52 protein-coding genes and 1 riboswitch (2 of these 53 cut by a window edge) are annotated in these 57,671 nt (G+C 43.6%); of the genes, 48 read left to right on the top strand and 4 right to left on the bottom strand.

What is annotated here, in order from left to right:
• The 25 genes from EUBREC_RS11660 to clpB form a co-directional block, all read left to right on the top strand.
• Window positions 1-552 carry the final stretch of a fucose isomerase gene (locus tag EUBREC_RS11660; protein WP_012743410.1) on the top strand. Its footprint begins 789 nt before the window's first position, so only the last 552 of its 1,341 coding nucleotides appear in the window; its start codon lies beyond the left edge, outside the window; the stop codon is at window positions 550-552.
• 79 nt (window positions 553-631) lie between these two features.
• Window positions 632-2,128: a glycerol kinase GlpK gene (gene glpK, locus EUBREC_RS11655; RefSeq protein WP_012743409.1), complete on the top strand. Its 1,497-nt coding sequence runs from the start codon at window positions 632-634 to the stop codon at window positions 2,126-2,128.
• A 39-nt stretch (window positions 2,129-2,167) separates the two neighbouring features.
• Complete coding sequence (locus EUBREC_RS11650) at window positions 2,168-3,604, top strand: NAD(P)/FAD-dependent oxidoreductase (protein WP_012743408.1); 1,437 nt, start codon at window positions 2,168-2,170, stop codon at window positions 3,602-3,604.
• A gap of 74 nt (window positions 3,605-3,678) precedes the next feature.
• A complete protein-coding gene (locus EUBREC_RS11645) occupies window positions 3,679-4,974 on the top strand; it encodes an NAD(P)/FAD-dependent oxidoreductase (protein WP_012743407.1) in 1,296 nt (431 codons plus the stop codon).
• Between the two features lie 4 nt (window positions 4,975-4,978).
• A complete protein-coding gene (locus EUBREC_RS11640) occupies window positions 4,979-5,338 on the top strand; it encodes a DUF1667 domain-containing protein (protein ID WP_012743406.1) in 360 nt (119 codons plus the stop codon).
• 17 nt (window positions 5,339-5,355) lie between these two features.
• Complete coding sequence (locus tag EUBREC_RS11635) at window positions 5,356-6,594, top strand: ROK family transcriptional regulator (protein ID WP_012743405.1); 1,239 nt, start codon at window positions 5,356-5,358, stop codon at window positions 6,592-6,594.
• Between the two features lie 77 nt (window positions 6,595-6,671).
• A complete protein-coding gene (locus tag EUBREC_RS11630) occupies window positions 6,672-6,938 on the top strand; it encodes a type II toxin-antitoxin system RelB/DinJ family antitoxin (RefSeq protein ID WP_012743404.1) in 267 nt (88 codons plus the stop codon).
• Entirely contained in the window at window positions 6,938-7,198 is a 261-nt protein-coding gene (locus tag EUBREC_RS11625) for a Txe/YoeB family addiction module toxin (RefSeq protein ID WP_012743403.1), read from the top strand. Before EUBREC_RS11630 ends, EUBREC_RS11625 begins: the two co-directional genes overlap by 1 nt.
• 727 nt (window positions 7,199-7,925) lie before the next feature.
• Window positions 7,926-10,574 carry a valine--tRNA ligase gene (locus EUBREC_RS11620; protein ID WP_012743400.1) on the top strand — a complete coding sequence of 883 codons (2,649 nt, stop codon included), beginning with the start codon at window positions 7,926-7,928 and terminating at the stop codon, window positions 10,572-10,574.
• 134 nt (window positions 10,575-10,708) lie between these two features.
• Entirely contained in the window at window positions 10,709-12,205 is a 1,497-nt protein-coding gene (locus EUBREC_RS11615; RefSeq protein WP_012743398.1) for a glycoside hydrolase family 43 protein, read from the top strand.
• Window positions 12,206-12,458: 253 nt separating this feature from the next.
• Window positions 12,459-13,847 carry a FapA family protein gene (locus EUBREC_RS11610; RefSeq protein WP_012743397.1) on the top strand — a complete coding sequence of 463 codons (1,389 nt, stop codon included), beginning with the start codon at window positions 12,459-12,461 and terminating at the stop codon, window positions 13,845-13,847.
• 125 nt (window positions 13,848-13,972) lie between these two features.
• Window positions 13,973-14,128 carry a hypothetical protein gene (locus tag EUBREC_RS17760; RefSeq protein WP_012743396.1) on the top strand — a complete coding sequence of 52 codons (156 nt, stop codon included), beginning with the start codon at window positions 13,973-13,975 and terminating at the stop codon, window positions 14,126-14,128.
• Window positions 14,125-15,495: a tetratricopeptide repeat protein gene (locus tag EUBREC_RS11605; protein ID WP_012743395.1), complete on the top strand. Its 1,371-nt coding sequence runs from the start codon at window positions 14,125-14,127 to the stop codon at window positions 15,493-15,495. Before EUBREC_RS17760 ends, EUBREC_RS11605 begins: the two co-directional genes overlap by 4 nt.
• A 98-nt stretch (window positions 15,496-15,593) precedes the next feature.
• Window positions 15,594-15,902, top strand: a complete 309-nt coding sequence (locus EUBREC_RS11600) for an anti-sigma factor antagonist (protein WP_012743394.1) — start codon at window positions 15,594-15,596, stop codon at window positions 15,900-15,902.
• Between the two features lie 43 nt (window positions 15,903-15,945).
• Window positions 15,946-16,425, top strand: coding sequence for an ATP-binding protein (locus tag EUBREC_RS11595; protein ID WP_012743393.1), 480 nt, complete (start codon window positions 15,946-15,948; stop codon window positions 16,423-16,425).
• Window positions 16,422-17,096: a sigma-70 family RNA polymerase sigma factor gene (locus tag EUBREC_RS11590; protein ID WP_012743392.1), complete on the top strand. Its 675-nt coding sequence runs from the start codon at window positions 16,422-16,424 to the stop codon at window positions 17,094-17,096. Before EUBREC_RS11595 ends, EUBREC_RS11590 begins: the two co-directional genes overlap by 4 nt.
• Before the next feature lie 701 nt (window positions 17,097-17,797).
• Entirely contained in the window at window positions 17,798-18,556 is a 759-nt protein-coding gene (locus EUBREC_RS11585; protein ID WP_012743390.1) for an HAD family hydrolase, read from the top strand.
• Window positions 18,557-18,704: 148 nt separating this feature from the next.
• A complete protein-coding gene (locus tag EUBREC_RS11580; RefSeq protein ID WP_015517281.1) occupies window positions 18,705-20,054 on the top strand; it encodes a sodium:proton antiporter in 1,350 nt (449 codons plus the stop codon).
• Window positions 20,055-20,066: 12 nt separating this feature from the next.
• Window positions 20,067-21,062 carry a cytidylate kinase-like family protein gene (locus tag EUBREC_RS11575; protein WP_012743388.1) on the top strand — a complete coding sequence of 332 codons (996 nt, stop codon included), beginning with the start codon at window positions 20,067-20,069 and terminating at the stop codon, window positions 21,060-21,062.
• Window positions 21,063-21,189: 127 nt separating this feature from the next.
• Window positions 21,190-21,684 (top strand): CarD family transcriptional regulator, encoded by a 495-nt coding sequence (locus tag EUBREC_RS11570; RefSeq protein ID WP_012743387.1) that lies wholly within the window; start codon window positions 21,190-21,192, stop codon window positions 21,682-21,684.
• 214 nt (window positions 21,685-21,898) lie between these two features.
• Window positions 21,899-22,600 (top strand): CDP-alcohol phosphatidyltransferase family protein, encoded by a 702-nt coding sequence (locus EUBREC_RS11565; protein WP_012743386.1) that lies wholly within the window; start codon window positions 21,899-21,901, stop codon window positions 22,598-22,600.
• Window positions 22,600-23,421, top strand: coding sequence for a phosphatidylserine decarboxylase (locus EUBREC_RS11560; RefSeq protein ID WP_012743385.1), 822 nt, complete (start codon window positions 22,600-22,602; stop codon window positions 23,419-23,421). Before EUBREC_RS11565 ends, EUBREC_RS11560 begins: the two co-directional genes overlap by 1 nt.
• Entirely contained in the window at window positions 23,378-24,061 is a 684-nt protein-coding gene (locus EUBREC_RS11555) for a phosphatase PAP2 family protein (RefSeq protein ID WP_022292614.1), read from the top strand. Before EUBREC_RS11560 ends, EUBREC_RS11555 begins: the two co-directional genes overlap by 44 nt.
• A gap of 61 nt (window positions 24,062-24,122) precedes the next feature.
• Window positions 24,123-24,785, top strand: coding sequence for a GTP pyrophosphokinase (locus EUBREC_RS11550; RefSeq protein WP_012743383.1), 663 nt, complete (start codon window positions 24,123-24,125; stop codon window positions 24,783-24,785).
• Window positions 24,786-25,016: 231 nt separating this feature from the next.
• Complete coding sequence (gene clpB, locus EUBREC_RS11545; protein ID WP_015568238.1) at window positions 25,017-27,617, top strand: ATP-dependent chaperone ClpB; 2,601 nt, start codon at window positions 25,017-25,019, stop codon at window positions 27,615-27,617.
• Between the two features lie 15 nt (window positions 27,618-27,632).
• Here the strand turns inward: clpB and EUBREC_RS11540 are convergent, their stop codons facing one another.
• Window positions 27,633-28,691 (bottom strand): LacI family DNA-binding transcriptional regulator, encoded by a 1,059-nt coding sequence (locus EUBREC_RS11540; protein ID WP_012743381.1) that lies wholly within the window; start codon window positions 28,689-28,691, stop codon window positions 27,633-27,635.
• 198 nt (window positions 28,692-28,889) lie between these two features.
• On the opposite strand from EUBREC_RS11540, the gene EUBREC_RS11535 reads away from it, so the two are divergent.
• The 13 genes from EUBREC_RS11535 to EUBREC_RS11485 all read left to right on the top strand — a co-directional run bounded on the left by EUBREC_RS11535 (window position 28,890) and on the right by EUBREC_RS11485 (window position 42,166).
• A complete protein-coding gene (locus EUBREC_RS11535; protein WP_012743380.1) occupies window positions 28,890-30,374 on the top strand; it encodes an L-fucose/L-arabinose isomerase family protein in 1,485 nt (494 codons plus the stop codon).
• Window positions 30,375-30,432: 58 nt separating this feature from the next.
• Window positions 30,433-31,899 carry a xylulokinase gene (gene xylB / locus EUBREC_RS11530; protein ID WP_012743379.1) on the top strand — a complete coding sequence of 489 codons (1,467 nt, stop codon included), beginning with the start codon at window positions 30,433-30,435 and terminating at the stop codon, window positions 31,897-31,899.
• 215 nt (window positions 31,900-32,114) lie between these two features.
• Entirely contained in the window at window positions 32,115-33,443 is a 1,329-nt protein-coding gene (locus tag EUBREC_RS11525) for a replication-associated recombination protein A (protein ID WP_012743378.1), read from the top strand.
• Window positions 33,444-33,526: 83 nt separating this feature from the next.
• Window positions 33,527-34,810, top strand: coding sequence for an aspartate aminotransferase type Ic (locus EUBREC_RS11520; protein ID WP_012743377.1), 1,284 nt, complete (start codon window positions 33,527-33,529; stop codon window positions 34,808-34,810).
• 375 nt (window positions 34,811-35,185) lie between these two features.
• Complete coding sequence (locus tag EUBREC_RS17755; protein WP_012743376.1) at window positions 35,186-35,359, top strand: hypothetical protein; 174 nt, start codon at window positions 35,186-35,188, stop codon at window positions 35,357-35,359.
• 10 nt (window positions 35,360-35,369) lie between these two features.
• Window positions 35,370-36,458 carry an ATPase, T2SS/T4P/T4SS family gene (locus tag EUBREC_RS11515; RefSeq protein ID WP_012743375.1) on the top strand — a complete coding sequence of 363 codons (1,089 nt, stop codon included), beginning with the start codon at window positions 35,370-35,372 and terminating at the stop codon, window positions 36,456-36,458.
• A 2-nt stretch (window positions 36,459-36,460) separates the two neighbouring features.
• Complete coding sequence (locus tag EUBREC_RS11510) at window positions 36,461-37,846, top strand: hypothetical protein (protein ID WP_012743374.1); 1,386 nt, start codon at window positions 36,461-36,463, stop codon at window positions 37,844-37,846.
• 10 nt (window positions 37,847-37,856) lie between these two features.
• Window positions 37,857-38,231 (top strand): hypothetical protein, encoded by a 375-nt coding sequence (locus EUBREC_RS11505; RefSeq protein WP_306718518.1) that lies wholly within the window; start codon window positions 37,857-37,859, stop codon window positions 38,229-38,231.
• A gap of 183 nt (window positions 38,232-38,414) precedes the next feature.
• Window positions 38,415-38,561, top strand: a complete 147-nt coding sequence (locus tag EUBREC_RS17750) for a hypothetical protein (RefSeq protein WP_012743372.1) — start codon at window positions 38,415-38,417, stop codon at window positions 38,559-38,561.
• Window positions 38,562-38,579: 18 nt separating this feature from the next.
• Window positions 38,580-39,044, top strand: a complete 465-nt coding sequence (locus EUBREC_RS11500) for a hypothetical protein (protein WP_012743371.1) — start codon at window positions 38,580-38,582, stop codon at window positions 39,042-39,044.
• A 1-nt stretch (window position 39,045) separates the two neighbouring features.
• On the top strand, window positions 39,046-39,927 hold the full coding sequence (locus tag EUBREC_RS11495; protein ID WP_012743370.1) for a hypothetical protein: 882 nt from the start codon (window positions 39,046-39,048) through the stop codon (window positions 39,925-39,927).
• 2 nt (window positions 39,928-39,929) lie between these two features.
• Entirely contained in the window at window positions 39,930-41,663 is a 1,734-nt protein-coding gene (locus EUBREC_RS11490) for an InlB B-repeat-containing protein (RefSeq protein WP_041254173.1), read from the top strand.
• Window positions 41,664-41,767: 104 nt separating this feature from the next.
• Complete coding sequence (locus EUBREC_RS11485; RefSeq protein ID WP_012743368.1) at window positions 41,768-42,166, top strand: hypothetical protein; 399 nt, start codon at window positions 41,768-41,770, stop codon at window positions 42,164-42,166.
• A gap of 84 nt (window positions 42,167-42,250) precedes the next feature.
• On the opposite strand, the gene EUBREC_RS11480 is transcribed toward EUBREC_RS11485, so the two are convergent.
• Together EUBREC_RS11480 and guaB are read right to left on the bottom strand one after the other, a co-directional pair.
• Window positions 42,251-43,528, bottom strand: a complete 1,278-nt coding sequence (locus EUBREC_RS11480; RefSeq protein WP_041254171.1) for an HlyC/CorC family transporter — start codon at window positions 43,526-43,528, stop codon at window positions 42,251-42,253.
• A gap of 35 nt (window positions 43,529-43,563) precedes the next feature.
• Window positions 43,564-45,021, bottom strand: a complete 1,458-nt coding sequence (guaB, locus tag EUBREC_RS11475; protein WP_012743365.1) for an IMP dehydrogenase — start codon at window positions 45,019-45,021, stop codon at window positions 43,564-43,566.
• A gap of 283 nt (window positions 45,022-45,304) precedes the next feature.
• Here guaB and hisA point away from each other — a divergent pair, with 283 nt between their 5' ends.
• The 5 genes from hisA to ltrA (EUBREC_RS11445) all read left to right on the top strand — a co-directional run bounded on the left by hisA (window position 45,305) and on the right by ltrA (EUBREC_RS11445) (window position 51,257).
• Window positions 45,305-46,090: a phosphoribosylformimino-5-aminoimidazole carboxamide ribotide isomerase gene (hisA, locus tag EUBREC_RS11470; protein ID WP_012743364.1), complete on the top strand. Its 786-nt coding sequence runs from the start codon at window positions 45,305-45,307 to the stop codon at window positions 46,088-46,090.
• Window position 46,091: 1 nt separating this feature from the next.
• Window positions 46,092-47,423, top strand: a complete 1,332-nt coding sequence (glnA, locus tag EUBREC_RS11465; protein WP_012743363.1) for a type I glutamate--ammonia ligase — start codon at window positions 46,092-46,094, stop codon at window positions 47,421-47,423.
• Window positions 47,424-47,438: 15 nt separating this feature from the next.
• Complete coding sequence (locus tag EUBREC_RS11460) at window positions 47,439-47,990, top strand: ANTAR domain-containing response regulator (protein WP_012743362.1); 552 nt, start codon at window positions 47,439-47,441, stop codon at window positions 47,988-47,990.
• A 154-nt stretch (window positions 47,991-48,144) separates the two neighbouring features.
• Window positions 48,145-49,359 carry an LL-diaminopimelate aminotransferase gene (locus EUBREC_RS11455; protein WP_012743361.1) on the top strand — a complete coding sequence of 405 codons (1,215 nt, stop codon included), beginning with the start codon at window positions 48,145-48,147 and terminating at the stop codon, window positions 49,357-49,359.
• Window positions 49,360-49,862: 503 nt separating this feature from the next.
• Window positions 49,863-51,257: a group II intron reverse transcriptase/maturase gene (gene ltrA, locus EUBREC_RS11445; protein WP_012742448.1), complete on the top strand. Its 1,395-nt coding sequence runs from the start codon at window positions 49,863-49,865 to the stop codon at window positions 51,255-51,257.
• Window positions 51,258-51,397: 140 nt separating this feature from the next.
• On the opposite strand, the gene typA is transcribed toward ltrA (EUBREC_RS11445), so the two are convergent.
• Window positions 51,398-53,230, bottom strand: a complete 1,833-nt coding sequence (gene typA / locus EUBREC_RS11440) for a translational GTPase TypA (protein ID WP_012743360.1) — start codon at window positions 53,228-53,230, stop codon at window positions 51,398-51,400.
• A gap of 210 nt (window positions 53,231-53,440) precedes the next feature.
• On the opposite strand from typA, the gene EUBREC_RS11435 reads away from it, so the two are divergent.
• From EUBREC_RS11435 to ltrA (EUBREC_RS11415), 5 genes are all read left to right on the top strand, one after another.
• Window positions 53,441-54,061, top strand: a complete 621-nt coding sequence (locus EUBREC_RS11435) for a single-stranded DNA-binding protein (RefSeq protein WP_012743359.1) — start codon at window positions 53,441-53,443, stop codon at window positions 54,059-54,061.
• Between the two features lie 183 nt (window positions 54,062-54,244).
• Window positions 54,245-54,724 carry an ATP--corrinoid adenosyltransferase gene (locus tag EUBREC_RS11430; protein WP_015517299.1) on the top strand — a complete coding sequence of 160 codons (480 nt, stop codon included), beginning with the start codon at window positions 54,245-54,247 and terminating at the stop codon, window positions 54,722-54,724.
• Between the two features lie 100 nt (window positions 54,725-54,824).
• A riboswitch (Lysine riboswitch) is annotated at window positions 54,825-54,997 on the top strand.
• A 122-nt stretch (window positions 54,998-55,119) separates the two neighbouring features.
• Window positions 55,120-56,010, top strand: coding sequence for a 4-hydroxy-tetrahydrodipicolinate synthase (gene dapA, locus EUBREC_RS11425; RefSeq protein WP_012743357.1), 891 nt, complete (start codon window positions 55,120-55,122; stop codon window positions 56,008-56,010).
• A gap of 24 nt (window positions 56,011-56,034) precedes the next feature.
• On the top strand, window positions 56,035-56,796 hold the full coding sequence (gene dapB / locus EUBREC_RS11420; RefSeq protein ID WP_012743356.1) for a 4-hydroxy-tetrahydrodipicolinate reductase: 762 nt from the start codon (window positions 56,035-56,037) through the stop codon (window positions 56,794-56,796).
• A 652-nt stretch (window positions 56,797-57,448) separates the two neighbouring features.
• A protein-coding gene (ltrA, locus tag EUBREC_RS11415; RefSeq protein ID WP_012743033.1) for a group II intron reverse transcriptase/maturase crosses the window boundary here: on the top strand, window positions 57,449-57,671 show its 5' end (the start). The gene runs 1,172 nt beyond the window's last position; only the first 223 of its 1,395 coding nucleotides appear in the window; its start codon is at window positions 57,449-57,451; the stop codon falls past the right edge of the window.

Here is a 57,671-nt window from a genome sequence, read left to right as displayed (position 1 = left end):
TTTGGAACACCTGTTTGTGGCGTGCTTGCTATGCTAAATGATATGGGGGTTGCTGCAAGCTGCGAGGCTGATACATATGGAGCACTCTCTATGTATATGGGAATGAAATTATCTGAGCAGGCTGTATTTTTCGGAGATCCGGTGTCTCTTGATGAGAGTGAAAATACAATTACATTCTGGCATTGCGGAACAGCTGCATGCTCTATCGCAAGAGAGGACACAGGTGCAACAATCGGAGTGCATCCGAACAGAAAGATTGGCCCTGTAATGGACTTTGGCTGTAAGGCGGCTGACAAAGTCACAGTGTTCAGAGTAGGACAAAAAGCAGATGGAAGCTTTAGATTTTTTGTCACAACAGGAAGTGCTCTCGACAAGCCTAAGCAGTTTTGCGGAACATCAATTGTAGTCAGGACAGACAAAAATAGCTATGATATTGTAAATCAAAGTGTAAAGGATGGTTGGGAGCCTCATTTTGTGGTGATTTACGGAGATTGTTCAGATGAGTTAAAGGTTTTAGGACATATGCTTGAAATCGAAGTCTGTGAGTACTGATTTTATGGAAATAGCTTAAATATCATGCTATAATAATAGTAGTATTTAGGTACCGAATAATTGGTTGGAGGATTTTTACATGGCAAAGTATATTATGGCATTAGATGCGGGCACGACCAGCAACAGATGTATACTTTTCAATGAGAAGGGCGAGATGTGCAGCGTGGCACAGAAGGAATTTACGCAGTTTTTCCCGAAGCCAGGCTGGGTGGAGCACGATGCAGAGGAAATCTGGGCCACACAGCTTGAGGTGGCAAAGGAGGCAATGGCAAATATACAGGCTACGGCAGCCGACATATGTGCGATAGGCATTACTAACCAGAGAGAGACCACGATTGTGTGGGACAAAAATACGGGAGAGCCGGTTTATCACGCAATAGTATGGCAGTGCAGGCGCACGGCAGAGTATGCGGATTCACTGAAGGAAAAGGGGCTTACCGAGACCTTCAGGAAAAAGACAGGTCTTGTGATAGATGCTTATTTTTCGGCAACTAAGCTCAAGTGGCTCCTTGACAATGTGCCGGGAGCAAGGGAGAGAGCCGAAAGAGGCGAGCTTTTGTTTGGAACAGTCGAGACATGGCTTATATGGAAGCTCACTCAGGGGCAGGTGCATGTTACGGATTATTCCAATGCATCAAGAACCATGATGTTTAATATCAATACCTTAAAGTGGGATGATGAGATACTTAAGGAGCTTGACATACCAAAGAGCATGCTTCCAAAGCCTATGCCGTCAAGCTGTGTGTATGGTGAGGTGAATCCGGTGTACTTCGGGGGACCGATTCCTATCGCGGGAGCGGCAGGAGACCAGCAGGCAGCGCTTTTTGGTCAGACCTGCTTTAGGGCAGGAGAAGCCAAAAATACATACGGTACAGGTTGTTTTCTGCTGATGAATACAGGTGAGATGCCTGTTTCATCAAAGAACGGACTTGTTACCACAATAGCCTGGGGCATAGACGGCAAGGTGGTATATGCGCTGGAGGGCTCAATATTTGTGGCAGGAGCCTCAATACAGTGGCTCCGCGATGAGATGAAATTTATCGATTCCTCAACTGATTCAGAGTACATGGCGAGAAAGGTAAAGGATACAAACGGCTGTTATGTGGTGCCGGCATTTACAGGGCTTGGGGCACCGTACTGGGATCAGTATGCGAGAGGAACTATTGTGGGTCTTACGAGAGGTGTAAACAAGTACCATGTCATAAGGGCCACTCTGGAATCAATGGCATTTCAGGTAAATGATGTGCTTGAGGCAATGAAGGCTGATTCGGGCATCAATCTCACATCGCTTAAGGTGGACGGCGGCGCCAGTGCCAACAATCTGCTCATGCAGATGCAGGCTGATATCAGCAATGCACCGGTCAATAGGCCTGTGTGTGTGGAGACAACAGCCATGGGCGCAGCGTACCTCGCAGGGCTTGCAGTGGGCTATTGGGACAGCATGGATGATATAAAGAGAAACTGGGCTATTGACCGTGTGTTTGAGCCGGAGATAGCGGATGATATGAGAGAAAAGAAGCGTAAAATGTGGAAAAAGGCTGTCGCCTGCGCATTTAACTGGGCGAAGGATGACTGAAAGTAAAAATATATATGGAAATTGGTAGGAGAAAATAACATGTATGATGTAGTAATTATAGGAGCGGGAGTATCGGGAAGCGCCTGTGCAAGAGAGCTATCGAAATATAACCTGTCCATCTGCGTAGTGGAAAAGGAGGAGGACGTGTGCTGTGGCACCTCAAAGGCCAACAGTGCTATTGTCCATTCCGGAATTGACTGTAAGACCGGTACACTTATGGCACAGATGAATATCCGTGGAAATGAGATGATGGACGAGCTTTCGAAGCAGCTTGATTTTGAGTTCAGAAGAAACGGCTCGCTGATAGTGTGCTTTAGCGAGGACGATATGCCAAGGCTTAAGGAGCTTTACAATCAGGGAATCGCAAATGGCGTGCCGGGACTTGAAATTCTTGATTCAAAGAAAGCACATGAGATGGAGCCGAATCTGTCTGATGAGGTGGTGGCAGCTATTTACTGCCCGACAGGAGGCATTGTATGTCCGTTTGGCATGAATATTGCATTTGCTGAGAATGCTGCGGCAAACGGTGTGGAGTTTTTATTTAACACCGAGGTGAAGGAGATACAAAAGGAGCAGACAGGCTATATTCTCATTACTCAAAATGGAGAAATTCATGCACGCTGCGTTGTAAATGCAGCTGGTGTATATGCTGATGTATTTCACAACATGGTGAGTGAAAACAAAATCCATATCACACCAAGGCGCGGAGAGTACGAGCTATTAGACAGGGCAGCTGGTGGTATCGTTGACAAGACAATCTTCCAGCTTCCGGGAAAATACGGCAAGGGCGTGCTTGTAACCCCGACAGTACACGGAAATATCCTAATCGGACCTACAGCAGATGATCATGATGACAAGGATGGTACAAATACAACAAGAGCGGGCTTAGCGCATGTTACGACATCCGGCACACGTTCGGTGCCGTCACTTCCTATGCGTCAGGTCATCACATCGTTTGCAGGAAACCGTGCACATGAGGACGGACATGAGTTTATCATCGAGGAGCTTAAAGATGCACCATTTTTTGTGGACTGTGCAGGTATAGAGTCACCGGGCTTATCAAGTGCACCGGCTATCGGTGAGAGAGTGGCAGCAATAGTTGAGAGGCTTTTTAAGCCTTCTAAAAATGCGGACTTTATCGAGACAAGAAAAGGTATTTTAAATCCAAAGAAGCTTTCAGAGGATGAGTATAAAGAGCTGATAAAAGAAAAGCCTGAGTATGGTAACATAATCTGCCGCTGTGAGATGATTACGGAGGGCGAGATAATGGATGCGGTAAACAGACCGTTAGGCGCAAAGTCGCTTGATGGTGTGAAGAGACGCACCAGAGCCGGAATGGGCAGGTGCCAGGCAGGCTTCTGTTCTCCGAGAACTATGGAGATTATCGCCAGGGAGAGAGGCGTTTCGCAGCTTGACATCACTAAAAGCGGTGGAAAGTCAAAGATAGTTGTTGGAATGAGCAAGAATCGCGGATAGTCTGTCTTACTTCAAAGAGACAGGTAACGAAAGATTGATATTGGGTTAATATCAGATTAACATAGGGGGACAATATGGAATTTTACGATATTGTGATAGTAGGAGGCGGCCCGGCAGGTCTTGCGGCAGCAGCTTCCGCTAAGAAAAATAAAATAGATAAAATACTTATACTGGAAAGAGACTGCGAGCTTGGCGGCATATTAAACCAGTGTATACACAATGGCTTTGGCCTGCACACCTTTAAGGAGGAACTCACAGGTCCTGAATATGCCGGCAGATTTATCAAAGAGGTCAAAGAGCTTGGCATAGAGTACAGACTGAATACGATGGTCATGGATATCTCAACCGGTGACGAGTCCGAAAATGGGTCAAACGATAAAATAGTCACGGCTATGAACCGTACAGACGGACTTTTCCATATCGCTGCAAAGACAGTAATACTTGCGATGGGCTGCAGGGAGAGAGCAAGAGGTGCCCTAAACATACCAGGCTACAGACCGGCAGGAATTTTCTCGGCGGGTACAGCTCAGAGACTGGTGAATATAGAGGGATACATGCCGGGACGAAAGGTAGTAATACTTGGCTCAGGAGATATCGGTCTTATCATGGCAAGAAGAATGACCTTGGAGGGTGCCAAGGTGCAGGTGGTTGCAGAACTCATGCCGTATTCAGGAGGCTTGAAGCGTAATATTGTGCAGTGCCTTGATGATTTTAATATCCCGCTTAAGCTTAGCCACACAGTGGTTGATATAAAGGGCAGGGAGCGTGTGGAGGGCATCACTCTCGCTCAGGTTGACGAGCATAACAAGCCTATTGAGGGAACAGAGGAGTTTTACGAGTGCGATACGCTTTTACTCTCATGCGGACTCATTCCGGAAAATGAGATTTCAAAAACAGCAGGTGTAGAGCTCAATCCTGTAACAAGCGGACCTGTTGTAAACGAAAGCCTTGAGACCAATGTGCCGGGTGTATTTGCCTGTGGAAATGTGCTTCATGTGCACGACCTCGTGGATTATGTGTCAGAGGAAGCAACAGCAGCAGGCCGCCATGCCGCAGAGTATGTGAAAAACGGCGGTGATAAGAGTTGCGATGGCAAAGAAATATCGATAACTGCTACAGGCGGAGTCAGATATACTGTCCCAAGCACTATAAATACTGCACAGATGGATGATACTGTGACGGTAAGATTTCGAGTGGGAGCTGTGTATAAGAATTGTTATATTGCAGTATATCTGGATGATAAACAATTACAGCACCGCAAGCGCCCTGTAATGGCACCGGGTGAGATGGAGCAGGTAGTGCTGCAGAAGAAGCAGCTCATCGAAACAGACAATCCCTGCACAATTACGATAAAGATTGAGGAGGCATAGTATCATGGAAGAGAGAAATTTGACATGTATAGGCTGCCCTCTGGGCTGTGCCCTTAAGGTGACAATAGACGGAGAAAATGTCACAGTAACCGGAAATACCTGCAAGCGCGGAGCAGACTACGGAGCAAATGAAGTGACACATCCGACGCGAATCGTGACAAGCACAGTCTGTGTGAAAAACGGCACAATACCTATGGTATCCGTAAAGACGGCACAGGATATTCCAAAGGAAAAGATAATGGATGTGATGGACTGTATCAACCGGATCACGGTAGAGGCACCGGTGCATATAGGTGATGTACTGCTAAGTGATGCTGCTGCAACCGGTGTGGATATAGTTGCAACAAAGAATGTTGAAGCATAAATAAGTAGCATGAATTAATGGTTAAAACCGGAATTTCCCTTGATAGTGTAAAAAACAATAATAAATCTCAGATACTTAAGATACTGCAGAAAAACGGCGCAATGTCAAGGAAGGATATTGCCAATCAGATAGGACTCACACCGGCGGCTGTGACCATGCTGTGCAATGATATGATGGAAGCTCACATGATACTTGAAAAGGGTGAGATGAAGGAGCAGAAGAGAGCGGGCCGTAAGAAGGTGCTTGTGGATATCAATTATGATTTTAAGTATATAGTATCTGTAAATATTGAGGCTGTAGACACGAGCATTACAGTTACCAATATCAGGGGAAATGTGCTTGTTGAAACTAAGGTACATACCCGGACGGACATTGAACCACAGCTGTTTTTAGAAGAACTGGCAAAGGAAATAAAGCTTCAGCTTTGGGAAAAGGAACTTAAGCTGTCAGATATTCTTGGAATCGGAATATGTGTTCCGGGAATAGTTGACAGGAATAATGGCATCAGTATACACGCTTATGGCATATGGAACAATCAAGTAAAAATAAGAGAAATACTTGAAAAACAGATTCAGTGTCCGGTAATACTTGAAAACAACGTCAAAGCATTTGCGGAAGCCGAAATGCTTTATGGTGTCGGAAAATATGGAAACAATATTGTTTTTATTAAGTGGGGCCCGGGTGTCGGCTCTGCGATAGTTGTGGACAATAAGCTATATGAGGGCAATCAGCACAACGCAGCAGAAATAGGACACTACATCATAGAGCCTGATGGACTTAAGTGCAGATGTGGCAGACAGGGCTGTCTTGAAACAAGAGTATCCATGTTTGCCCTGTGTGACCGCATAAAGGAGATATATTCCAAGGAAAATACCCCTGTGCTATACGAAGAAACAGCCGGTGATAAAAATCTTATAACAAGAGAGCTCTTGACTTCGTGGGTAGAAAATGAGGGCAACGGCTACATAACAAGGATGGATAAGACAATTTCTGAGATACTTGTTGGAGCAATAGAACGAATGGCACGTGTCGCTGTAAATGTGTTGACTATTCTGGCTCCGGATTGCACGATAGTGTTTGGTTCAATGTTTGAAAATACAAGTATATATAAGCTTTTTATACAGTACTGCACAAAATATGATGAAAACTATACTGACAAGCTTATCAGCCGTTCACACTTGAGCGATAAGATGGCATATATAGGCGGAACAGCACTTATAGCGAGCACTTATTTCTTTGAAAGTAAAAATTTATAATAAAGAAAAAATGAAGAAATCTTATTGATATTTTCTTTATTGTTGCATATACTATAAGTAAGAAAGGAGTGTTGTATATGTCACAGTCAGTTAATGTTAATTTTAAATTGGATGCAGATGTAAAAAAAAGCATGGAACAGGTGTGTTCGGAATTAGGTCTTTCTATGAGTGCAGCGTTCACCGTTTTTGCAAAAAAAGTAGGCAGAGAAAAGCGTATTCCTTTTGAGGTATCGGTAGATCCGTTTTATTCTGATAGCAATATCCGTTATTTGGAAAATATCGTGCGCGATATTAAGGATGGCAAAGCTCACTTCGCAGAGCATGATTTGATAGAGGAGGACTAATGAGGTTACTATGGGAAGATAGGGCATGGAGCGATTATTTATACTGGCAGACGCAGGATAAGAAAACACTGAAAAGAATTAATGGACTTATCAAGGATATTCAGCGAAGTACGTTTGAGGGTATAGGTAAACCGGAACCATTAAAGGAAAATCTTAGTGGTATGTGGAGCAGACGCATTGATGACACTAATCGAATTGTTTATTATGAAAAAGATGAGATAATTTATATTGTTTCATGTAAAGGTCATTATGATGATTGAAAAATCATATTGACAAATCACCCAATGCACTTTAATATTGTAGAAAGAAACAGGCAAATATTTAAAGGCATAAGAAAGAGGAGTACATGACGAAAGCTTTCAGAGAGAGCATCCGGTCCGTAAGATGGTGATACATTTTGGGCAGGCTGAAAGATGCTTAAGACAGAAATCATGGAAGGTAGCTTTTGAGCCGAAGAACCCAGAAAGCCGCAAGCGGCATAAGTTCTTCCGATTCGTCCACGTTACAGGACAAGAGGCATTCGAGTTTATATGCATATATATGCTCCGATGTAAACGAAGGTGGTACAGCGCTAATTCGCCCTTCCGGTCAATGATCGGGAGGGTCTTTTTATGTACCCAGACCGGAAGATTGCGCATGCAATCCAATCGGTCGCCCATAGCTAAATGAAAAGAAAAACAGCAAAAGCTCACAGCCTGAATTATCAGGCCGCGCATTATGTATGGAATTATGTGATTTATGGAGCTGCCTAGAGACTGTTAAAATTATGTACACAGCCCAGCAACGCACGCACATGGACGTGCGGGCGAGGCGTTAGCGCCATGGACGGCGCTAAAAGCCGGTTGCGTCATGGCCTAAGCAATCCCTAATCATAATTTTTACAGTGTCTTGGCAGCGTAATCATGAACATAATTCCATACATAATGCGCGACCTGACACAACAAAGCCCCCAAAGCTTTTGCGTCATTCATATAAAAGGAGGAAAACATGAGCAAAGAACTAAACAAAACCTACGATCCAAAGGACATCGAGGACCGTCTTTACAAAAAGTGGGAAGACAATGGCTACTTCCATGCTGAGGTAGACCGCAGCAAAAAACCATTCACAATCGTGATGCCACCACCAAACATCACAGGACAGCTGCACATGGGACATGCCCTTGACAACACCATGCAGGATATCCTTATCAGATACAAGAGAATGCAGGGCTACAATGCACTCTGGCAGCCGGGAACAGACCACGCATCCATCGCAACAGAGGTAAAGGTCATCCAGGCACTTAAAGAGCAGGGAATCAACAAGGCAGACCTTACAAGAGAAGAGTTCCTGGAGAAATGCTGGGACTGGAGAAAAGAGTACGGCGGACGTATCGTAAAGCAGCTTCGTAAGCTTGGATCATCAGCAGACTGGCAGCGTGAGAGATTTACCATGGATGAGGGATGCTCACACGCAGTACAGGAGGTATTTACAAAGCTTTATAAGAAGGGCTGGATTTATAAGGGCTCAAGAATCGTAAACTGGTGTCCGGTATGTAAGACATCTATTTCAGATGCAGAGGTAGAGCATGAGGAGCAGGACGGCTTCTTCTGGCACATCAACTATCCTGTAGTTGGCGAGGAAGGCAGATTCGTAGAGATAGCAACAACACGTCCTGAGACACTTTTCGGAGATACAGCCGTAGCTGTAAACCCTGATGATGAGCGTTATCAGGATATCATCGGAAAGACCTTAAAGCTTCCATGCACAGACAGAGAGATTCCTGTAATCGCAGATTCATACGTAGATAAAGAGTTTGGAACAGGCTGTGTAAAGATTACACCTGCACACGACCCTAACGATTTCGAGGTAGGAAAACGCCACAGCTTAGAGGAAATCGTTGTAATCAATGATGATGCCACAATGAATGAAAAGGCCGGAAAATATGCCGGAATGGACAGATATGAGTGCAGAAAGGCACTGGTTGAGGATCTTAAGGAGCAGGGCCTTTTAGTAAAGGTTGTACCACACTCACACAATGTAGGTGTGCATGACCGCTGTCACACAACAGTTGAGCCAATGATCAAGCAGCAGTGGTTCGTCAAGATGGACGAGATGATCAAGCCTGCAGTTGAGGGAGTAAAGAACGGAGAAATCAAGCTCCTTCCTTCAAGAATGGACAAGACATACTTCAACTGGACAGACAATATCCGCGACTGGTGCATCAGCCGTCAGCTCTGGTGGGGACACAGAATACCTGCATGGTACTGTGATGACTGTGGAGAGATGGTAGTTTCAATAGAAAAGCCTGGCAAATGTCCTAAGTGTGGCAAGGAGCACTGGACACAGGATCCTGATACACTTGATACATGGTTCTCATCAGCGCTCTGGCCATTCTCAACACTCGGCTGGCCTGAAAAGACAGAGGATCTGGATTATTTCTATCCAAACGATGTGCTTGTAACAGGCTACGATATCATTTTCTTCTGGGTAATCAGAATGATTTTCTCAGGCTATGAGCAGATGGGCAAGGCACCATTCCACACAGTGCTTTTCCACGGACTCGTAAGAGATTCACAGGGCCGCAAGATGAGTAAATCACTCGGAAACGGAATTGATCCTCTTGAGGTTATTGACAAGTATGGTGCAGATGCGCTTCGTCTGACACTTATCACAGGAAATGCACCGGGAAATGATATGCGTTTCTACTGGGAGAGAGTTGAGGCTTCAAGAAACTTCGCCAACAAGGTATGGAATGCATCAAGATTTATCATGATGAACCTTGAAGGTGTAGAGCTTAGAGAACCAAAGCTTGATGAGCTTCATGCAGCAGACAAGTGGATTCTTTCAAGGGTAAATACACTTGCAAAGGATGCAACAGAAAACATGGACAAGTTCGAGCTTGGAATTGCAGTACAAAAGGTATACGACTTCATCTGGGACGAGTTCTGTGACTGGTATATCGAGATTGCAAAGGTTCGTACCTACAAGAAGGATGAAAACCCGGAGTCAGCAAATGCAGCACTCTGGACACTTAAGACAGTACTTGTAAATGCACTGAAGCTCCTTCATCCATATATGCCGTTTATCACAGAGGAAATCTTCTGCACACTTCAGTCAGACGAGGAGACCATCATGCTCTCTAAATGGCCTGAGTACAAGGAAGAGTGGAATTTCCCGGCTGAGGAAGCAGCAATCGAGCACTGCAAGGACCTCGTAAAGGGTATCAGAAATGTCCGTACACAGATGGATGTTCCACCTTCAAGAAAGGCAAAGCTTTTCATCACAAGTGATGATGAGGCAGTCAGAAAGGTATTCGAGGACAACAAGGAGGTATATGTAAATCTTGCATTTACCAGCGAGATTGCAGTACAGCAGGGCAAGGCCGGTATTGGAGATGACGCTGTATCAGTAGTGATACCTGATGCGGTTGCATACCTGCCGCTTGAGGACCTTGTTGATTTCGAGAAGGAAAAGGAAAGACTCAATAAAGAAAAGGATAAGCTCACAAAGGAGCTTGCGCGCTCAAGGGGCATGCTCTCAAATGAGAAATTCTTAAACAATGCAAAGCCTGAAAAGGTTCAGGAGGAAAAGGATAAGCTTGCAAAGTATGAGCAGATGATGGCTCAGGTAGAGGAACGTCTGGCTCAGTTTAAATAATTAAATACAGATTATATTTTGTGAACACTGTTTTCCTGGGGCAAGGATGCAAAGGAGGCCGTCCACAATGCGGTGGTTCTTGAATAGAATAGAACAAAGAAAGAATATGGAGATAAAATAGAAAGGAATAAACAATGAATGTAAATCCTATAACAAGATTGGATTATCCGGATCCGGACGTGATCCGCGTAGAAGACACCTATTATATGGTATCCACAACCATGCACTTTATGCCGGGCTGTGAGATTCTGCAGTCTTTTGATCTGGTGCACTGGGAGCATGTGACTTATGTCTATGAGACGTTGGATCATACGGATGCGCAGCAACTGAAAAGCGGTCATAATATTTACGGACAGGGCATGTGGGCAGCTTCCCTGCGTTATCATGAAGGCCGATTTTATATTTGCTTTGTGGCAAATGATACCCGTAAGACTTATTTGTATACTTCGGAAAAAATAGATGGTCCATGGAAAAAGCAGCTGATAGAAGGCTTTTATCATGACGGCTCTTTATTATTTGATGAGGATGGCAGAAACTATATTGTATATGGAAATGATGAAATCTGGATTACAGAATTGAATGAAGATTTGACTGCACCAAAGAAGGACGGATTACATCGTCTTTTAGTCAGTGATCATAAGAACCCGGAGCTAGGCTATGAGGGTTCTCATATTCAAAAAATAAACGGCTATTATTATATTTTTCTGGTTCATTCCCTGAGAGACCGCTGGATGCGGACGGAAGCATGCTTTTACAGTGATTCTCTGGAAGGAGAATTCACTGGTGGAGATGTACTTTGTGATGATCGTGGATATTGTGGACAGGGCGTGGCACAGGGAGGAATAGTGGATACGCCGGATGGAAAGTGGTATGCAATGCTGTTTCAGGATTCCGGAGCAGTTGGACGGATTCCTATTCTGCTTCCGGTTACCTGGAAGGATCATTTTCCGGTTTTTGGACAGAACGGACATGTGCCGGAAGAAATAGAGGTTCACAGTACCAGACCAGGATATATTTATCAGCCATTAGTGGGAAGTGATGATTTCTGTAATGGGCTGCTTCCGCGCTGGCAGTTTAATCATGATCCAGATCCACGGTATTATCATCTGGATGCATCGCAGGGAACCTATACAATTACAACACGGGAAGTTTGTACAGAGCTTACACAGGCAGTAAATACGCTTACGCAAAGGATGAGTTATCCGTCCTGCGCAGCTGAGGTTACTGTTGATGCTTCTGCATTGAAAGAGGGCGATGTCGCAGGTTTGTGTGCGTTGCAGGGCTGTTATGCTGCAGTTGGCATTACAAAACATCATGGAAAATATGAAGTCCTTATGCTGGATAAAAAAGAAGATGGTATATTGGATATGACGGAAGGAACTGTTGTTGAATCACACCAGATGGATTTTCGTCTTGAAGCAGATTTCTGTAACATGAAGGATGAAGCACGCTGCTATTACCGGGTAAATAAGGGAGACTGGCTACCCATCGGAACCGTGCATAAGCTGTACTTCAAACTGGATCATTTTACTGGTTGCCGGTTTGGTCTGTTCTGCTATGCGGCAGAGGAAACAGGAGGAAGTGCCTGCTTCCGGGATTTTAAGTATTATGATGTTGATGAAATCTCATAAAGATAGAACTGCATAAAATAAGTGTCGGAATTTACTCAAATTCTGTAAAAGATTCAGATTGCAGAAAAATCCGGGCATAGTATCAATGAATGATATTGCCCGGATTTTTTATATTTAGTGGCTTTTCTTAAAATTTAAATGATGATATAATGAGTGAAAGTGAGAATAATACATAAATGCATTTATTAAAGAAATAGCAGGATAGTTATACTTTAGCAGGAACAAAAAGGCCGATATATAGTGAGGAAAAAATATGGATGATACCGGTATAAAGAGAGAGCCAGTTATCAGAATAAGCAACGACAGGATGGAGGCATTTATCATGCTGCCCACTGTTGAAGAAGAATACCACTATACAGTGGATGAGGTGCTTGAAGCTGTAAACCGCAATGGTGTGATATACGGCATCAATTGCGAGACCATTTCAGATATGGTAGAAAAAAGACTTATGGGCAGGGAAGTGCTTTTTGCAAAGGGAAAGCCGGCTGTTGACGGGGCTGATGGATACTTTGATTTTTACTTCGACAGTGACTTGAACCACCGCCCAACGGTTAAGAGTGATGGCTCAGTGGATTACTGGAGTGTGCACTCGGTTGAGGTGGTCAAAAAAGGCCAGACGATTGCAAACTATTGTGAGCCTGTTGCAGGTGAGGATGGTATTGATGTGCTTGGCAGGGTAATTGCCGCAAAGAAAGGCAAGGGACTGCCACCGCTTGTGGGGCGTGGCTTTGACAAATCTGTCGATGGACTTACATATACAGCTGCTATCGATGGCAAAATTGAAAGGCACAAGAATCGAATTATTATTCTTCCTATTCTTGAAATAAACGGTGATGTGGATGTGGGAACAGGAAATATAGATTTTGTCGGGGACGTGGTCATACATGGCAGTGTGAAGACCGGAGCCAGAATAAGGGCTGCAAAGTCCATCACGATAGATGGTGTTTGCGAGGGCTGTGTGCTTGAGGCCGGCAATGACCTGATTCTAAGGAATGGCATGATTGGTATGGGAAAGGCCCGGATTATTGTAAAGGGCAATCTGTTTGCCAAGTTCATGGAGTATACTGATGTGGAGGTAGATGGCTTTGTGGAGGCTGATTCTGCAATCAACTGCAATGTGGTCAGCAATGATAAGGTAATCTTCAATGGTGGACATGCAAGCATAGTCGGTGGAAAAGTATATGGCTGTGCAGGCATTGAGGTGCAAAACCTGGGTAATGATGCCTTTATCAAGACTGAGGTGCATGTGGGCGTGCATAAAAAGATTAAGATAAAGATAGCAGAGCTTGAAAAGCTTGTTGATCAAAAGCAGATGCTGCTTAACAATATCAATGCAGGCATAAAGCAGATAGAACAGATGATGGGCAGTGCCGCTGACGGTATGAATCTTGAGGAAAAGAAGCTTGCGCTTGTCAGGGCAAAAATTGAGAAAACAGCAGAGCTTACCGAAGATAAGGAGGAGCTGGAGCGGCTTAAGGGCATAGTGGAGCGCTCGACAGGCGCGACAGTACAGGTTTTGGAGCATGTATATCCAAATGTCGAGGTGTGTATTAACAACTCAAAGCTCGTCACCAAGGAGGAATTCGACAAGATTGAGTTCAAGGAGAAGGACAAGGCAGTCGTGATGCTGTCGATGAAATAAAAAAATTGCGATATTTTTATTAAATCTTAATGGAAATATACTTGCATAAAGGGGTTACTTTATTATAATATATAGTGACCCTTTTTTGATGGGATTATTTAGCAGGTAATTATGGAGGCAGGATTATGATAAATTTTGATGAAGAAATAAAGAACTATGAGCCAAGTCTAGAGATAGAGGAGGCTGAATCTGCGATTTACAGCCACGATCTGACAGATGTCACAGATATCATTGCACAGTTATTACGTGAGCAGGACAAAAGGCAGGGTGAATTAAGATGATTTGTTATAAATGCGGACAAGATGCAGGCTGGAACGATAAATGCCCTGTATGTGGGGCTGATCTTTCACTTTTTAAAAGAGCTATTAGAATATCCAACTCATACTACAATGATGGTTTACAAAAGGCACAGGTGAGAAATCTGTCCGGAGCGATTATCTCTCTCAGGCAGAGTCTTAAGTTTTATAAGTACAATATCCAGGCAAGGAATCTGTTAGGTCTCATATACTATGAGATGGGTGAGATGGTTGACGCCTTAAGTGAGTGGGTCATCAGTGCAAACTATCAGCCTGATGATAATCTGGCAAAGAAGTATATAGATCAGATTCATAATAACAGAAATCAGCTCGAAACAATCAATCAGACCATTAAAAAATATAATCAGGCTTTAACTTATTGCAAGCAGGACAGTAAGGACCTTGCGGTTATACAGCTTCGAAAGGTGTTATCCTTAAATCCAAAGCTTGTAAAGGGACATCAGCTTTTGGCTCTTTTATATCTGGAGGAGGGGCATCTGGATAAGGCAAAGAAAGCCTTACGCGATGCAGGCAAGATAGATACAGACAATACCACTACCCTCAGATACTTAAAAGAAGTGAACAGGCGTCTCAAGGAAAAAGGAACTGAGAGGAAAAAGAAAAATGATGATTTAATTTCCTACCAGAGTGGAAACGAAACAATCATTATGCCAAAGCGATTCAGGGAGAGCTCAATGTGGGCAAATATACTCTATATTATAATCGGTCTGGTAGTCGGAGTGGCGGTTACGTGCTTCCTTGTGGTTCCGGGCATAAAAAGCCAGGCGAAAACAGATGCAAAGAAGCAGCTATTATCGGCCAATGATACGATTTCCACAAATGGGCAGACCATCAGTGGACTTAATGATCAGATAGACAAGCTAAAGAAGGAGCTTGAGGACGAGAAGAAGAAAAATGATGGAGTATCAGACCAGATTTCCACATATGAGGCTTTGCTCAATGCCTATGTATACTATACAACCAATGATGTAATAAAGGCAGGAGAAGCACTTGAAAATATCAACACAAGCTACCTGAGTGACTCGGCTAAGCAGACATATGATACGCTCAATGGTTCAATTGCAGATTCATATAAGGAAGCACTGTACAGTCAGGCATACTCATCATACAGCAGTGGCGATTATCAGAGTGCAATCCCTACATTCCAGAAGCTTGTCGGCATGGATGAGGCATACAGGGATGGTTCAGCTGCATATTACCTGGCGCAGTCGTTCAGGAAGTCAGGTGACTTAGCATCTGCAAAGCCATATTATCAGTATGTGGTAGACAACTACGCAGGCACTGAGAAGGCCAGAACATCAAAGAATTATCTGGCACAGGAACAGCAGTAAAACAACTGCTGCGAGGCAATAATTAAATATAGAATTACGAAAGACACCAGATAATCTCCGGTGTCTTTTTTATATGAGCAGGAAAGGAAGAGTGTGACATGATAGAAAATTATATCAAGGAAGCAGACCGGGTGACATACCTTATGCCAAAGGAGGTGGATCACCACTGCGCCGGGCAGATAATCGCAGAGCTTGATGCACTTATAGAGGGCTGTGGTGTCAGAAAAATAGTATTTGACATGAAACAGACAGAATTTATGGACAGCTCCGGCATTGGGGTGATAATAGGAAGAACAAAGAAACTTAAGTACTTTAATGACAGCTCGGTGTCAGTTTGCAATATGTCGGACAGAGTGGACAAGCTTTTGAAATGTGCCGGCATTTACACTATTGTACATAAGCTTTAAAACTGAATTAAATTAAAATATAATCAGACAGAAAGGGAGCATAATGAACGCAGCAAAAACAAATCATATATCGCTTAGCTTTGATGCAATTTCAGAGAATGAGGCATTTGCGAGAATGACAGCAGCCATGTTTATGGCACAATTAAACCCCACACTAGATGACGTGGAGGACGTAAAGACAGCAGTGTCAGAGGCGGTGACAAACGCAATTATCCATGGCTATGAGATGGGGGATGACAATATTTCATCCGGTCAGGCAGATCACCAGGCAGCAGAAGAAAAAAGTTGTCCACAGGTACATATGAATTGCAGCTACATAGGCAGGGAGCTTTACATAGAAATATCAGATAGCGGAGTAGGCATACAGGATGTGGCAAAAGCAATGGAACCGTTATACACATCCAAACCACAGCTTGACAGATCAGGCATGGGTTTTTCATTCATGGAAGCATTTATGGACGCGCTGACAGTTACATCAGAACCGGGACACGGAACAACAGTAAAGATGAAAAAAGTACTATGAAGAGTGACAAAATCAGCAGACTTGTCACAGAAAATATAAACCTGATTTATTTAGTTATGAAACGCTTTAGAAACAGAGGCGTTGACCGGGAGGATTTATTTCAGATAGGAGCAGTTGGGCTGACAAAGGCAGCGCAGCGATTTGATGAAAGTAAGGGCTTTGCCTTTTCTACATACGCAGTACCGTTGATAATAGGGGAAATACAGCGCTTTCTACGTGATGACGGAATGGTGCATATCAGTCGAAAAATACTGGATGATGCAAGAAAAATTGCAATTATCAGAGAAAAATACAGAATGAATGAAAATAGTGAAATATCACTTGAAAAAATGGAAATTATTTCCGGTATGTCAAAACAGGATATAATAATTGCCATGGAAGCTGATAAAAATGCATCGTCAATAGAAAATGAAAGTGTGCTTGATTATTTGGACAATAAAATGAGCGCAGAAGCATCAGACAAGCCATCGGAGACAGATAAAGTGATAAATCACATCGCAATGCAGCAGGCGTTTAACTCACTGGATGATAGCGAGCGCAGACTGATTATGCTCCGCTATATGCAGGATAAGACACAGAAGCAGGTGGCAGAAGTGCTTGGACGCAACCAGGTGGCCATATCACGAATGGAGAAGAATACATTGGAGAAGCTTCGCAGGGCGATGATGTGAGTGGGAAGCAGTGGAGGTTTTGAGCTTCCCACGTGCAGGCTGAGAGGATGCCGGGGGGCATGTAGTATATTCTTCAGAAAATTATGAAGTCAGCCCCGAGCCCATGTACGGATAGATTGTGGATATGCCGGGGCATTTTTGTTATTAGGGAATATGGAACCTCGTGGCAGTTCATAATTTTCTTCAGAACACACTGCATGCCCTCCGGCGAATAAAGTGTGTCAAGTGGGAAGCATCGTAGGATGGGAGCTTCCCACATAAAGGCTGAGAGCACCGTGCCGTCCGAACCGCAGGTGAGGACCAGCACATTATATCTCAGCGTAAGTGGCGTAAGCCGGTGGTGGGGGCAGGCGGTGCTGTCGGGTGGGCGAATAGCGCAGCTGTTTAGTGTCTGTAGAATTATGCTGTAAAGCACAGAAATGCCGAGGCACGGACGCCGAGGCAAGGAGAAATCGAGCCATGGAAGGCGAGTTTCGACGGTTTCGTCGGGCATAGAAAACCTGCGGGCATAATTCGTACAGACACTTAACAGCGAAGCGTAGCCCGCACGACAGCACCGTCTGCCCCCACCACCGGCTTATGCTACGTACTATTGAAACTATTGGAAACTATTGAAAAAAGAAAACTACTTGCACCCAAGCCGCAAAGCATATTACAATGGGTGGTAAGGAATATAATAGGATTGTCGAAAGGAGAAAAGCATGAAACTTCCACTCACATATGATAACTATATATTTGACCTCTACGGTACGCTCGTGGATATTCACACAGACGAGAGTGACACTGCAATCTGGGAAAAGCTCGCCATGTTCTATGGCTATTACGGAGCACTGTATGAGGCAAAGGAGCTTAAGGAGCGCTATGAGACACTTGTAAAGAGCAGCGAGGCAGAGCTGAAGAAGAAAATTGAAAAGTCTGATGCAGATGCGCGGTTTGCCATCTCATATGCCCATGAAGCATCACCGGAGATACATATAGAGGATGTATTTGAAAAGCTTTATGAGGAAAAGGGCGTGAATCCGACAAAGGAGCTTCCAGTGCATACAGGCCAGTTTTTCAGGGTGATGAGCACCGAATACGTAAAGCTTTATCCGGGCACAAAGGAGATGCTTAAGGAACTTAAGAATGCGGGTAAGAATGTATATCTGCTTTCAAATGCGCAGCGTATATTTACAGCCTATGAGATGAGAAGACTTGATATCTTTGATTTGTTTGATGACGTATTTATCTCATCTGATTATAATACCAAAAAGCCTGATATCAGATTTTATAAGGAGCTGATAAATAAGTATGATATTGACGTATCAAAATCGCTTTTTATAGGAAATGATTCGACTACCGATATCAAGGGTGCAAAGGAATGCCGGATGGATGCCTTTTATGTGAAATCGAATATTTCACCAAAGGATGATATGGCTCATGATGCAGACTATATTATAGATAATTTTACCAACTGGTAATGCATTATTGTTTATAAAAATGTAAATATTACATAAAAAACATATATAAATTAAAATCTTTTTATAAACGGTTGCAAATAAAAAATAATGGTGTAAAATGAACTAGATTTGAATTAGTTTATTTTTTAACAAAGTAGAGGTGAAAAGAATGTCAAACACATTATTAATGTTGTGTATCCCATTTGCGGGCTTATTGCTGTGCATAGCAGTTATGCCGCTTGTGAAGCCTGAATGGTGGGAGAAGCATCAAGCTCATGCAGTTATCTTATGGTCACTGCTTTTTGCCATTCCGTTCGCGCTGTTCTATGGAGCACCAAAAGCCGTAGAGACGGTACTGGAGTGTCTGATAGGTGACTATCTGACCTTTATCGTGTTGCTCTTTGGACTGTTCTGCGTAGCCGGAAATATCAAGCTGGAGGGAAGTCTGGTCGGCAACCCAAAGGTAAACGTTATCATGCTTGCTGTTGGAACTTTTTTTTCAAGCTGTATAGGAACTACAGGAGCCAGTATGCTCTTTGTAAGGCCGATTATACAGATGAACTCATGGAGAAAAAACAAGCGTCACATCATGGTATTTTTCATTTTTCTTGTGTCAAATATCGGAGGATGTCTTACACCTATCGGAGATCCGCCACTGCTCATGGGATTTTCAAGAGGAGTATCGTTCTTCTGGAGCATGAGGCTGTTTCCGGTTCTCGTATTAAATATGATACTGCTTCTTACCATATTTTATCATTTGGACAAGAAGGCCTACCAGAAGGATATCACTAAGGGACTTATGCCTGAGGTGAAGGAAAATGAGCCCCTCATCAGGATAAAGGGTGCCCACAACTTTTTATATATCGTAATGATTGTCATAGCTGTTATACTAAGCGGTGTGCTTCCTAAGCTTTCTGCATTCCAGAACGCTGCAGGAGAGGTTATCGGTATTCCGATATTCAAGGAGGTTACACTCACTGTGCCTGCAATTATTGAGATTGCTATTATTCTGCTTGCAGCCCTGCTTTCCTTCAAGACAACACCGAAGGAGGTTCGTGTGCAGAACCATTTCACATGGGGAGCAATTCAGGAGGTTGCGGTGCTTTTTATCGGAATCTTCATCACAATGCAGCCTGCTCTTATGGTATTAAAGAGTGCAGGTTCAGGTCTTGGAATCACAGAGCCGTTTGAGATGTTCTGGGCAACAGGAGCACTTTCAAGCTTCCTCGACAATACACCGACATATCTGGTTTTCCTTACTACAGCGGGAGCCATGCACTTTACTACAGGTGTCGCAACCACACTGGGAGTGGTGCCGGTCAAGATGCTTATGGCAATTTCGTGTGGCGCTGTATTTATGGGAGCCAACACATATATTGGAAATGCACCGAACTTTATGGTCAAGTCATTATCAGACGAAAACGGTATCAACATGCCATCGTTCTTTGGTTACATATGGTGGTCATTGCGTTATCTGATACCTGTTTTCATCATAGATATGATCATATTCTTTTTATAGGAGGGATGAATTATGGAATTTTATGACGAGAAAATTAAAGCTCTTGCCATCGAAATCTATGAGCTTGATGCCGAAGTATACAAGAAATTAGGCTCATCCCTCGGCAGGGTATTTGGTGGCGAGAAGGATATATGTATCCGTAACATCATGGAGGATCTGCACTCAAGGCAGAACAGCTCAAGAATCCGAAGCGAGCTTGCCCTGATAAGCAACATGGCAAGAACAATACCTGATCACGATACAAGGCATGATATCATGGTCAGATACAACAACATAGTAGAGGAGATAGCGGAGCTCCCGACAGGCTTTGCCGACGGAGATATCCTCGATCCAAAGATAGCGGATTTAAATACCGTAAACCTGAAGGATCGTTTCAAGACGGGCGATCATCTGATTATCTGTATAGGACGTTCCTGCGGATGTGGTGGAAATGAGATTGGATTTGCACTTGCAGACAAGCTTCGTATGAATTTCTATGATGTGTCTGTCATGAATGAGGTGTTCAGACAGAAGGATGGAGAGGAAGCAGCCCAGGCTACAGCTACCTTCCAGAAAAAAGAGCGAATGGGAATCAAAAAGCGCATAAAAGCTTTTAAGAAATACCACGGACTTTCATCAGAGGATGTGCTTTTCTTTGATACAAGCAAGTTCCTTGTAGAGAAGGCAAAGCAGGAGGACTTCATTGTTATGGGACGTTTTGCAGATGCAATTCTGACAAACAATCATATTCCTCACATAAGTATTTTTATCACAGCACCGGAGAAGAGAAGAATCCAGCGTTTCCTTGAGATAAATAAGAATGTGACTCCGAACCAGGCAAAGAAATGGATAGAATCTGAGGATAAGAGACATCTGAAGACCTACAAATTCTATACCGGCAGAAAGTGGAGCAAGGCAAGTAACTATGATATCTGTATCAACAGTGCCAGCTACGGCATTAAGGGCTCAATAGAGCTTATCATCCGTATGCTCCAGCTCGATGACCGCGTGAAGCAGCTGATTGAGTAATTTTTTAAAGCGTGTTTTATTGACGTAAAACACGCTTTTTTTATATATTTGACATTTTTGAAAAAATCCTCTTACAAAATTCGTGAAAAAGTGATAAAATAATATTGTATAACGAAAGAGGTGTGATATGTTCGAAATAGGTGATTACGTATTAAATGCTACAAATGGAATTTGCAAAATAAGCGAAATCGTGGAGTTAGACATGTCAGGAGACAAGCAACTCAAGTCATATTTTTTACTCCGCCCTGTTGAGGAGGAGAATGACAGAGTGTATATACCTGTTGACAATGCTGATAAGAGGATACGTAAGGTAATAACACAGGATGAGGCACTGGCGGTGCTCGATAGAGTACCTGAGATAGAGGCGCTCGCGGTAAACAATGAGAAGGAGCGCGAAACGCGCTATAAGGAGGCAGTCAGAAGCTGTGAGCCGGATAGTGTGATCAGTCTCTTAAAGTGTTTACATATCAGAAATGAGCAGCGTGCACAGGCAGGCAAGAAGTCTACAGCCGTCGATGAGCGCTATGGCAAGATGGCAGAGCACAATTTAAATGCAGAGCTTGCATTTGTTCTTGAAAAGGACAAGCAGGAGATTAAAGATATAATTCATGATATGCTATAGTATGTGGGCAGAATCAGAAAGCGGGTTCTGCCTTGTTTTTTGCTAAAAATAAGAGATATTAAGAAAAGTTTAAACAAATAATTAATGAGTTTATGTCATGAATATGTTATTATATATCAGGTAAGGGCATATAATATTACCGGTTAAGGGTAAATGAGAAAACTTATCATGTTTTATCTGATAAAAACAAAAGAATGAAAGTAAGGGAATCGATATGAATAATATGAATATTAATTCTGCAATAGCAGATACTCTGGATATAGGGAATACAGACACAGAGAAAAGGACAGGGCTCATAGGCTTTTATAATTACACGGTAGTGCTTACATACATAGGCATGTGGATAGGCTTCCTTGGAGTTATGCTTGCCATAAAGGATAGGTATGTGGGTTCACTAATCTGCCTTATGCTGGCAGGTGTCTGTGATATGTTTGACGGCACCATTGCATCCACAAAGAAGGATCGTACCAGGGACGAGCGCACATTTGGCATACAGATAGATTCGTTAAGTGATATCATATGCTTCGGTGTGCTTCCGGCAGTGTGGGTATTTTGCGTGACACCAAAGATATCAGTTGCATTTATCGCCATATTTGTATTCATACTTTGCGGGCTTATCCGTCTGGCATACTTTAATGTAGATGAGGCCAACAGGCAGGCAGCGACAGCAGAGCGCAGACAGTATTATCTGGGGCTTCCAATCACATCAAGTGCGCTTGCTATTCCGGCGGTATATCTGATTGGAGAGTTCACAGCTATACATACACAGACAATCGCGGCACTTGCCCTTTTAATCATTGGCATTTGCTACGTGCTCCCTGTAAAGCTCAAAAAGCCATCTCTTTTTGGAGAGGTTCTGCTTGTAGGTATAGGAGCAGTTGAGTTTTGTATTCTCATTGCGGAGGTTCTTATTTAATGGCAAAAAAATCGTTTGTAGACTGGCTTTACACCACGGCACCTGGGCGTGTGACACTTAAGGTGCTTCTGCATACAGGTGCACTTAAGCTCGGAGAAATAGTAGCACGCTCCCCGCTGTCTAAGCCGTTTATCAGCCGGTATATAAAGAATAACAATATAGACATGTCTGATTTTAAGGGTCAGAAATATAACAGCTTTCAGGACTTTTTCTCCAGAAAGCGTGATGATATTGAGGTGGACAGGCAGGCTGAGCATCTTATCAGCCCGTGTGACGGCTACCTGAGTGCATACAGGATAAAAAGCAACAACAGCTTTCACATCAAGGGCTCATGGTACAAGGTGACGGACCTTGTCACCGACAAAAAAATTGCAAAGGAATTTGTTGGAGGAGACTGCGTGATACTGCGTCTTTGTGCCAACGATTATCATCATTACTGCTATATAGATGATGGATTTCAGGGCAGGAATCATTTTGTGAAGGGACTGCTTCACAGTGTACAGCCTATTGCACTGGAAAATGCTCCTGTATATAGGCAAAACAGGCGTATGTGGACTATTCTGGATACAGTTAATTTTGGCAAGGTGGCACAGATTGAGATAGGTGCGCTGCTTGTGGGAGGCATAGTCAATGACCACGAGAATGTTATGATGAGAAAGGGCGCAGAGATGGGGCACTTTGAGCTGATTGGCTCCACAATAGTGCTTTTGTTTAAAAAAGGTCATATTGACCTGCTTCCGGAAATTAAAGAGTGTATAAAAGGAGACAAAGAAGTACGTGTTATCCAGGGACAGCATATCGCAAACAGGACAGTTTTTTAACAGAATACTTCCAAAATACAGTCGTATTCCGCTGCTTTTTACAGTAGTGCTCAATTTCAGTGTATACTGGGGCGCGCGTGCTATTGCAGGCGGTTTTATCCATCACAATATAGAGACCTCGCTTGATGATATGATACCGGTTGTGTACCCTACAGTAGTCATTTATTTTGGCTGCTATATTTTTTGGATTATAGGATATCTGTACAATGCAGCGATGGATAAAAGGCACTGTTATCGTTTCCTCATGGCAGACTGGCTGGCAAAGGCAGTCTGTTTTATCTGTTATGTCGTGTATCCTACAACCAACACCCGCCCGGAAATAGTGGGCTCAGACATATGGGCACAGCTCATGCGCTTTTTATATAGTATGGATGCAGCGGACAATCTTTTTCCATCTATACACTGCCTAGTAAGCTGGCTGTGCTATATTGGCATTCGTGGCAATAAAAAAGTACCGCAGTGGATACGTACAACCTTTTGTATTTGCGCTATAGCAGTATTCATATCCACATTGACTACGAAGCAGCATGTGATATATGATGTAGTTGCAGGAGTTGCGCTGGTGGAAGTGACATACCGGGTTTCAAAGCTGATAGTTAAAAAGGCAGTTAAAAAAGGAAAATCGAATACAGAAGCATAATATGTATAAACAGTATAAGGTATACAATTAGTAAGAAAACCTAAAACCAAGGAGTATAAACATGGATGATACACAAATAGAGATGCTGCCGATGTTGGGCGAATTTAGTTCAATTGCCTCGCAGTATGAACACATCATGTTCTACTACGAATCGGGTATACAGCAGATAGTCGCAAAGCTGCAGATATTAAATAATGAATTTAAAAACAATCATGAAAGAAATCCAATTGAGAATATAAAGAGCCGTGTAAAGTCGCTTGACAGCATAATAGACAAAATGAAGCGAAAGGGCATTCCGCTCACCACCAACGCCATGAAGCGTGAGATTAAGGATATAGCCGGCGTCAGGGTCATTTGTCCATTCATATCCGATGTATATCAGGTGGCCAATATGCTTGTGAATCAGGCGGATGTCGAGATTGTCACAATAAAGGACTACATAAAAAAACCGAAGGAGAATGGCTACAGGAGTCTTCATATGATAGTGCTGGTTGATGTGTATTTTTCGGATCACAAGGACAAGGTGCCGATAGAGATACAGTTTCGTACCATTGCCATGAATTTCTGGGCCAGCACAGAGCATCAGCTCCGCTACAAGAAGAGCCGTATATTCACGGAGGAGATGCAGCAGGAGCTCAAGAAATGCGCAGATATCATGGCAGACGCTGATGACAAGATGCAGAATCTGGCAAATGTTTCGGGGATTGTGCAGCCGATTGAGTAAAAGAGAGTGATGTAAATCACTCTTTTTTGCTTGTAAATCAAAAGTTTATATTTATTTAATAAAAATTGTTAGCACTCTCACTTGACGAGTGCTAATCTGCGTGCTATAACATAGTCACAAGGAAATATTGAAGAATTATTTAAAGGATTATTTAGAGATAAAATTTTGATATTACCTGTATAACACATAAGAATCATATTTATGGATAACATAGTAGAAGGGAGTGAGACTATGAACATTCAAAAATTTACACAGAAATCAATAGAGGCAGTCAATGACTGCGAGAAGCTTGCATATGATTATGGCAATCAGGAGATAGAACAGGAGCACCTGCTTGTGGCATTACTTTCACAGGAGGACGGACTGATACCGAAGCTGATTGACAAGATGGAGATAAACGTAGAGCATTTCACAGAGAATGCAAAGCGCCATCTGGCAGCGCGTACAAAAGTAAGCGGCAGCAGTGCACAGGTCTATGTGGGCAATGATTTAAACAAGGTTCTTATCCATGCTGAGGACGAGGCAAAGGCAATGGGAGATGAGTATGTTTCGGTAGAGCATCTTTTCCTGTGTCTGCTGAAGTATCCAAACAAGGCAATGAAGGAGCTGATAAAGGAGTATGGTCTCACAAGAGACAGATTCCTCACAGCACTTTCTACGGTCAGGGGCAATCAGAAGGTCACATCCGATAACCCTGAGGCCACATATGATACACTTGAGAAATATGGCTACGACATGGTGGAGCGTGCAAGACAGCAGAAGCTTGATCCTGTTATCGGCCGTGATGATGAGATACGAAATGTAGTGCGTATTCTCTCACGTAAGACTAAAAATAACCCGGTACTTATCGGTGAGCCGGGTGTTGGTAAAACGGCAGTCGTTGAGGGACTGGCGCAGCGTATCGTAAAGGGCGATGTGCCTGAGGGCTTAAAGGACAAAAAACTGTTTGCACTCGATATGGGCTCTCTGATTGCAGGAGCTAAGTACAGGGGCGAGTTTGAGGAGAGACTTAAGGCAGTGCTTGAGGAGGTAAAAGCCTCTGACGGACAGATAATTCTCTTTATCGATGAGCTTCACACAATAGTAGGAGCCGGAAAGACAGACGGAGCTATGGATGCAGGACAGCTTCTTAAGCCAATGCTTGCAAGAGGTGAGCTGCACTGCGTGGGCGCCACCACACTTGATGAGTACCGTGAGTACATTGAGAAGGATGCAGCTCTTGAGAGACGTTTCCAGCCTGTTATGGTAGACGAGCCGACAGTAGAGGACACTATCTCAATACTTCGTGGTCTTAAGGACAGATACGAGGTATTCCATGGCGTTAAAATCACAGATTCGGCACTTGTCACAGCGGCAGTGCTTTCAAACAGATACATCACAGACAGATTTTTGCCTGATAAGGCAATAGACCTTGTGGATGAGGCATGCGCCATGATAAAGACGGAGCTTGATTCAATGCCGGCAGAGCTTGATGAGCAGAATCGTAAGATTATGCAGCTTGAGATAGAGGAGACAGCTCTAAAGAAAGAGACAGACCACTTAAGTCAGGACAGGCTCGCAGCACTACAAAAGGAGCTTGCAGAGCTGCGTGATGACTTCAATGCGAAAAAGGCTCAGTGGCAGAACGAGAAGGGCGCTGTTGACAAGGTCAGCAAGCTTCGTGAAAAGATTGAGTCCACAAAGAATGAAATCAAGACAGCGCAGCAGAACTATGACCTGGAAAAGGCGGCAGAGCTGCAGTACGGCGTTCTTCCAAATTTGCAGAAGGAGCTGGAATCAGAGGAAGCACTGCTTAAGGACAGGGATTTATCGCTTGTACGTGAGAACGTGGGCGATGAGGAGATTGCACTCATTATCTCGCGCTGGACAGGAATACCTGTTGCAAAGCTTACGGAGAGTGAGCGTAATAAGACACTTCACCTCGATGAGGAGCTGCACAAGAGGGTAATAGGACAGGATGACGGAGTCACAAAGGTGACAGAGGCTATCATCCGATCAAAGGCAGGCATCAAGGATCCTACAAAGCCGATAGGTTCGTTTATGTTCCTCGGACCTACAGGTGTAGGTAAGACAGAGCTTGCAAAGGCACTTGCGGCAAGTCTTTTTGATGATGAGAACAACATGGTCAGACTCGATATGAGTGAGTACATGGAGAAGTACTCAGTGTCACGACTCATCGGAGCGCCTCCTGGATATGTAGGCTATGATGAGGGTGGACAGCTCACAGAGGCTGTAAGGCGTAAGCCATACTCAGTAGTACTCTTTGATGAGGTGGAAAAAGCCCATCCGGATGTATTCAATGTGCTGCTTCAGGTGCTTGATGACGGACGAATTACTGACTCACAGGGACGTACCGTGGATTTCAAAAACACTATCATCATTATGACAAGCAACCTCGGCTCACAGGAGCTTCTTGAGGGTATAGAGGCAGACGGCAGCATCAGCACAGAGTGTGAGAACCGCGTCATGGATGAGCTTAAGGGTCATTTCAGACCGGAGTTTTTAAACAGACTTGATGAGATCATCATGTTCAAGCCTCTCACAAAGGATAACATTGGTCATATCATCACCTTGCTCATGGCAGACTTAAACAAGCGTCTTGTCGACAAGGAAATCACAGTCGAGCTGACAGACACTGCAAAGCAGTTTATCACCGACAATGGCTACGATCCGGTATACGGAGCAAGACCGCTCAAGAGATATCTGCAGAAGCATGTCGAGACACTCGCTGCAAAGCTGATTCTGGCAGATGGTGTGAGAGCAGGAGATACCATTCTTATAGATGTGAAGGATGGCAAGCTTAGTGCATCGGCAGTTCAGAAAAATGCATAAGCAAATGTATAGAAATTAACAGCTCTTTCTCTTTACAATTTCTGTACTTATTTCAATTTTTACATGGCTTGCAGAGGTAGAATTTATTATCTCTGCAAGCCTTTTTACTGCAATTTCACCCATGTACTGCTTCGGCACATGCACAGTCGAAAGAGGCGGTGTAATGTAGGTACACATTGGCATATCATCAAAGCCTATTACTGATATGTCTTCAGGAATACGGTAGCCTGCCTCTGAAAGTGCACGCATAGCTCCGGCAGCAATCAGGTCATTGTCAGCAAAGTAGCATCGGACAAGCTCATCACCGCTTTTTATAACTGCCTTCATATCACAGTAAGCACCGTCAACTGAAGGGGAGAGGTGATGTACGACTGAGCGCGAGGTTGACATACCGTTTTTGCGTATTGCTTTATAGAAGCCGTCGGCTCTTTCCTCAAAGCCGGTTATACTGTATGCGGAATGCAGATATCCGGGTTGTGCATGTGTTTGCTTGATCAGGTAGTCTGTGGCAAGATAGGCACCCTGAAGGTTATTTATAGTCACGCAATCGAGGTTTAAGGCTTCGAAATAGTTGTCTATTAGCACAACAGGCAGACCGCACCTTGTAAAGGGCTTTATGTCATGCTCTTCCATCTCGGTTCCAAGCAGCAGGATACCCTTTGCTCCAAGCCTTTTCCACTCAGATAGCAAAGCCTCAATGTCGTCATTTTCGTATATGTAGCTGATATTCAGGTAGTAGTGGCAGTGCCTGCAGCCCAAATCAATACCCTCTGACAGCTGTGAAAAGAATGGAACATCCTGTACCAAAACGCCGTGCTCTGTATGTGTGTAAACAGGAGAATTAGGAACTACAGCGCCATTCTTTCTGTATATTACAAAATATAATGTGCCATTGGAGGCCGGAGATTCATTGGTATTTGATATTCTTGAAAAATCATATCCGGCAGAGGCCGCAGCTTCGAGCACACGTTTTCTGGTGAGTGTGCTGACACCGGGCTTATTATTAAGTGCCATCGATATAGCTGCTTCAGAAAGATTAAGTTGTTTGGCAAGTTCTTTTGCTGTGATAGACATGGCATGGCTCCTTATGTTTTATTTGTCTCATTATAACATGACAATATAGTATTAACATTATAATTTAGTAAATTAAGTTGAAAAATACACTAAATTTACTAAATTATAGGTATCAATTAAGTTAAACCGGATATATACTTAGCACATAAGAACAATTAATCTGTCCGATGGGGCATATGAGAGAAGGAGATTTACACTATGAACAATATTCCAAAAATGAAAATCGGTATAGTTGCGGTAAGCCGTGACTGTTTTCCGGAAAGTCTGTCAGTAAACAGAAGAAAAGCACTTGTCGATGCATACGCTGCAAAATATGATGCAGCAGACATATACGAGTGTCCTGTATGTATCGTGGAGAGCGAAATACATATGGTACAGGCACTTGAGGACATAAAGGCAGCAGGCTGCAATGCACTTTGCGTTTACCTTGGAAACTTTGGACCGGAGATTTCAGAGACTCTTCTTGCAAAGCACTTTGACGGACCAAAGATGTTTGTTGCAGCAGCAGAGGAGACACAGGAGAACTTAATTCAGGGACGTGGAGATGCATACTGTGGTATGTTAAACGCAAGCTACAATCTGGCACTCAGAAATATAGGAGCGTATATTCCGGAGTATCCTGTGGGCGATGCAGATGACTGCGCAGATATGATACATGAATTCCTGCCAATAGCAAGGGCTATATACGGACTTAATAATCTTAAGATTATTTCATTCGGACCAAGACCACTCAATTTCCTTGCATGCAATGCACCAATCAAGCAGCTCTACAACGTGGGTGTTGAGATTGAGGAAAATTCAGAGCTTGATTTGTTTGAGGCATTTAACAAGCATGCTGGTGATGAGAGAATACCGGATGTGGTAAAGGATATGGAAAAGGAGCTTGGCGAGGGCAACAAAAAGCCTGAGATTCTTGAGAAGCTTGCACAGTATGAACTCACACTTTTAGACTGGGTTGATGAGCATAAGGGCTACAGAAAGTATGTGGCAATCGCAGGAAAATGCTGGCCTGCCTTCCAGACACAGTTTGGATTTGTACCATGCTATGTAAACAGCCGTCTTACAGGAAGAGGTATCCCGGTTTCATGCGAGGTTGACATCTATGGAGTGCTCAGTGAGTTTATCGGAACCTGCGTCAGCGAGGATGCAGTAACACTTCTCGACATCAACAACTCAGTGCCGAAGGATATGTACAAGGAGTCAATCGAGGGCAGATTTGACTACAAGCATACAGATACATTTATGGGCTTCCATTGTGGAAACACCTGTTCAAGCAAGGTTTGCAACCCACAGATGAAGTATCAGATGATTATGGCAAGAAGCCTTCCTATAGAGGTGACAAACGGAACTCTCGAGGGAGATATAGTGCCGGGAGATATTACATTTTACCGTCTCCAGTCTACAGCAGACTGTAAGATTCGCGCTTATGTGGCTCAGGGTGAGGTGCTTCCTGTTGCAACACGTTCATTCGGCAGTATCGGAGTGTTTGCGATAAAGGAGATGGGACGTTTCTACCGTCATGTGCTTATTGAGAAGAATTATCCTCATCACGGAGCTGTAGCTTTCGGTCATTACGGAAAAGCCCTTTTTGAGGTATTTAAATATATTGGCGTGCCAGTTGAGGATATTAACTACAACCAGCCGGCATCACTGCCATACAAGACAGAAAATCCTTTCTGTTAGTGGGGTCTGAATAGTTACGTTATCTGATGTAAACATATTACGTGAATGGAGAATAGATATGCTATATATAGGTGTGGATTTAGGCACAAGTGCAGTAAAGCTTCTGCTCATGGATGAGAGCGGAAAGGTATTAAATATAGTCTCAAAGGAGTATCCAATCAGCTTTCCAAAGCCGGGCTGGTCAGAGCAGAATCCATGTGACTGGTGGGAGCAGACCGTGGCTGGGCTTATAGAGCTGACTAAAGATTTTGACAGGAGCGCTGTTGCGGGAATCAGCTTCGGAGGTCAGATGCATGGACTTGTCGTATTGGATGAAAACGACAATGTAATAAGACCTGCTATACTTTGGAATGACGGAAGAACACAGAAGGAGACAGACTATTTAAATAATGTAATAGGAAAAGAAAAGCTGTCTGAGCTCACCGGAAATATAGCGTTTGCCGGATTTACAGCGCCAAAGATTTTATGGCTAAAAGCAAATGAACCGGAAAACTTTGCCAGAATAAAAAAGCTTATGCTGCCAAAGGATTATATTGCATACCGCATGACAGGTGTATTTAGTACCGATTATTCTGATGCATCGGGAATGCTTCTTCTGGATGTCAAAAATAAGTGCTGGTCAAAGGAGATGCTTGACATATGCGATGTAAGAGAGGAGTGGCTTCCTGGGCTTTATGAGAGCAGTGAAAAGACAGGCACTCTGAAAGCTGATGTGGCATGTGAGCTTGGCTTTCCTAAAGACTGCATAGTTGCAGCCGGGGCAGGAGATAATGCGGCTGCAGCTATAGGCACAGGTACAGTCGGAGCCGGAAAGTGTAACCTCTCTCTTGGAACAAGCGGCACACTTTTTATTACAAGTGATGAGTTCAGAGTGGATTCGCACAATGCGCTTCATTCGTTTGATCATGCTGACGGCGGCTATCATCTGATGGGCTGCATGCTCTCGGCTGCAAGCTGCAACAACTGGTGGATGAAGGATATCCTTCATTCCGATGACTTTGTGAATGAGCAGAAGCCTCTTGAGGAGGATGGCAGACTTGGTGAGAATCATGTGTATTTTCTGCCTTATCTGATGGGAGAGCGCTCTCCGCACAATGATCCGTCTGCAAGGGCAGCGTTTATTGGGATGAGCATGGATACTGACAGAGCCGACATGCTGCAGGCTGTGTTTGAGGGTGTGGCATATGGTCTTCGAGATTCACTTGAGGTGGCAAAGAGCCTTGGTGTGGCACCAAAAAGCACAACAATCTGTGGTGGCGGTGCAAAAAGTGTGCTTTGGAGAAAGATAGTTGCAAACGTCATGAATATGCAGGTTGACACGGTAGAGGTCGAGGAAGGACCGGCATACGGCGGTGCAATACTGGCTGCAGTTGCAAACGGCTGCTTTGAAAATGTGGAGGCTGCGGCAGCGGCTATTGTGAGAAAGAAGGATACAACCATGCCAAGTCCACAGCTTGTCGAAAAATATGAGAAGGGCTATGCAAAATTTAAGCAGTTTTATCCTGCATTAAAGGGCAAATATTAGTCATTTCGTAGAAAATTAAATTTGGTGTTGTAAAGTGGTGCAAATTCATGTATCTTATTATAAGGAAATGAATTTTGCACCACTTTTTTATGCATAATTAGCACTTATAAAACACGTAATTGCCGATTATATCAATGCAAAATGAATTTTTTGCTAAAAGAAATTGCAAAATGATATAACAGATATATCAAATATGCATTTCAGGCGGGGATGATATGGATTTATTTGATTACATGAGAGAACAGAATAAGGAGACAAGCGGTCCCTTAGCTTCTAGGATGCGTCCGACAACACTTGATGAGGTGGTCGGGCAGCAGCACATAGTTGGGAAGGACAAGCTTTTGTATCGTGCGATTAAAGCCGATAAGCTCAGCTCCATCATCTTTTACGGGCCGCCGGGCACCGGAAAGACTACTTTGGCAAAGGTCATAGCCCACACTACCAGTGCTGAGTTTATGCAGATTAATGCAACCTCTGCAGGCAAGAAGGACATGGAAGAGGTCGTGGAGCAGGCGAAGAATAATCAGGGAATGTATCAGAAGAAGACGATACTTTTTATCGACGAGATACATCGCTTCAACAAGGGGCAGCAGGATTATCTGCTTCCGTTTGTGGAGGATGGCACCATTATTCTGATAGGAGCTACCACTGAGAATCCTTACTTTGAGGTAAACGGTGCTTTGCTTTCACGCTCAGTTATTTTTGAGCTTAAAAAGCTGTCAACGGATGATATAAAGGTACTTCTTAAGAGAGCACTGACTGACACAGAAAAGGGCATGGGTGCATACAATGCACAGATAGATGATGATGCACTTGATTTCCTTGCAGATGTGTCAAACGGAGATGCGAGAGCGGCGCTCACAGCGATAGAGCTTGGTGTACTGACCACGGACAGGTCAGACGATGGCATCATTCATATCACTATCGATGTGGCGAGCGAATGTATACAAAAAAGAGTTATCTCCTATGATAAGAAGGGGGATAACCATTACGATACCATCTCTGCTTTTATAAAGAGCATGCGCGGCTCAGACCCGGATGCGGCGGTCTATTATCTGGCGAGGATGCTTTATGCCGGAGAAGATGTGAAATTTATCGCAAGACGAATCATGATACTTGCATCGGAGGATATAGGCAATGCAGACCCGATGGCTATGGTTGTAGCGGCATCGGCGGCGGCAGAGGTCGAGCGCGTTGGAATGCCGGAGGCACAGATTATTCTGTCACAGGCTGTCACATACATGGCATGCGCGCCAAAGAGCAATGCATCATATAATGCGATATCGGCAGCAATGAGCTGCGTGAAGCAGACTAAGACACCGGCTGTTCCGGCACATCTGCAGGATGCCCATTACGGTGCGGCAGAAAAGCTCGGGCACGGAGTCGGGTACAAATACGCACACGACTATCCAAATCACTATGTGAAGCAGCAGTATCTGCCGGATGGCCTTACAGACAGAGTGTTTTACAAACTTACGGATATAGGCTATGAGGCAAAGATAAAAGCACACATGGATGAGCTTCACAGAGACTGTGATACATGAAAGTGCATAGATGAAGCTTGAATAATTGCAAATAGTTGATAATAACATAAATATTTAAAAAATCAGACCAGGAGGATCTTTAAATGAAAAAGTATACAGAAATGACAAAGGACGAGTTAATGCAGGAAAAGACAGCACTTGAGGCTGAGTACGAGAAGATTAAGAATCTTGGCTTAAGCCTTGACATGTCGCGTGGAAAGCCGGGAGCAGACCAGCTTGACCTCTCACTCCCTATGCTCGATGTCTTGAAATCAGACAGTGATATGAAAAGTGAATCAGGACTTGATGTGAGAAACTATGCATGTCTGGACGGAATTCCTGAGGCAAAGGCCCTTATCGCAGGCATGGTAGGAGCAAAGCCTGAGCAGGCTATAGTATATGGAAACTCAAGTCTCAATATCATGTATGATCAGGTTGCACGTGCATTTATCTTTGGTCTTTGCGGCAATACACCATGGTGCAAGCTTGACAAGGTGAAGTTCCTCTGTCCTGTACCGGGCTATGACAGGCACTTTGCAATCACAGAGGAGTTTGGAGTTGAGATGATAAACATCCCTATGACTGAGGATGGTCCTGACATGGATATGGTTGAGAAATATGTCAATAACGATGCCTCTGTAAAGGGAATCTGGTGTGTTCCAAAATACTCTAACCCACAGGGTGTTGTATACTCTGATGAGACAGTTGAGCGCTTTGCAAAGCTTAAGCCTGCAGCAGATGATTTTAGAATCTTCTGGGACAATGCATACACAGTTCATCATCTCTATGATGATAAGCAGGCAGAGATTCCAAATATCCTTGAGCTCTGCGAGAAAGAGGGAAACCCTGATATGGTATTTGAGTTCTGCTCAACAAGTAAGGTGACATTCCCTGGTGCAGGCGTGGCAGGTATATGCACATCTGAGAAAAACCGTGAGGATATCAAGAAGCGCCTTACTATACAGACAATCGGACACGACAAGATTAATCAGCTTCGTCATGCGAGATTCTTTAAGGATGTAGATGGTATCAAGGCTCATATGGCAAAGCATGCAGCTCTTATCAGACCTAAATTCGAGCTGGTTGAGAATATCCTCACAGATGAAATTGCTTCAAGAGGCATCGGAACATGGGTTAAGCCGCTTGGTGGATACTTCTTCGGATTTGAGGCTCTTTCAGGCTGTGCAAAGGAAATCGTTGCAAAGTGCAAGGAAGCTGGTGTCACAATGACAGGTGCAGGCTCTCCTTTCCCTTACAAGAAGGATCCGGATGACAGCGTGATAAGAATTGCTCCGACATATCCATCACTTGATGAGCTGAAAAAGGCTGCAGAGGTGTTTGTTATTGTCACACGTCTTGTCAGCGTAAATAAGCTGCTCGAGGCATAAAATCACTGTTATGTCTTAACGGACAGACGTACAATTCACTGTTATGTCTTAACGGATAGATGTGCAATTCTCTGTTATGTCCTAACGGGGAGATTTATGATTGGCATATTTATCTAAAATAAGTATGTGATATATGTATAAAAACTAAATGAATATTTGTGCACATTTTTTCGGGATTTGGTATTTACAAATCCCGATTTTTGTGTAAGATATAAATATCTTTTTAAATTGTGTCTTGCATATGTTCTATGCAGGTTTCTTTTTGTGGCATTTCGGCCACTATTTTTTTCCTTGTTTTTTAGTTTCATATATTTGATTTTTGATTTTATTTAACACTATTATTTTAGACTTAGATGAAGAAAGGATTTAAATATTATGAAGGAAATTTTTCAGGAATATGGCGGAATACTCATAACAGTTGTAGCTATTTTATCAATCATTCTCGTTGTAACAGCGGTTATAGGCTCTGATGCAACAGGCATAGTAGGAAAGACATTTAGTGATCTGATTATAAACTTTTCAAATCATGCCAATATGAGTGTCAAATAAGAGGTGGTACATGGAGCTTGGAAAAGAATATTTTGGACCGCTTTGGAGCTTTGTAGCCAGCAACGAGATAACGGATATAGATTATAACGGCAAAGAAATATGGCTTACAAATATATTTAATGAGCGTTTCAGGGCCAATCAGCAGTTTGTCACACAGTATATGACACCTGCTTTTGTGGAGCAGTTTACACAGCGCATCGCCAATGTCGTAAGCAGACAGTTCAATAAGAGAAATCCGGAGCTTGAGGCCGAGACGAGCGAGCTTCGTGTGACGATACTGCATGAATCGGTTGCGAAGTCGGGCAGGAGCATCAGCATACGAAAGACACCGCCGCTTATCAGACTGACAGCAGAATCTGCAATTGCTGAGAAATTCTGCTCGGAGGAGCTTTTAGCTGTACTGATAAACTGCGTAAAGACCAAGATGAATATCACCTTTTGCGGGATGCCGGGCATCGGAAAGACGGAGTGCGTGAAGTTTTTTTCACAGTTTATACCGGCGAATGAGCGCGTGATTACAATTGAGGATACTCTTGAGATACGTTATGCCGAGACAAATCCGGGCAAGGACTGTATAGAGATGAAGGTGAGTGAGGATGTGTTTGGCTACTCTGAGGCTATCAAGTCATGTCTTAGAATGAATCCAAAGTGGATTATGCTCTCAGAGGCACGCTCAAAGGAGGTAAAATATCTGCTGCAGAGCTGGAGCACCGGTGTGCGTGGCATGACGACACTCCACACAGATGATGTGCGCAATATACCGGACAGAATACTCAATATGCTAGAGAGCCGTGTGGATGCAGAGCGTATGGAGAATGACATATATCAGGCACTTGATGTGGGAATTTTGATCCGCAAGAGAAGAAATGAAGACGGAGTAGTGTACAGATACATAGATCAGGTGTGCTTTTTCTACAGGGAAAACTATACCAATCATGTGTTTATGCTTGTATCAGACGGACAGATAGTGACTCACGATATACCAAAGGTCATACTTCGCAGATTTAAAAGAGAGGGTGTGAATGAGCCGTTTGGCGAGTCCTTTGTCAATGAGATAAGGATGAATGAGGCCATGATGAGTGAGGAGAGGGAGGCTTAGGAATGACGTATATATTGATTTTTTTTCTGACATATGTGCTGCATCTTCTGCTCAAGTTAAACTGGGTGTGTACAGCTGTGGTACTTGTTTTTCTTCTTGTTATGCAGCATTTTCACCGAATCAAAGGCCAAAGATTTCAGGAAGCGCGAAAGCGCTTTCTGGATGTATCGCTGTATATTGACACCCTGCTGTATTCGTTTTTGAAGGAGCAGAAGATAATCCGTGCATTTGAGGATGTAAAGAGCACACTGGCAGATGGTCATATGAAGGAGACTGTGAGCAGGGCTATTGATCATATGATGCTCACGTTTGATGAGACAGAGGTGTTTGTGGATGCTATGAGGATTATCGAAGATGAGTACAAGTGCAACCGAATAGTAAATGCACACGAGTTTATGGCACACGCTGAGTACTATGGCGGTGATATTAAAGAATCAGCCAGGATACTGCTTAAGGATAAGAGTGCATGGGAGCGCAGGATACTGCGCAATATAGAGGACAGACAGAGGATGTTTCATCAGATTATCCTGTCAGTTGTGACCTCTGTTATCATTAGTGGAATCATACTTTATCTGCCGGTTTTGAGCATGGATATCAGCAGCAATATCATTGTGCAGATACTGTCTGTAGCTCTTATAGTGCTTGATGATTTAATCATACTCTGGGGGCAGAAATTTCTTGAAGTGGATTATCTTGGAATTGATCTGCTGCCGGAGGATGATAAGCATGCCAAAAAGCTTGAGGAATACAAGGCATACAATCCGGCAAAGGAGCTTCGTGCGTCAATTCTTATGGCTGTTATACCGGCGTTAGCCAGTGCATTTTTACTGTATACTGACAGACAATGGCCGGCTGTGGCAGCTATGGGAGCAGCTCTTATATGTCTGAATCAGCACCGTATAGGTCACAGGCTTATGAAGAAAAATCTGATAGCGGATGTAAAGAGTGCATTTCCCAAATGGCTGATGGACCTCGCCCTATTGATTCAGAGTGAAAATGTGCAGGTAGCCATACAAAAGTCGAGAGAGCATATACCGGTGATACTTAAGGAAGAGGTAAATACGCTTGTGGAGAGACTGGACGTGGAGCCGGAGAGCTCTGACCCGTATCACAGATTTCTTGACTGTTTGAACCTGCCGGAGATAAACGCAGCCATGGGCATGCTATATGCTGTTTCGATTGGAAATAGTGGCAATTGCGGAAGTCAGATTGATGAGCTTATTACGAAGAATCTGGAGATGCTTGATGTAGCAGACACCGCGAGGCTTAAGGATAAGACCGCCGGCATGTATCTTTTGTTTTTGGCTCCTGTTATCACAGCATCATTTAAGATGATAGTTGATATGGCTATTTTCCTTATAAGCTTTTTATCATACAAGGTAGTGTAGGGGGTGTGTTGTGAGTCAGATAATGAAGACCTTTTTAGGTGTGTTTTTGATTATGTTTATGGTGGTTACATCATCAGGTGTGCTGTCGGGATTTATGACTGTCGTTGAGGCACAGAACATACATGCGCAGATCATCAATGAGCTTGAGGACAGTGATTATGACAGCTCGGTTGCGCAGACCTGCTTTGAAAATGCATCAAAAGCCGGAGATACACTGGAGCTTAAACTGTATATGACAGACAATTCCATAAGGACAGTTACAGACGCATCACAAATCACTTCATCAGATGAGATAGAAAAGGCAAGAGTGGAGCTTAAGTTCACTTACGCGGTAGCATTTTTCGGAATTGAGCAGGAGCATGTGCTGAGCGGATATGCGTTGTAGTACTTTTCTTGTGGATATGGCTGTATAAGAGGAGGAAAACAGATGGAGCTTTTAATAGAAGAATTGGGAGGAAGCGTTATTATGCTTCTTTTAGGCAGTGGAGTAATCGGTGTGCTCGTGTATGTGTCTACTCTGCTGTGATAGTAACTGAATTGATTAAAAAGTATGTAAAGGTAAGAGAAAATGAAAGAAGTATTCAGACAGTATGGAGGCGTGCTGATTGCAGCGGCCGCCACAAGTGCATTTCTCGTGTTGATGGGAAATATTGTGCTGGCTCAGGGAGGCATGCTTGCGCAGCTTATAAATATATGGGGTAACAGTGCAATTTAAATAACCGGGAGACTATAGATGAAGGAGATAATGCAGACATATGGAGCCATGATAGTGGCGGTGGTTGTGGGAATTGCGCTGCTGTCGGGATTTGGGGCTCTGAAAAACAAAATGAGTGTGGCATTTGCACCACAGGATATATTGAGCAGCGATAGCGCAAACGACAGCTATGACAGCATGAAAAATATACCGGTTCCGGGTATTGAGCTAAAGGAGAAGATGCGTCAGAATGCCGTAAGCTACAGTGTATATGACCTGCTTGATGTTACAGCGCATGAGGATAATCTGGATAAGCTTGAAGTTTATGCCCTGTATGATTCGGGCAGAAATGACTGTACAGGCAGCATATCAGCCGATGGCTCATCACTTAGCTTTCCGGATTATGGTGTGTATGATATGCATGTCAGGATAACCTGCAAAAACGGCACAAGGGATCATGTGAGGATAAGTATTCCAATTAATAGAAAGGTAGCGGATATATAAAATGAAAAATGAAAAACAACACAGACTTTTATTTATTATACCGGCAGTGATAATAGCAATAATTCTTATCATATGTATAGCAGTGGCAGTAAGCTCAAAATCAGGAGAAAAGGGGAAGAAAAAGGATTCCCGGTCTGTCAGTGTGACAGAAAATACGCAGGACATTGTAGCTGAAAGCGAGACACTTGAGCTTGTGAAAAAGGATGCATTGAAGGAAACAAATGTAGTTGATAAAGATAATAAGCAAAATAACGGTACGCAATCAGATACAAATGATAATTCCGTACCGGCAGCCGGTAATTCAGATAATGCAAATACAGCGTCAGATAAATCTTCTGACAAATTATCAGAAGACAAAACAGCAGCAGATAAAAAGACATCGACAGGCGGCAAAAAGACATCGACAGACAGCAATAACACACAACAACCTGCAGGTAACGATTCAAAACCGGCAGCATCAAATCAGACAGTCGCACCTGAGCCGGCTCAAAGTGAGCCTGCGCAGCCGGAAGCACCAAAAAATGAGTATGTTGCACCGGGATGGATATTTTATGGCAGTAAGGCTGGAAATGGCATGACAGGGGAGCAGAAGGCGTATATTGATTCGTTGGTAAAACAGTGGACAGATGGAAGTATATCTGATTCATATTTAGCGGAACAGATTGCACATAAGATGAAAGAAGAGTGGGGATTATCATTGAATTCAGTAGGAATTTCTGGTGATGACAGATGTATTTATCCGTCAAAAAATGAGATACCTAATTATAATGAGGCTCTAGCTGAGTCATATGGATTTTATAATTTTACAGGCCTGTATACTAAAGGAGAATATGATGAATACGGATATCTGATATGCTATATGTGGGGAGTTGGTATTTTTTAGTTATGAAAGAATTTTTAAAGAAGTTAATAGTAGGAGTATTGCTAATTATATGTATAGGGTTAAATTTTGAGAAAAGTAATATTATTGCAGATGAATGGAGTGAGCCGGTTAAGTTTTATAATAGTTACGGAAACAGTGCAGTTTTTAAGCCTACAAACATATATGAGGGCGATATTTATTTTTGTTCAGCAGGAAATACATCTACTTCAGGAACAAAATATAGGACAATAGGCTACAAAATGAGTGTAAAAAATAGTAGTGGGAATGTTATTCAGACCATTTATTATCAAATGGGTGGAAGCTATATGACACTTAAATGTCAAGCAAAGTCAAGTGGGAAGGAATATATGATGTACAAAATTCCTTTGAGATATGTTAGAAACAGAATGAATCAAGAATCTCTCAATGCCCTTAGCTCCGGCTCATGCACTATCATCCTCGATGCCTGCATGGTGCTTCGAGTAAATGGCAAGAACAAGGGTGGCATGAATGATAATGGTCCTTCCTGGGGAAAGGTTTATACTACATATGCAGGTATATCCAAAGCGGCAAACTGGACGGACAGCGCACTATCAGCACTGTATTCGTATTATGGCAAGACGGTGAGAGGACTGTTTCATACAATTGATGTCAGGAAGTCTACAGGCATAAGTTGTGTATCAGGGGGAGGTACATACTGCTATGGTACATATGTGACAATAAGTGCAAGCAGTTCTGCCGGATATGATTTCACGAATTGGAACAATGATTCGTCAATGAGCTCATCATCATATGGTTTTTATGTGAATTCGGGTGGTACTTATACGGCATACGCAAAGGCAGGTACTATAGCTGTGACATTCTGGCGGAATACGAGTGCGTCTGATTCAGAAAAGACCTCAAAGAGCTACACATATGGAGGCATCAATCAGGCTTTTCCGGCTGTGGGCTGGCAGATGGCCGGGTATCATATGAGTGGCTGGGGAAATAATTTGTATGATACGACTGCCGTATATCCGTTATTGTGTGGTGTGGCAAACAGCTGGATTGAGTCAAACAGACCGTCGAAAAATATATACGCAGTATGGCAGGAAAATGAGTATACCATAGAATATGACACCGGTGTATCTGCCACTGTGAAGTATAGTGATACGGTGACATTGCCAAGCCAGCATATGTGTATAGGCTGGATTTTAGGAGAAGAGTATCCTGATATAAAATATACGCCGGGAGAGAGTATACAGGTAGCTGATTTATGCAGGATACTGGGGATAGAGTATACAGATAAGGCGGTAATACGTATGTATGCACTTTGGGAGCATGAGCCTACCATAGAGGCGGATGATATGTTCTTTTCGATAAAGCAGGCAAGGAATGGCGGTATAACAGAGCAGCTGATAGGAAGCCTTATATCTGCAACGGATGTGGAGGATGGTGATATTGCGTTTGGCGATAACGAGATAAATTATCTGAAAGTGAAAAATTTTGATGACCGTAAAATAGAAAGTGCACGTGACAAGGATATCATAGAGATAGTGCTTGAGGCAAAGGACAGCTATGGAAATATCACGCAAAAGACTATATCCATCACATTTACAGATACTCAGGTCAAGGAGAGAACCAAAGCCTTTGGAAAGATTAGATTCATAAGCGAAAAGTATTATGGCAAAAATAAAGCAGGAGGCCTCATGGAGAACTCCCGCTGGTTAAACGATCCTGAATTTAATTCTCTTCTTCGGGAGGCCTTGGCAATTTGATATAGACCTTTCCGATTCGGTTTTTATCAACAGCCTCTATGATGGCACAAGGGATCATGTGAGGATAAGTGTTCCAATTAATAGAAAGGTAGCAGGCGTATAGAATGAAAAATGTAGTACTTGGAATAATAGGCTGTCTTATTGTAGTGTATACAGCGATGCTTGGGCTTAGTGTATACAATATGACAGTCAGGGAGAACCAGATGGAAAAGAGTCTGTCATTAGCACTTTCGGGTGCTATGAACAGATATTACGAGCCAAATATGTATATCGTGGATAAAAAGCCCGTCAGCAGCTATGATGTGGAAAAAGCTGTCATAGAGGACATTAATGAGAGGCTTACAGCAGGCGGTACTGCAAGTGCCACAGTCTATGTATGTGATATGGAAAAGGGCATTATTTCAGCAGGAATAGAGGAAGAATTCAAGCTTCCTACAGGTGTGACAAAGAAAATAAGCTGCAAAAAGACTATTGTAGCAGATCAGCCAATGGAGGATAACTAGCGTATGAAGAATGGTATTTGTATTACAGCAAAAATAAAGCAGGAGGTCTCATGGAGAACTCCCGCTGGTTAAACGATCCTGAATTTAATTCTCTTCTTCGGCAGGCTTTGGCAATTTGATATAGACCTTTTCGATTCGGTTTTTATCAACAGCCTCTATGCGGAGAAGGATATTGTCATCAGTGATGATTATTTCATTTTTTTCAGGCAGGTGGTCAAGCTTTTCAAGGCAGTAGCCGCCGATTGTGTCATAGTCGTCTGATTCGAGGTGCAGACCAAGCTCATCGCTTACATCCTCGAGATTTGCAGAGCCAAGAACTATGTATTCGTAGTCATTTATTCTTGTGATATCATCCTGCTCGTCAGAGTCGTATTCATCACGAATCTCACCGACTATCTCCTCTAAGAGATCCTCAAGTGTGATGAGTCCGGCTGTGACACCGTATTCATCTAAGACAATGGCAAGCGATATAGATGATTCGCGCATCTCGAGAAAAAGATTCGCTGTATTCTTGTGCTCATATGTAAAGTAAGGCTCACGCATGATATTTTTGATGGAAAAATGCTCTTTATCCTCATCCTTAAGGAGTAGCAGATCCTTCACATTTACGATACCGATTACGTTGTCAGTGCTTTCGTCATACACAGGGAGTCTGGTGAATTTATCCTCTCTGAATATGGAAATCAAATCATCATAAGTAGAATCAACATGGACAAACGTCATATCAATACGCGGAACCATGACCTCCTTGGCCTCGGCATCTCCAAAATCGAATACATTGTGAATCATATCACGCTCTTCATCCTCGATGACACCGTCCTCCTGTCCTACATCAACGATTGTACGAAGCTCCTCCTCGGTCATGACGCGTTTGGCATCGCTCTGTCTTATTCCAAAGAGGAAAATGACCCCGAGTGAAAGCTTGTTGATGATAAATATTACAGGTGTCAGCACTACCATGAGCACTGATATAAAGCCTGCGATTGAGAGTGAAATCTTGTCAGCCTTTATGGTCGCAAGTGTCTTCGGAGAGACCTCTCCGAAGATCAGTATGAGGAATGTAAGTATTCCGGTTGCGACACCTGCTCCGACGCTGCCAAACAGCTTGATGGCAAGCGAGGTGGTGAGCGATGATGCTGAAAGATTTACGATGTTGTTGCCGATAAGGATGGCTGAGAGCATCTTTGGAGAGTTCTCAGTCACCTTGAGCACCTTTTTGGCTTTTGTGTTGCCAGCCTCAGCCAGGGTTCTCATACGTATTTTGTTTACGGTAGTAAGAGCGGTCTCCGAAGATGAAAAAAATGCGGAGAGTGCTAATAGTATTAATAAGAATATAATCTGCGATATGTCGTCAGCGTCCAAATATTTTACCTCGTTATATGAATTAATAAATGTGTTTATTTATCGTCTGTGCTGTAGTTAGGAGCCTCTTTTGTGATATGGATATCATGAGGGTGGCTCTCCTTGAGAGAAGCAGCAGTAATCTTGACAAACTGTCCGTTCTCCTTAAGATCTTCGATTGTCTTGCAACCGCAGTAGCCCATTCCTGAGCGGATACCACCAACAAGCTGGAATACTGTATCCTCAAGAGTTCCCTTGTAAGCTACACGACCCTCAACTCCTTCAGGAACAAGCTTCTTAGCGCCCTCCTGGAAGTAACGGTCCTTGCTTCCGTTTTCCATAGCAGCGATAGAACCCATGCCACGATATACCTTGTATTTTCTTCCCTGATAAAGCTCGAAGGTTCCCGGAGCTTCATCACAGCCTGCGAACATTGAGCCCATCATACATACGTTGGCACCGGCTGCGAGAGCCTTTGTCATATCACCTGAGTACTTGATACCACCATCTGCGATAACAGGAACTCCATACTCCTTAGCAACCTTGTAACAGTCCATGATAGCTGTAATCTGTGGTACACCGATACCGGCAACGACACGTGTGGTACAGATAGAACCAGGTCCGATACCAACCTTTACTGCATCTGCACCGGCCTCGATAAGAGCCTTGGCAGCAGCACCTGTTGCGATATTTCCGGCGATTATCTGAAGATCCGGATAAGCAGCCTTGATCTTCTTAACAGCCTCAAGTATATTCTTTGAATGTCCGTGAGCTGAGTCAACAACGATGACATCAACATGAGACTTAACAAGAGCATCAACACGCTCCATCATGTTGCCTGTGATACCTACTCCGGCACCGCAGAGGAGACGGCCCTGATCATCCTTTGCTGAAAGAGGATACTTAATCTGCTTCTCGATATCCTTTATAGTGATAAGTCCCTTGAGGTTGTAGTCCTTGTCTACGATAGGGAGCTTTTCCTTTCTTGCCTTTGCAAGAATCTTCTTTGCTTCATCGAGAGTGATGCCCTCAGGAGCTGTAATGAGATTCTCAGAAGTCATAGACTCTGAAATCTTCTTTGTGAAGTCTGTCTCAAACTTCAGATCACGGTTTGTGATGATGCCGACAAGCTTGCCGTCCTTTGTGATTGGCACACCTGATATCTTGAACTTGGCCATCAGGTTGTCTGCATCCTGTAATGTATGGTCTGGAGAAAGATAGAACGGATCGGTAATAACGCCGTTTTCTGAACGCTTTACCTTATCGACTTCGTCTGCCTGTGCCTCAATAGACATATTTTTGTGGATGATTCCGATACCACCCTGTCTGGCCATTGCGATAGCCATTTTTGATTCTGTGACTGTATCCATTGCAGCACTCATCATAGGAATGTTAAGGACAATCTTCTTAGTAAGATGTGTCTGAAGCTCAATCATATTTGGTGTTACCTCAGAATATTGTGGAACTAAGAGAACGTCATCAAATGTAATTCCTTCGCCGATAATAGTACCCATTTTTAAATTCCTCTCTTTCTTATGTTATTATACTGGTATACTTTATATACTAATGTAATTTGTATGATGATAGCAAATTAAAGAGTGGGTGTCAAGCAGTTATAAGCCCGATATGAAATTATTATATTATTTATTAGTAAAACTAATGTAAGTCTTTTGCAAATAAAGTAAAAATTATGTTATATTTTATATTAAGTGGCTTTAAGGCAATGTTTGCATGTCACACTAAGGCGTGGACAGTAACGATTTTTGTGCCACAATAAACTAAACCAGGGAGAAAAATATGGAATTTCGACCATGCATCGACATTCACAATGGAAAAGTAAAGCAGATTGTCGGTGGTTCATTAAAAGATAGGGGCGATTTTGCCAGTGAGAACTTCGTCTCAGAGCAGGACAGCCGGTTTTATGCAGATATGTATAGGAAATCGGGCATAAAGGGCGGTCATATCATTCTGCTCAATTCTGTGGACAGCGAGTATTATGAGGATACAAAGGAGCAGGCTGTTATGGCGCTTGAAGCGTATCCGCAGGGCTTGCAGGTAGGTGGCGGCATCACCGCAGACAATGCGATGGAGTTTATAGATGCCGGTGCAGCAGCAGTTATTGTGACATCCTACGTATTTAAAGACGGCAGGATAAACTATGCAAATCTAAACAGGCTTAAAGATACTGTGGGCAGTGACAGGCTGGTGCTTGATCTGTCATGTCGCAAAAAGGATGGACAGTATTATATAGTGACTGACCGCTGGCAAAACTTCACGGATGAGGCAGTGACCACAGAGCTTTTGGATAAGCTATCCTCATATTGCTGCGAGTTTCTGGTACATGCAGTGGATGTTGAGGGCAGGGTGAACGGCATTGAAAAGGAGCTTGTCGCCATGCTTGGCAGCTGGGGAAGGATACCGGTCACATATGCAGGCGGTGTGTCATCCTTTGACGATTTAAAATGCATCAGGCAGCTTGGGCAGAACCATCTGAATGTGACAATAGGCAGTGCTCTTGATTTGTTTGGCGGTGAGATGGAGTACGATAAGGTTATAGCTTTTTGCAATAATAAGGAGATTTAAAATGGCAAAATACAGTAAGAATGATATTATCCGCATAGTGGATGAGGAGGATATTGAGTTTATCCGTTTACAGTTTACGGACATCTTTGGAACATTAAAAAATGTGGCAATTACAGCCAGCCAGCTTGAGAAGGCACTCGACAACAAGTGTATGTTCGACGGCTCGTCAATAGAGGGCTTTGTGAGGATAGAGGAGTCAGATATGTATCTGCACCCGGATCTTGACACTTTTATGATTTTTCCATGGAGACCACAGCAGGGCAAGGTCGCACGAATCATCTGTGATGTCTATATGGCAGATGGTACACCGTTTGAGGGAGACCCGCGCTATATATTAAAGAAGCAGATTGAAAAGGCAAAGCAGATGGGCTATATATTTAATGTAGGTCCGGAGTGTGAGTTTTTCCTTTTCCACCTGGACGAGAACGGACAGCCTACCACCATCTCGCATGAGAGAGCAGGGTACTTTGACCTGGGACCAAATGATTTGGGAGAAAACGCAAGAAGAGACATGGTTTTAACTCTTGAGGATATGGATTTTGAGATAGAGGCATCACATCATGAGGTGGCACCTGCACAGCATGAGATTGATTTCAAGTATGAGGAGGCACTTCATACCGCCGACAATATCATGACCTTTAAGCTTGCTATAAAGACAATCGCAAAGCGGCACGGACTTTTTGCCAGCTTCATGCCAAAGCCAAAGCATGGTGTGAGCGGCTCGGGAATGCATATCAACATGTCACTTTCAAAGGATGGTGTCAATATATTTGACAATGAGGAGGATGAGCTCGGACTCAGCGAGGAGGCATACTACTTCATAGGCGGTATCATGAAGCATATGAAGGGCATGACGGTCATCACTAATCCAATCGTCAATTCATATAAGCGCTTTGTGCCGGGATATGAGGCACCGATTTATATCACCTGGTCAGCTACAAACAGAAGTCCGCTTATCAGAATCCCTGCAGCAAGAGGTGAGGGAAGGAGAGTGGAGCTTAGAAACCCTGATCCTTCAGCAAATCCGTATCTGGTTCTGGCACTGTGCCTGGCAGCAGGAATTGACGGCATAAAGAACAAGATACAGCCGGATACAGAGCTTCGTGAGAATGTATTTGAGCTCACAGAACAGGATAAAAAGAGACTCGGAATTGAATCACTTCCTGCTGATTTACATGAGGCGGTTGAGTGCCTTAAGTCAGATGATTTTATCCGCGAGATACTGGGTGAACATATCTACGACAAATATATAGAGGCAAAAGAGGCAGAGTGGAACGATTACAGAGCTGCGGTTACCCAATGGGAAATAGATGAATATCTGTACAAATTTTAAAGGATGTAACAAACCGTGAATAATATTGTTATAGCATTTCCTAAAAAGGAAGTAGCCAATTCAATCAAAAAAATATTAGCGCAGAGCGGTTATACAGTCACGGCGGTTGCAAATACAGGAGCTTCAGCACTTTCGAGCATGAACGGACTGAATATGGGAATCATCATATGCGGATACAGATTTTCAGACATGATGTACAGTGAGATATACGAGTATATGCCTAAGGAGTTTCAGATGCTTCTCATAGCGTCGGCAGCGGGTATCATGGAAAAAAATGTGGATAATCTGATGTCATTATCCATGCCACTGAAAGTGCATGAGCTTTTGCAGACTGTTGAGATGATGGATTACACGATAACGCGCCGCAGGAAAAAGCTCAGGCAAAGGCCTAAGGTACGTTCAAAGGAGGATCAGGAGATGCTAAGCAGTGCAAAGGCTGTACTGATGGAACGAAATGGATTCTCAGAGGAGGAAGCACACCGGTATATCCAGAAGCGAAGCATGGATAACGGCACCGGTCTTGTGGAAACAGCACAGATGATACTAAGCCTTATGACTGAGGTGTAGTGTGCGTTTTATGAAGCCGGACAGAAGAACGTATGATAGTAGCTGCAAAGGCTTGAACAGTTACTATAAAAAATAATGATAAAAAAATATATTTACACTTGCATGGTAAAGTGATAAATTAGACTTATTGTAAAGTAACAAAGGAGAGATAAACATGTTTCAGATTAATGATAACTTTCAGAAATTACCTGGAAGCTACCTTTTCAGCACAATAGCTAAAAAGGTTGCAGCTTATCAGGAGGCAAATCCGGATAAAGAGATAATAAGGCTTGGAATCGGCGATGTAACACAGCCGCTTGCACCTGCTATCATCGATGCACTGCACAAGGCAGTTGATGAGATGGGAAATGCAGCTACATTCCACGGATACGCACCTGACCTCGGATATGAGTTCCTCAGAAAAGCAATTTCAGACAACGACTACAAGGCAAGAGGATGTGATATCTCAGCAGATGAGATTTTTGTTTCAGACGGAGCAAAGAGTGATTCAGCCAACATCCAGGAGCTTTTCTCAGCAAACAGCCGCATCGCTGTTACAGATCCTGTTTACCCTGTATATGTTGATTCCAATGTCATGGCAGGAAGAACAGGCACATATGATGCTCAGACAGAGACCTGGAGCAATGTAATCTATATGCCGTCAACAGCAGATAACGGCTTTGTTCCGGAGCTTCCAAAGGAAGTACCGGATATGATTTATCTGTGTCTGCCAAACAACCCAACAGGAACAACTCTCAAAAAGGAGCAGTTACAGGTATGGGTTGATTATGCAAACAAGAATGGTTCAGTCATCATCTTCGATGCAGCCTACGAGGCATATATCAGCGAAGCAGATGTGCCACATTCAATCTATGAGTGTAACGGTGCAAAGACATGTGCCATCGAGCTTAGAAGCTTCTCAAAGAACGCCGGCTTTACAGGCGTGCGTCTTGGCTTCACAGTAGTACCTAAGGAGCTTAAGTGTGGTGATGTATCACTTCATGCTATGTGGGCACGCCGTCACGGAACCAAGTTCAACGGTGCACCATACATCGTGCAGAGAGCAGGCGAGGCAGTTTACTCAGATGCCGGAAAAGCACAGCTTAAGGATCAGGTAGCATACTACATGAACAATGCAAAGACAATAAAGACTGGTCTTGCAGAGGCAGGCTTTACAGTATACGGCGGAGTAAATGCACCATACATCTGGCTCAAGACACCGGATCAGATGACATCATGGGAGTTCTTCGATTACCTGCTTGAGAATGCCAACGTGGTAGGTACACCTGGCTCAGGCTTTGGACCAAGCGGAGAGGGCTACTTCAGATTGACTGCTTTCGGAAACTATGAGAACACAGTAAAGGCACTTGAGAGAATCAAGGCACTGTAAAAATAAATCAGGTCAAATAAAAATACCGTCAGGGAGATGTTCCCTGACGGTATTTTTTGTCTTGTGCGCCTAGCGGCGCACGTTTCTAACGGGTTAAAGTCCCGAATCCGCCCGGTAGTGGGAAGGATATAGCCGAAAGCAAGGGTGTCCATCGTGAGATGGAATCTGAAGGAAGCTGGATGTGAGGAATATACTAACTCACGGGCAAATCTCTGGTCTGACGAACAGAAATCTCATATGAGGTCATGCATGTGGGTAAGGCAGCAAGCCATGTTGAAGCCCGATAACTACACGGAATCATGCATGATAAATGAGGCAGATGGATGGAGAGGAAGAAACGTGTGGTACCTAGGGAGGTCTGTGCGGTATGCCTTGAAAGAGGTAACCATTGCATAAAGCAATGCTGAACGCACAGAAGTCAGCAGAGGTCATAGTAGCCGAGAGGTGAAGGACCGAATCAGTAGGAGTCTTGAGTATGACCGAGAAAGGAGGAATGACCATCTATGGCAGAAAACATTGAAAACAATGGCTGTTCGCAAAGAGATAATGCGGAACATGAAGGGTATGTGAAAGCGTCCAGGTCATTCAATCGGATATGGAAAGAAAGAGACAGTGCACAGCCGAGACTTTTGGAAACGATACTGTATAAAGACAACTTTAACAGAGCGTATAAGAGAGTTAAGGCAAACAAGGGAGCGCCGGGAATTGATGGCATGACCATTGAAGAGGCTCTTCCATATCTAAAGGAACATCAACAAGAGATAACTGACCGCATTTATCGTGGAAAGTATACTCCGTCTCCAGTAAGACGAGTTGAAATTCCCAAACCAGATGGTGGTGTGCGAAAGCTTGGCATACCAACAGTGATAGATCGTACACTTCAACAGGCAATAACCCAACAGTTAGTGCCGATCTATGAACCGCTGTTTGCAGATGGTAGCTATGGCTATCGTCCGAACAGAAGTGCAAAAGATGCAATACTTAAGGTTAAGGAGTATGCAGAACAAGGCTATACATTCGCTGTAGTCCTTGACTTGTCAAAGTACTTCGATACTCTTAATCACGAAATTCTCATCAATCTTCTCCGGAAGAATGTAAAAGATGAACGTGTAGTACAGTTGATAAAGCGCTATCTGAAAAGCGGTGTAATGGAAAACGGAGTGGTCATTGACACAGAGGAAGGCTCACCACAAGGTGGAAATCTATCACCATTGCTGGCAAACATCTACCTCAATGAGTTCGACCAGGAATACCTGAAAAGAGGTGTTCCATGCATAAGATATGCAGATGACATCGTGCTTCTTGCAAAGAGCAAGCGGGCATCAGAGAGACTCTTGGAAAGCAGTACAAAATATCTTGAGGAGAGGCTGAAACTTACAGTCAACCGGGAAAAGAGCCGTACTGTCAGCGTGTTTGCAATCCGAAATTTTAAATTCCTTGGCTTTGCATTGGGAAGGAACGGAGAGGGCATTTATGTCCGAGTTCATCCGAAGTCATGGAAGAAGTTCAAGTCCAGACTGAAGGAGTTATCTTCCCGTAAGCGATGTCAGTCAATCAAGCCAAACCTTGAGAAAATCAAGGTGTATGCGAGGGGATGGCTTAACTACTACGGAATTGCAAGCATGAAGAACAACATAGATGAAATCAACGGATGGCTCTATCACAGAATACGTATGTGTATATGGAAACAGTGGAAGAAACCAAGGACGAAGGTACGTAACCTTATCAAGATGGGAGTACCCAAAGACTTGGCAATGCAAGCGGGTAATACCCGACGGGGACATTGGTTCGCAACGCATACAGTTGCAGTAAACATGGCAATGACAAAAGAAAGACTGATAAACAGTGGCTTTTATGATTTAGCCACAGCCTATCAGTCTGTGCACGTCAACTATTGAAACCGCCGTGTACCGAACGGTACGCACGGTGGTGTGAGAGGACGGCGGTTAGTCACCGCCTCCTACTCGATTAAAATTTACATAAAGTGTATTTACTGTATACTTTTTCAGCAACAAAAACTTTATGCGAAAAGCATGATTTAATTCTTCTTGAAACCGGCTCTCTTACGAAGAGTAGGGTCAAGAATCTTCTTTCTGATTCGAAGGCTCTCAGGTGTTACCTCAAGAAGCTCATCTGTATCAATAAAGTCGATAGCCTGCTCAAGGCTTAATACTTTAGGTGGTACAAGTGTGAGTGCCTCATCTGCTGATGAAGAACGTGTATTTGTAAGATGCTTCTTCTTACATACATTGAGCTCGATGTCCTCGGCCTTTGCACACTGTCCGATAACCATTCCTGAGTAAACCTTAGCGCCTGGTCCGATAAAGAGTGTTCCTCTCTCCTGTGCAGAGAAGAGTCCGTATGTTACAGCCTCACCTGACTCAAAGGCAATGAGTGAACCTGTTGCACGGTATGCAATTTCACCCTTGTATGGCTCGTAGCCGTCAAACATGGTGTTTAAGATTCCGTTACCCTTTGTATCGGTCATGAACTCACCACGGTATCCGATAAGTCCACGTGCAGGGATATGGAATTCAAGTCTGGTGTAGCCACCTGCGATAGAACCCATATTTCTAAGCTCGCCTTTGCGCTGCTGAAGCTTTGAGATGACAGCTCCTGTAAACTCATCAGGCACATCGATGTAAGCAAGCTCCATTGGCTCAAGCTTCTTGCCGTTTTCGTCATACTTGTAGAGCACCTCTGCCTTACTTACAGCGAACTCATAACCCTCACGGCGCATGTTCTCGATAAGCACTGAAAGGTGAAGCTCTCCACGTCCGGAAACCTTGAAGGAATCAGGTGAGTCAGTATCCTCGACACGCAGTGAAACATCAGTGTTGAGCTCGCGAAGGAGTCTGTCACGGATGTGACGGCTTGTGACAAATTTACCTTCCTGTCCTGCAAGAGGGCTGTTGTTTACGATGAAGTTCATAGAGATTGTAGGCTCTGAAATCTTCTGGAAAGGAATAGCCTCCGGTGCTTCCGGTGAGCAGATTGTATCTCCGATGTGGATATCTGCGATACCTGAGATTGCTACAATCGAACCGATGTTAGCCTCGGCTACATCTACCTTGTCGAGTCCGTCAAACTCGTAAAGTTTGCTGATACGGACCTTCTCAAGCTTGTCAGGGTCGTGGTGGTTTACAACGACAGCCTCCTGATTGACCTTGATTTTACCGTTATCCACTTTACCGATTCCGATACGTCCTACATACTCGTTGTAGTCGATTGTACTGATAAGAATCTGTGTGTTGGCATCAGGATCACCTGTTGGAGCAGGGATGTAGTTTACGATAGTCTCGAAGAGAGGAGTCATATCCTTTCTCTCGTCGTTTAAGTCCTTCATGGCATAGCCGTCTCTGGCTGATGCAAAAACGAATGGGCAGTCAAGCTGCTCCTCAGAAGCATCGAGATCCATGAAGAGCTCTAATACCTCATCGATGACCTCATTAGGACGTGCCTCCGGACGGTCAATCTTGTTGACGCATACAATGATAGGCAGCTTGAGTGCAAGAGCCTTCATAACTACGAACTTGGTCTGTGGCATAACACCCTCGAAGGCATCAACCACGAGGATAACTCCGTTTACCATCTTAAGAACACGCTCTACCTCACCGCCGAAGTCAGCATGACCCGGAGTGTCGATGATGTTGATTTTGATGTCCTTATACTGAATAGCTGTGTTTTTGGAGAGGATTGTGATACCTCTTTCACGCTCGATGTCGTTTGAATCCATTACTCGATCCTGAACTTCCTGATTGTCACGGAACACACCGCTTTGCTTAAGAAGCTCATCTACAAGTGTTGTTTTACCATGATCAACGTGGGCAATAATTGCTATATTACGAATATCGTCTCTTGTTGTTTTCATATTTTCCTTCTTTCTTTAATAAATAAAGCTAAGTTTGCAACTAACTTATTCTATCATAATTTTTCCAATGTGCAAGTTTTCATTGAAAGTTTTTATAAAATTAAGTGAAATGTTATTGGATTTGTCGACATTATTTGAGAAAATATACTTTGTGGAAATGTTAAAAATAGCTGGAAAAACATTTTACAAAAGGAAGGGAGACAAAAATTCATGGCAGATAAAATGTTTGAAAACAACCAGGTATCAATAATCGGAGAAATCGTTTCAGATTTTCAGTTTAGTCACGAGGTGTATGGTGAAGGCTTCTATATGATGGAGGTTTCGGTCAGAAGGCTTTCAGATTGCATGGACTATATTCCGGTGATGGTGTCAGAGAGGCTTATCAATGTGGAGGGTGACTACATAGGCAAAAGCGTATATATAGGCGGGCAGTTCCGCTCATTCAACAGGCATGAGGAGAAGAAGAACAGGCTGGTGCTGTCTGTTTTTGCAAGAGAGCTTGAGGTATTGGACAGTGATTATGATGAGGATGCAGCCAATCAGATTTTCCTTGACGGCTATATCTGCAAGGAGGCTATATACAGGAAAACACCGCTTGGACGAGAAATTGCAGACCTGCTTGTGGCAGTGAACCGTTCATATGGCAAGTCAGACTATATTCCATGTATCTGTTGGGGAAGAAATGCCAGATTTGCGTCGACCTTTGAGGTGGGTACACATGTGCAGATATGGGGTAGAATCCAGAGCAGAGACTATGTGAAAAAGCTCAGTGAGACACAGGTGGAGCAGCGCACGGCGTATGAGGTTTCCGTGAGCAAGATTGAGGCATAGTACTTTAAATGGATAGTAACTACAGATTTGTGATTTTCCCGAAAATTTGCAATAATAGTCAGATTGTGGTATTTTACTAGATATTATTGGTTAATGCTTGTAATTGTTGACGTTTACATCAGGTGTAAACTGTAATGATTATATATCAGGCAGAAAAGCTATGTGTATGGAGGCATGATTATTATGGAAAACGGTGCAGTACAGATTTATTATGGCGAGGGACATGGCAAGACAAATGTCGCTATAGGAAGTGCAATATGTGCTGCCTGTGATGGTAAACAGGCTGTCGTTATTCAGTTCCTAAAGGGTAAAAAGGAGCCGGAGTTTTTGAAAAAGCTTGAGCCGGAGGTGAAATTCTTTAATTTTTCAAGAGCCGGAATACTCTTTGAGCAGCTTGATGAGGAGAGTAAGCAGGAAGAAATCATGAATATCAAGAATGGCTTCAACTATGCAAAGAAGGTTATATCAACAGGTGCTGACATGGTTGTTGTGCTTGATGAGATGCTGGGGCTTTTGGATTTGCATCTGATTTCAAAGGAGGAGCTGTCGGATATGCTTGCTTCAAGGCCTGATGATGTGACCGTGATTATGACAGGCAGAGTACTTGACGATGGAATCAGGGAAATGGCAGATGAGATTTATAATATCGCGTCGGAAAAATAATAAGAAATATTGTCATGTGAGTTGACAATGCACAGGCGTGGTGATATTATTAGTGCAAGTGTGAGGCAGTTATATTATATGCTGTATACGAATAATTTGATTAACAGATAGAGGTCGCGCGACTTATGAGTAGCTTTCCGGATGCCGCAGGGGCAGTTGATGGGAGATGAAAGGAATAGCGCCGAAGGGATTTATCATCTGCGGATATATCTCTGGGCATATGGCGAACAGCCTTATGACTGTCATCAGATTTGATGGGGAGCTATCGTGATTCATGAAGAATTGGGACCGGCTCTAAGGAGCCGGTTTTTTAGCGCTTAGAGGCAGACAGCGGCATACTTATACGTTAAGAGAATCAAATACCGAATAAAGAAAAGCAAGAAGGAGATAAAATCATGGCAATTTTCAAAGGAGCAGGAGTAGCAATTGTTACACCTATGTACGATAACGAGGAGGTTAATTACGACAAGCTCGAGGAGCTTATCAATATGCAGATTGATAATGGCACAGATGCTATTATCATTGCCGGCACCACAGGCGAGAGCCCATGTCTGTCAATGGAGGAGCATGCAAAGGTTATAAAGGCTGCCGTAGAGTTTACAAAGCATCGTGTACCTGTAGTAGCAGGCACAGGCTCTAACTGTACAAAGACAGCTATGCAGCTTTCAAAGGAGGCTGAGGAGTTTGGTGCAGACGGACTGCTCGTTGTCACACCATACTACAACAAGGCTACTCAGGCAGGTCTTGTGAGCCACTATTCGCAGATTGCAGACAGCACAAAGTGTCCTATTATCGTATACAACGTACCGGGACGTACAGGCTGCAACGTGCTTCCGGAGACTATGGCAGAGCTCTTTAAGACAAAGGAAAATATCGTGGGACTCAAGGAAGCTACAGGAAATCTGGCACAGGCTTCAAAGACAATGTATCTGACAGACGGAAAGCTTGATATGTACTCAGGCGAGGATGGTCTCGTAGTGCCTCTTATGTCTATCGGAGCAATCGGTGTAATCTCAGTATGGAGCAATGTAGCCCCTGCAAAGGTACACAATATGTGCGACAGCTTCTTCAAGGGCGATTTACAGACAGCCTTAGAGCTTCAGAGAGAGGCTCTTCCACTTGTGGACGCACTCTTCTCAGAGGTAAATCCAATTCCTGTAAAGAAGGCTATGAACCTGATGGGTATGAATGTCGGACCTCTTAGAAGCCCTATGTGCGAGATGGGTGAGGATAACGCAAGGAAGCTTGCTGAGGTCATGAAGGCTTATGGCTTAAAGCTTGCTTAGTACAACGAGAAAGGATACGATAAAATGACAAAGGTAATTATGAATGGCTGCAACGGCAAAATGGGACAGACTATCACAGAAATCTGTAAGGCTGATGCGGATATCGAGATTGTAGCCGGTATTGATTTATATGATGGAATAGACAATGACTATCCTGTTTTTTCGAGCATTGACAAATGTGATGTGGACGCTGATGTGGTCATAGATTTTTCCAATGCCAAGGCTGTTGACGGAGTGCTGGACTATTGTGTGGACAAGCAGGTTCCGGTTGTTTTATGCACTACCGGTCTTAGTGATGAGCAGCTTGCAAAGGTTGAGGAGTGCTACAAGAAGGTGGCAGTGCTCAAGTCTGCAAACATGTCACTTGGCATAAACACTCTTATGGCTCTTCTCAAAAAGGCTGCACAGGTTTTCGCACCGGCAGGTTTTGACATGGAGATAGTTGAGAAGCATCACAATTTAAAGCTTGATGCACCTTCAGGTACTGCGCTTGCGCTTGCTGATTCCATCAACGAGGCTATGGATAACGAGTATCACTATGTTTACGACCGCAGCCAGCGCAGAGAGAAGCGTGATCCTAAGGAAATTGGTATTTCTGCTGTCAGAGGAGGAAGCATCGTCGGTGAGCACGAGGTACTTTTCTGTGGACAGGATGAGGTGATTGAGTTTAAGCATACTGCTTACTCTAAGGCTGTTTTTGCGAAGGGGGCTGTTGAGGCTGCCAAGTTCCTTAAGGGAAAGGGTGCAGGTCACTACGATATGGCGGATGTTATTGCAGCTAAGTAGATTTAGGCTGTTTATCATTGTGGCGATAGGTCGGGCGTAGGCTCCGGGCAACAGGGGGGCACACGCACTCTCCCGGGGCGCTACGCTACGTGGCTAAGATTCTGTACGAAATTATGCTTGATGGGTTTCTATGCTTGACGAAACCGTCGAAACGCGCCGTCCGTGGCGCGGTTCTCCTCACCCCTGCGTCCATGCAGGGGTGTTTCTGCGTTGTGCGCCTAGCGGCGCACGTTTCTAACGGGTTAAAGTCCCGAATCCGCCCGGTAGTGGGAAGGATATAGCCGAAGGCAAGGGTGTCCATCGTGAGATGGAATCTGAAGGAAGCTGGATGTGAGGAATATACCAACTCACGGGCAAATCTCTGGTCTGACGAACAGAAATCTCATATGAGGTCATGCATGTGGGTAAGACAGCAACCCATGTTAAAGCCCAATAACTACACGGAATAATGCATGATAAATGAGGCAGATGGATGGAGAGGAAGAAACGTGTGGTACCTAGGGAGGTCTGTGCGGTATGCCTTGAAAGAGGTAACCATTGTATAAAGCAATGCTGAACGCATAGAAGTCAGCAGAGGTCATAGTAGCCGAGAGGTGAAGGACCGAATCAGTAGGAGTCTTGAGTATGACCGAGAAAGGAGGAATGACCGTCTATGGCAGAAAACATTGAAAACAATGGCTGTTCGCAAAGAGATAATGCGGAACATGAAGGGTATGTGAAAGCGTCCAGGTCATTCAATCGGATATGGAAAGAAAGAGACAGTGCACAGCCGAGACTTTTGGAAACGATACTGTATAAAGACAACTTTAACAGAGCGTATAAGAGAGTTAAGGCAAACAAGGGAGCGCCGGGAATTGATGGCATGACCATTGAAG

The sequence above is a fragment of the Agathobacter rectalis ATCC 33656 genome (genome assembly GCF_000020605.1).
GTDB lineage: Bacteria > Bacillota > Clostridia > Lachnospirales > Lachnospiraceae > Roseburia > Roseburia rectalis.
Note: the sequence above shows the minus strand (reverse complement) of the source record. Positions and strands in the feature narration are given on the sequence as shown.

Coding starts and splice junctions, on each gene's coding strand:
- glpK (WP_012743409.1), top strand. CDS start 632: ATGGCAAAGTATATTATGGCATTAGATGCGGGCACGACCAGCAACAGA.
- EUBREC_RS11650 (WP_012743408.1), top strand. CDS start 2,168: ATGTATGATGTAGTAATTATAGGAGCGGGAGTATCGGGAAGCGCCTGT.
- EUBREC_RS11645 (WP_012743407.1), top strand. CDS start 3,679: ATGGAATTTTACGATATTGTGATAGTAGGAGGCGGCCCGGCAGGTCTT.
- EUBREC_RS11640 (WP_012743406.1), top strand. CDS start 4,979: ATGGAAGAGAGAAATTTGACATGTATAGGCTGCCCTCTGGGCTGTGCC.
- EUBREC_RS11635 (WP_012743405.1), top strand. CDS start 5,356: ATGGTTAAAACCGGAATTTCCCTTGATAGTGTAAAAAACAATAATAAA.
- EUBREC_RS11630 (WP_012743404.1), top strand. CDS start 6,672: ATGTCACAGTCAGTTAATGTTAATTTTAAATTGGATGCAGATGTAAAA.
- EUBREC_RS11625 (WP_012743403.1), top strand. CDS start 6,938: ATGAGGTTACTATGGGAAGATAGGGCATGGAGCGATTATTTATACTGG.
- EUBREC_RS11620 (WP_012743400.1), top strand. CDS start 7,926: ATGAGCAAAGAACTAAACAAAACCTACGATCCAAAGGACATCGAGGAC.
- EUBREC_RS11615 (WP_012743398.1), top strand. CDS start 10,709: ATGAATGTAAATCCTATAACAAGATTGGATTATCCGGATCCGGACGTG.
- EUBREC_RS11610 (WP_012743397.1), top strand. CDS start 12,459: ATGGATGATACCGGTATAAAGAGAGAGCCAGTTATCAGAATAAGCAAC.
- EUBREC_RS17760 (WP_012743396.1), top strand. CDS start 13,973: ATGATAAATTTTGATGAAGAAATAAAGAACTATGAGCCAAGTCTAGAG.
- EUBREC_RS11605 (WP_012743395.1), top strand. CDS start 14,125: ATGATTTGTTATAAATGCGGACAAGATGCAGGCTGGAACGATAAATGC.
- EUBREC_RS11600 (WP_012743394.1), top strand. CDS start 15,594: ATGATAGAAAATTATATCAAGGAAGCAGACCGGGTGACATACCTTATG.
- EUBREC_RS11595 (WP_012743393.1), top strand. CDS start 15,946: ATGAACGCAGCAAAAACAAATCATATATCGCTTAGCTTTGATGCAATT.
- EUBREC_RS11590 (WP_012743392.1), top strand. CDS start 16,422: ATGAAGAGTGACAAAATCAGCAGACTTGTCACAGAAAATATAAACCTG.
- EUBREC_RS11585 (WP_012743390.1), top strand. CDS start 17,798: ATGAAACTTCCACTCACATATGATAACTATATATTTGACCTCTACGGT.
- EUBREC_RS11580 (WP_015517281.1), top strand. CDS start 18,705: ATGTCAAACACATTATTAATGTTGTGTATCCCATTTGCGGGCTTATTG.
- EUBREC_RS11575 (WP_012743388.1), top strand. CDS start 20,067: ATGGAATTTTATGACGAGAAAATTAAAGCTCTTGCCATCGAAATCTAT.
- EUBREC_RS11570 (WP_012743387.1), top strand. CDS start 21,190: ATGTTCGAAATAGGTGATTACGTATTAAATGCTACAAATGGAATTTGC.
- EUBREC_RS11565 (WP_012743386.1), top strand. CDS start 21,899: ATGAATAATATGAATATTAATTCTGCAATAGCAGATACTCTGGATATA.
- EUBREC_RS11560 (WP_012743385.1), top strand. CDS start 22,600: ATGGCAAAAAAATCGTTTGTAGACTGGCTTTACACCACGGCACCTGGG.
- EUBREC_RS11550 (WP_012743383.1), top strand. CDS start 24,123: ATGGATGATACACAAATAGAGATGCTGCCGATGTTGGGCGAATTTAGT.
- clpB (WP_015568238.1), top strand. CDS start 25,017: ATGAACATTCAAAAATTTACACAGAAATCAATAGAGGCAGTCAATGAC.
- EUBREC_RS11540 (WP_012743381.1), bottom strand. CDS start 28,691: ATGTCTATCACAGCAAAAGAACTTGCCAAACAACTTAATCTTTCTGAA.
- EUBREC_RS11535 (WP_012743380.1), top strand. CDS start 28,890: ATGAACAATATTCCAAAAATGAAAATCGGTATAGTTGCGGTAAGCCGT.
- xylB (WP_012743379.1), top strand. CDS start 30,433: ATGCTATATATAGGTGTGGATTTAGGCACAAGTGCAGTAAAGCTTCTG.
- EUBREC_RS11525 (WP_012743378.1), top strand. CDS start 32,115: ATGGATTTATTTGATTACATGAGAGAACAGAATAAGGAGACAAGCGGT.
- EUBREC_RS11520 (WP_012743377.1), top strand. CDS start 33,527: ATGAAAAAGTATACAGAAATGACAAAGGACGAGTTAATGCAGGAAAAG.
- EUBREC_RS17755 (WP_012743376.1), top strand. CDS start 35,186: ATGAAGGAAATTTTTCAGGAATATGGCGGAATACTCATAACAGTTGTA.
- EUBREC_RS11515 (WP_012743375.1), top strand. CDS start 35,370: ATGGAGCTTGGAAAAGAATATTTTGGACCGCTTTGGAGCTTTGTAGCC.
- EUBREC_RS11510 (WP_012743374.1), top strand. CDS start 36,461: ATGACGTATATATTGATTTTTTTTCTGACATATGTGCTGCATCTTCTG.
- EUBREC_RS17750 (WP_012743372.1), top strand. CDS start 38,415: ATGAAAGAAGTATTCAGACAGTATGGAGGCGTGCTGATTGCAGCGGCC.
- EUBREC_RS11500 (WP_012743371.1), top strand. CDS start 38,580: ATGAAGGAGATAATGCAGACATATGGAGCCATGATAGTGGCGGTGGTT.
- EUBREC_RS11495 (WP_012743370.1), top strand. CDS start 39,046: ATGAAAAATGAAAAACAACACAGACTTTTATTTATTATACCGGCAGTG.
- EUBREC_RS11490 (WP_041254173.1), top strand. CDS start 39,930: ATGAAAGAATTTTTAAAGAAGTTAATAGTAGGAGTATTGCTAATTATA.
- EUBREC_RS11485 (WP_012743368.1), top strand. CDS start 41,768: ATGAAAAATGTAGTACTTGGAATAATAGGCTGTCTTATTGTAGTGTAT.
- guaB (WP_012743365.1), bottom strand. CDS start 45,021: ATGGGTACTATTATCGGCGAAGGAATTACATTTGATGACGTTCTCTTA.
- hisA (WP_012743364.1), top strand. CDS start 45,305: ATGGAATTTCGACCATGCATCGACATTCACAATGGAAAAGTAAAGCAG.
- glnA (WP_012743363.1), top strand. CDS start 46,092: ATGGCAAAATACAGTAAGAATGATATTATCCGCATAGTGGATGAGGAG.
- EUBREC_RS11455 (WP_012743361.1), top strand. CDS start 48,145: ATGTTTCAGATTAATGATAACTTTCAGAAATTACCTGGAAGCTACCTT.
- ltrA (WP_012742448.1), top strand. CDS start 49,863: ATGGCAGAAAACATTGAAAACAATGGCTGTTCGCAAAGAGATAATGCG.
- typA (WP_012743360.1), bottom strand. CDS start 53,230: ATGAAAACAACAAGAGACGATATTCGTAATATAGCAATTATTGCCCAC.
- EUBREC_RS11435 (WP_012743359.1), top strand. CDS start 53,441: ATGGCAGATAAAATGTTTGAAAACAACCAGGTATCAATAATCGGAGAA.
- EUBREC_RS11430 (WP_015517299.1), top strand. CDS start 54,245: ATGGAAAACGGTGCAGTACAGATTTATTATGGCGAGGGACATGGCAAG.
- dapA (WP_012743357.1), top strand. CDS start 55,120: ATGGCAATTTTCAAAGGAGCAGGAGTAGCAATTGTTACACCTATGTAC.
- dapB (WP_012743356.1), top strand. CDS start 56,035: ATGACAAAGGTAATTATGAATGGCTGCAACGGCAAAATGGGACAGACT.